Origin of the sequence: Paraburkholderia sediminicola, from assembly GCF_046027825.1 — a bacterium.
Classification (GTDB): Bacteria; Pseudomonadota; Gammaproteobacteria; order Burkholderiales; family Burkholderiaceae; genus Paraburkholderia; species Paraburkholderia sediminicola_D.
In genome coordinates this window covers 1-55,998 of the sequence record NZ_JAQQDU010000015.1, presented here as the reverse complement: position 1 = coordinate 55,998, position 55,998 = coordinate 1, and the positions used below count along the sequence as shown (strand labels likewise).

The 55,998-nt window shown below is 59.6% G+C and carries 59 protein-coding genes and 4 tRNA genes; 5 read left to right on the top strand and 58 right to left on the bottom strand.

The window, feature by feature from the left end; genetic code table 11:
• The first annotated feature begins 150 nt into the window (after positions 1-150).
• Positions 151-2,556, top strand: coding sequence for a penicillin-binding protein 1A (locus PQQ96_RS10890; protein ID WP_408291508.1), 2,406 nt, complete (start codon positions 151-153; stop codon positions 2,554-2,556).
• Positions 2,557-2,704: 148 nt separating this feature from the next.
• Here the strand turns inward: PQQ96_RS10890 and cyaY are convergent, their stop codons facing one another.
• The gene (cyaY, locus tag PQQ96_RS10885; RefSeq protein ID WP_408291506.1) at positions 2,705-3,022 is read right to left on the bottom strand and encodes an iron donor protein CyaY; all 318 of its coding nucleotides are present in this window, start codon (positions 3,020-3,022) and stop codon (positions 2,705-2,707) included.
• A gap of 35 nt (positions 3,023-3,057) precedes the next feature.
• On the opposite strand from cyaY, the gene lptM reads away from it, so the two are divergent.
• Positions 3,058-3,402, top strand: a complete 345-nt coding sequence (gene lptM, locus PQQ96_RS10880; RefSeq protein ID WP_408291504.1) for an LPS translocon maturation chaperone LptM — start codon at positions 3,058-3,060, stop codon at positions 3,400-3,402.
• 9 nt (positions 3,403-3,411) lie between these two features.
• Complete coding sequence (lysA, locus tag PQQ96_RS10875; RefSeq protein ID WP_408291502.1) at positions 3,412-4,674, top strand: diaminopimelate decarboxylase; 1,263 nt, start codon at positions 3,412-3,414, stop codon at positions 4,672-4,674.
• Positions 4,675-4,751: 77 nt separating this feature from the next.
• Here lysA and msrQ read toward each other — a convergent pair whose 3' ends face one another.
• The 5 genes from msrQ to PQQ96_RS10850 form a co-directional block, all read right to left on the bottom strand.
• Positions 4,752-5,447, bottom strand: coding sequence for a protein-methionine-sulfoxide reductase heme-binding subunit MsrQ (msrQ, locus tag PQQ96_RS10870; RefSeq protein WP_408291500.1), 696 nt, complete (start codon positions 5,445-5,447; stop codon positions 4,752-4,754).
• A 14-nt stretch (positions 5,448-5,461) separates the two neighbouring features.
• Positions 5,462-6,457: a protein-methionine-sulfoxide reductase catalytic subunit MsrP gene (msrP, locus tag PQQ96_RS10865; protein WP_408291498.1), complete on the bottom strand. Its 996-nt coding sequence runs from the start codon at positions 6,455-6,457 to the stop codon at positions 5,462-5,464.
• Positions 6,458-6,655: 198 nt separating this feature from the next.
• A complete protein-coding gene (gene ccsB / locus PQQ96_RS10860) occupies positions 6,656-7,870 on the bottom strand; it encodes a c-type cytochrome biogenesis protein CcsB (RefSeq protein WP_408291496.1) in 1,215 nt (404 codons plus the stop codon).
• A gap of 4 nt (positions 7,871-7,874) precedes the next feature.
• Positions 7,875-10,076 carry a cytochrome c biogenesis protein ResB gene (locus tag PQQ96_RS10855; RefSeq protein ID WP_408291494.1) on the bottom strand — a complete coding sequence of 734 codons (2,202 nt, stop codon included), beginning with the start codon at positions 10,074-10,076 and terminating at the stop codon, positions 7,875-7,877.
• 116 nt (positions 10,077-10,192) lie between these two features.
• The gene (locus tag PQQ96_RS10850) at positions 10,193-10,846 is read right to left on the bottom strand and encodes a c-type cytochrome (RefSeq protein ID WP_408291492.1); all 654 of its coding nucleotides are present in this window, start codon (positions 10,844-10,846) and stop codon (positions 10,193-10,195) included.
• A 217-nt stretch (positions 10,847-11,063) separates the two neighbouring features.
• Between PQQ96_RS10850 and yihA the strand changes: the two genes are divergently transcribed.
• Together yihA and hemB are read left to right on the top strand one after the other, a co-directional pair.
• Positions 11,064-11,720 carry a ribosome biogenesis GTP-binding protein YihA/YsxC gene (gene yihA / locus PQQ96_RS10845; protein WP_408291490.1) on the top strand — a complete coding sequence of 219 codons (657 nt, stop codon included), beginning with the start codon at positions 11,064-11,066 and terminating at the stop codon, positions 11,718-11,720.
• A 250-nt stretch (positions 11,721-11,970) separates the two neighbouring features.
• Positions 11,971-12,969, top strand: a complete 999-nt coding sequence (hemB, locus tag PQQ96_RS10840; protein WP_408291488.1) for a porphobilinogen synthase — start codon at positions 11,971-11,973, stop codon at positions 12,967-12,969.
• 165 nt (positions 12,970-13,134) lie between these two features.
• Here hemB and dsbD read toward each other — a convergent pair whose 3' ends face one another.
• From dsbD to PQQ96_RS10580, 52 genes are all read right to left on the bottom strand, one after another.
• Positions 13,135-15,009, bottom strand: coding sequence for a protein-disulfide reductase DsbD (gene dsbD / locus PQQ96_RS10835; protein ID WP_408291486.1), 1,875 nt, complete (start codon positions 15,007-15,009; stop codon positions 13,135-13,137).
• Entirely contained in the window at positions 15,002-15,334 is a 333-nt protein-coding gene (gene cutA / locus PQQ96_RS10830) for a divalent-cation tolerance protein CutA (protein ID WP_408291484.1), read from the bottom strand. The genes dsbD and cutA overlap by 8 nt, the downstream gene beginning before the upstream one ends.
• A 195-nt stretch (positions 15,335-15,529) precedes the next feature.
• Positions 15,530-15,922 (bottom strand): 50S ribosomal protein L17, encoded by a 393-nt coding sequence (gene rplQ, locus PQQ96_RS10825; protein WP_408291482.1) that lies wholly within the window; start codon positions 15,920-15,922, stop codon positions 15,530-15,532.
• Between the two features lie 181 nt (positions 15,923-16,103).
• Positions 16,104-17,081: a DNA-directed RNA polymerase subunit alpha gene (locus PQQ96_RS10820; protein ID WP_006052226.1), complete on the bottom strand. Its 978-nt coding sequence runs from the start codon at positions 17,079-17,081 to the stop codon at positions 16,104-16,106.
• 124 nt (positions 17,082-17,205) lie between these two features.
• Positions 17,206-17,829, bottom strand: a complete 624-nt coding sequence (gene rpsD / locus PQQ96_RS10815; RefSeq protein WP_027800372.1) for a 30S ribosomal protein S4 — start codon at positions 17,827-17,829, stop codon at positions 17,206-17,208.
• Positions 17,830-17,985: 156 nt separating this feature from the next.
• The gene (rpsK, locus tag PQQ96_RS10810; protein ID WP_006052224.1) at positions 17,986-18,390 is read right to left on the bottom strand and encodes a 30S ribosomal protein S11; all 405 of its coding nucleotides are present in this window, start codon (positions 18,388-18,390) and stop codon (positions 17,986-17,988) included.
• Between the two features lie 28 nt (positions 18,391-18,418).
• Complete coding sequence (rpsM, locus tag PQQ96_RS10805) at positions 18,419-18,784, bottom strand: 30S ribosomal protein S13 (RefSeq protein ID WP_012434566.1); 366 nt, start codon at positions 18,782-18,784, stop codon at positions 18,419-18,421.
• Positions 18,785-18,825: 41 nt separating this feature from the next.
• On the bottom strand, positions 18,826-18,942 hold the full coding sequence (rpmJ, locus tag PQQ96_RS10800) for a 50S ribosomal protein L36 (protein WP_004199844.1): 117 nt from the start codon (positions 18,940-18,942) through the stop codon (positions 18,826-18,828).
• Between the two features lie 20 nt (positions 18,943-18,962).
• On the bottom strand, positions 18,963-19,181 hold the full coding sequence (infA, locus tag PQQ96_RS10795) for a translation initiation factor IF-1 (protein ID WP_004521905.1): 219 nt from the start codon (positions 19,179-19,181) through the stop codon (positions 18,963-18,965).
• Between the two features lie 8 nt (positions 19,182-19,189).
• On the bottom strand, positions 19,190-20,536 hold the full coding sequence (secY, locus tag PQQ96_RS10790; RefSeq protein WP_408291480.1) for a preprotein translocase subunit SecY: 1,347 nt from the start codon (positions 20,534-20,536) through the stop codon (positions 19,190-19,192).
• 46 nt (positions 20,537-20,582) lie between these two features.
• Entirely contained in the window at positions 20,583-21,017 is a 435-nt protein-coding gene (gene rplO, locus PQQ96_RS10785) for a 50S ribosomal protein L15 (RefSeq protein WP_408291478.1), read from the bottom strand.
• Between the two features lie 29 nt (positions 21,018-21,046).
• Positions 21,047-21,229, bottom strand: coding sequence for a 50S ribosomal protein L30 (rpmD, locus tag PQQ96_RS10780; protein WP_028199571.1), 183 nt, complete (start codon positions 21,227-21,229; stop codon positions 21,047-21,049).
• A 10-nt stretch (positions 21,230-21,239) separates the two neighbouring features.
• Positions 21,240-21,758 carry a 30S ribosomal protein S5 gene (rpsE, locus tag PQQ96_RS10775; RefSeq protein ID WP_006052219.1) on the bottom strand — a complete coding sequence of 173 codons (519 nt, stop codon included), beginning with the start codon at positions 21,756-21,758 and terminating at the stop codon, positions 21,240-21,242.
• A gap of 14 nt (positions 21,759-21,772) precedes the next feature.
• Positions 21,773-22,138 (bottom strand): 50S ribosomal protein L18, encoded by a 366-nt coding sequence (gene rplR, locus PQQ96_RS10770; protein ID WP_006052218.1) that lies wholly within the window; start codon positions 22,136-22,138, stop codon positions 21,773-21,775.
• Between the two features lie 12 nt (positions 22,139-22,150).
• Positions 22,151-22,681 (bottom strand): 50S ribosomal protein L6, encoded by a 531-nt coding sequence (rplF, locus tag PQQ96_RS10765; protein ID WP_074281989.1) that lies wholly within the window; start codon positions 22,679-22,681, stop codon positions 22,151-22,153.
• An 18-nt stretch (positions 22,682-22,699) separates the two neighbouring features.
• The gene (gene rpsH, locus PQQ96_RS10760) at positions 22,700-23,095 is read right to left on the bottom strand and encodes a 30S ribosomal protein S8 (protein ID WP_006052216.1); all 396 of its coding nucleotides are present in this window, start codon (positions 23,093-23,095) and stop codon (positions 22,700-22,702) included.
• A 14-nt stretch (positions 23,096-23,109) separates the two neighbouring features.
• Complete coding sequence (rpsN, locus tag PQQ96_RS10755; protein WP_006052215.1) at positions 23,110-23,415, bottom strand: 30S ribosomal protein S14; 306 nt, start codon at positions 23,413-23,415, stop codon at positions 23,110-23,112.
• Between the two features lie 7 nt (positions 23,416-23,422).
• Positions 23,423-23,962, bottom strand: a complete 540-nt coding sequence (gene rplE, locus PQQ96_RS10750; RefSeq protein ID WP_006052214.1) for a 50S ribosomal protein L5 — start codon at positions 23,960-23,962, stop codon at positions 23,423-23,425.
• 17 nt (positions 23,963-23,979) lie between these two features.
• Positions 23,980-24,288 carry a 50S ribosomal protein L24 gene (rplX, locus tag PQQ96_RS10745; protein WP_028199569.1) on the bottom strand — a complete coding sequence of 103 codons (309 nt, stop codon included), beginning with the start codon at positions 24,286-24,288 and terminating at the stop codon, positions 23,980-23,982.
• A 9-nt stretch (positions 24,289-24,297) separates the two neighbouring features.
• Positions 24,298-24,666 (bottom strand): 50S ribosomal protein L14, encoded by a 369-nt coding sequence (rplN, locus tag PQQ96_RS10740; protein WP_006052212.1) that lies wholly within the window; start codon positions 24,664-24,666, stop codon positions 24,298-24,300.
• Between the two features lie 290 nt (positions 24,667-24,956).
• Positions 24,957-25,229 (bottom strand): 30S ribosomal protein S17, encoded by a 273-nt coding sequence (rpsQ, locus tag PQQ96_RS10735; protein ID WP_007180129.1) that lies wholly within the window; start codon positions 25,227-25,229, stop codon positions 24,957-24,959.
• The gene (gene rpmC, locus PQQ96_RS10730; RefSeq protein WP_007180130.1) at positions 25,226-25,420 is read right to left on the bottom strand and encodes a 50S ribosomal protein L29; all 195 of its coding nucleotides are present in this window, start codon (positions 25,418-25,420) and stop codon (positions 25,226-25,228) included. Before rpmC ends, rpsQ begins: the two co-directional genes overlap by 4 nt.
• Before the next feature lie 10 nt (positions 25,421-25,430).
• Positions 25,431-25,847, bottom strand: coding sequence for a 50S ribosomal protein L16 (gene rplP, locus PQQ96_RS10725; protein ID WP_007180131.1), 417 nt, complete (start codon positions 25,845-25,847; stop codon positions 25,431-25,433).
• Between the two features lie 2 nt (positions 25,848-25,849).
• Positions 25,850-26,656, bottom strand: a complete 807-nt coding sequence (gene rpsC / locus PQQ96_RS10720; protein WP_011490053.1) for a 30S ribosomal protein S3 — start codon at positions 26,654-26,656, stop codon at positions 25,850-25,852.
• 11 nt (positions 26,657-26,667) lie between these two features.
• Positions 26,668-27,000, bottom strand: coding sequence for a 50S ribosomal protein L22 (gene rplV / locus PQQ96_RS10715; RefSeq protein WP_197070230.1), 333 nt, complete (start codon positions 26,998-27,000; stop codon positions 26,668-26,670).
• 7 nt (positions 27,001-27,007) lie between these two features.
• A complete protein-coding gene (gene rpsS, locus PQQ96_RS10710) occupies positions 27,008-27,283 on the bottom strand; it encodes a 30S ribosomal protein S19 (RefSeq protein ID WP_054036552.1) in 276 nt (91 codons plus the stop codon).
• 10 nt (positions 27,284-27,293) lie between these two features.
• Positions 27,294-28,121, bottom strand: a complete 828-nt coding sequence (rplB, locus tag PQQ96_RS10705) for a 50S ribosomal protein L2 (protein ID WP_169487532.1) — start codon at positions 28,119-28,121, stop codon at positions 27,294-27,296.
• 2 nt (positions 28,122-28,123) lie between these two features.
• Positions 28,124-28,438: a 50S ribosomal protein L23 gene (rplW, locus tag PQQ96_RS10700; protein WP_007180135.1), complete on the bottom strand. Its 315-nt coding sequence runs from the start codon at positions 28,436-28,438 to the stop codon at positions 28,124-28,126.
• A complete protein-coding gene (gene rplD, locus PQQ96_RS10695) occupies positions 28,435-29,055 on the bottom strand; it encodes a 50S ribosomal protein L4 (protein ID WP_408291475.1) in 621 nt (206 codons plus the stop codon). The genes rplW and rplD overlap by 4 nt, the downstream gene beginning before the upstream one ends.
• Entirely contained in the window at positions 29,055-29,714 is a 660-nt protein-coding gene (rplC, locus tag PQQ96_RS10690; RefSeq protein ID WP_073431863.1) for a 50S ribosomal protein L3, read from the bottom strand. Before rplC ends, rplD begins: the two co-directional genes overlap by 1 nt.
• 201 nt (positions 29,715-29,915) lie before the next feature.
• Positions 29,916-30,227, bottom strand: a complete 312-nt coding sequence (gene rpsJ, locus PQQ96_RS10685; protein WP_006998489.1) for a 30S ribosomal protein S10 — start codon at positions 30,225-30,227, stop codon at positions 29,916-29,918.
• Between the two features lie 126 nt (positions 30,228-30,353).
• Entirely contained in the window at positions 30,354-31,544 is a 1,191-nt protein-coding gene (tuf, locus tag PQQ96_RS10680) for an elongation factor Tu (RefSeq protein ID WP_063497539.1), read from the bottom strand.
• Between the two features lie 47 nt (positions 31,545-31,591).
• The gene (gene fusA / locus PQQ96_RS10675; RefSeq protein WP_408291474.1) at positions 31,592-33,694 is read right to left on the bottom strand and encodes an elongation factor G; all 2,103 of its coding nucleotides are present in this window, start codon (positions 33,692-33,694) and stop codon (positions 31,592-31,594) included.
• A gap of 134 nt (positions 33,695-33,828) precedes the next feature.
• Positions 33,829-34,299 carry a 30S ribosomal protein S7 gene (gene rpsG, locus PQQ96_RS10670; protein ID WP_006053291.1) on the bottom strand — a complete coding sequence of 157 codons (471 nt, stop codon included), beginning with the start codon at positions 34,297-34,299 and terminating at the stop codon, positions 33,829-33,831.
• Between the two features lie 181 nt (positions 34,300-34,480).
• Positions 34,481-34,861: a 30S ribosomal protein S12 gene (rpsL, locus tag PQQ96_RS10665; protein WP_006998493.1), complete on the bottom strand. Its 381-nt coding sequence runs from the start codon at positions 34,859-34,861 to the stop codon at positions 34,481-34,483.
• 222 nt (positions 34,862-35,083) lie between these two features.
• Positions 35,084-36,931, bottom strand: coding sequence for a DNA helicase RecQ (gene recQ, locus PQQ96_RS10660; RefSeq protein WP_408291473.1), 1,848 nt, complete (start codon positions 36,929-36,931; stop codon positions 35,084-35,086).
• Positions 36,932-37,159: 228 nt separating this feature from the next.
• Complete coding sequence (locus PQQ96_RS10655; protein ID WP_408291472.1) at positions 37,160-39,478, bottom strand: patatin-like phospholipase family protein; 2,319 nt, start codon at positions 39,476-39,478, stop codon at positions 37,160-37,162.
• 4 nt (positions 39,479-39,482) lie between these two features.
• Entirely contained in the window at positions 39,483-40,304 is an 822-nt protein-coding gene (locus tag PQQ96_RS10650; RefSeq protein ID WP_408291470.1) for an alpha/beta hydrolase, read from the bottom strand.
• Between the two features lie 3 nt (positions 40,305-40,307).
• Positions 40,308-41,600: an MASE1 domain-containing protein gene (locus tag PQQ96_RS10645; protein WP_408291468.1), complete on the bottom strand. Its 1,293-nt coding sequence runs from the start codon at positions 41,598-41,600 to the stop codon at positions 40,308-40,310.
• 359 nt (positions 41,601-41,959) lie between these two features.
• A complete protein-coding gene (gene rpoC / locus PQQ96_RS10640) occupies positions 41,960-46,198 on the bottom strand; it encodes a DNA-directed RNA polymerase subunit beta' (RefSeq protein ID WP_074281986.1) in 4,239 nt (1,412 codons plus the stop codon).
• A 21-nt stretch (positions 46,199-46,219) separates the two neighbouring features.
• Complete coding sequence (gene rpoB / locus PQQ96_RS10635; protein ID WP_054043374.1) at positions 46,220-50,326, bottom strand: DNA-directed RNA polymerase subunit beta; 4,107 nt, start codon at positions 50,324-50,326, stop codon at positions 46,220-46,222.
• Between the two features lie 370 nt (positions 50,327-50,696).
• Positions 50,697-51,068, bottom strand: a complete 372-nt coding sequence (gene rplL, locus PQQ96_RS10630; protein ID WP_105511078.1) for a 50S ribosomal protein L7/L12 — start codon at positions 51,066-51,068, stop codon at positions 50,697-50,699.
• A 63-nt stretch (positions 51,069-51,131) separates the two neighbouring features.
• Positions 51,132-51,635, bottom strand: coding sequence for a 50S ribosomal protein L10 (rplJ, locus tag PQQ96_RS10625; protein ID WP_054043370.1), 504 nt, complete (start codon positions 51,633-51,635; stop codon positions 51,132-51,134).
• A gap of 302 nt (positions 51,636-51,937) precedes the next feature.
• Positions 51,938-52,636, bottom strand: a complete 699-nt coding sequence (rplA, locus tag PQQ96_RS10620; RefSeq protein WP_035554727.1) for a 50S ribosomal protein L1 — start codon at positions 52,634-52,636, stop codon at positions 51,938-51,940.
• Positions 52,637-53,068, bottom strand: a complete 432-nt coding sequence (gene rplK, locus PQQ96_RS10615; protein ID WP_025496715.1) for a 50S ribosomal protein L11 — start codon at positions 53,066-53,068, stop codon at positions 52,637-52,639. It abuts the gene before it with no gap.
• A 165-nt stretch (positions 53,069-53,233) separates the two neighbouring features.
• Positions 53,234-53,791, bottom strand: coding sequence for a transcription termination/antitermination protein NusG (nusG, locus tag PQQ96_RS10610; RefSeq protein WP_007180147.1), 558 nt, complete (start codon positions 53,789-53,791; stop codon positions 53,234-53,236).
• A 1-nt stretch (position 53,792) separates the two neighbouring features.
• The gene (gene secE, locus PQQ96_RS10605; RefSeq protein ID WP_169491093.1) at positions 53,793-54,173 is read right to left on the bottom strand and encodes a preprotein translocase subunit SecE; all 381 of its coding nucleotides are present in this window, start codon (positions 54,171-54,173) and stop codon (positions 53,793-53,795) included.
• A 36-nt stretch (positions 54,174-54,209) separates the two neighbouring features.
• Positions 54,210-54,285, bottom strand: a tRNA-Trp gene (locus tag PQQ96_RS10600).
• 65 nt (positions 54,286-54,350) lie between these two features.
• Complete coding sequence (tuf, locus tag PQQ96_RS10595; protein WP_408291465.1) at positions 54,351-55,541, bottom strand: elongation factor Tu; 1,191 nt, start codon at positions 55,539-55,541, stop codon at positions 54,351-54,353.
• A gap of 63 nt (positions 55,542-55,604) precedes the next feature.
• A tRNA-Thr gene (locus PQQ96_RS10590) sits at positions 55,605-55,679 on the bottom strand.
• A 16-nt stretch (positions 55,680-55,695) separates the two neighbouring features.
• Positions 55,696-55,769: transfer RNA gene (locus tag PQQ96_RS10585), tRNA-Gly, on the bottom strand.
• 41 nt (positions 55,770-55,810) lie between these two features.
• Positions 55,811-55,896, bottom strand: a tRNA-Tyr gene (locus PQQ96_RS10580).
• Between the last annotated feature and the right edge of the window lie 102 nt (positions 55,897-55,998).

Here is a 55,998-nt window from a genome sequence, read left to right as displayed (position 1 = left end):
GTTGCGCGACGCCTGCCCTGCGCGCCATCAAAGCGTCTACAGTGAAGTCATTCCTGCGCGGCGCACCGACTTGTCAAGAAGTGTCAGTAAGCATGCCGAAAGCTGAAAAGCGAGGCGGCTATAATCGCGGGACTGTATTTTGGTGCCCATATGCAATCCACGTCTCCTACGTCCCCACCGCCCGCGCCGCAGAAGCGCAAACGCCCCTTGTGGCTCAAGCTCATCATGGGCTTGGTGGGTCTGATCGTCGCAGGCATCCTGTGCGTGCTGCTGGTGCTCGGTTATGCCCTGGTGGTTGCCACGCCGAACCTGCCGTCGCTCGATGCGCTGACCGACTACCGGCCGAAGGTGCCATTGCGCATCTACACGGCCGACCACGTGCTGATTGGCGAATTCGGTGAAGAGCGGCGCGACATCGTCCATATCCAGGACGTGCCCGACAGCCTGAAGAAAGCCGTGCTGGCAATCGAAGACGCGCGCTTCTACGATCACGGCGGCGTCGACCTCACGGGCATCGCGCGCGCCGGCTTCGTCGCACTGACCAATGGTCACGCCACGCAAGGCGCCAGCACGATCACCATGCAAGTGGCGCGCAACTTCTTCCTGTCGAGTGAGAAAACCTACACGCGCAAGATCTACGAGATGTTGCTCGCGTACAAGATCGAGTCGAAGCTGACGAAAGATCAGATTCTCGAGGTGTACATGAATCAGATCTATCTCGGTCAGCGCGCGTATGGCTTCGCGAGCGCAGCGCGGGTGTACTTCGGCAAAGATCTGAAGGATCTGACACTGGCGGAATCGGCCATGCTGGCGGGGCTGCCGAAGGCGCCGTCCGCGTATAACCCGGTGGTCAATCCGAAGCGCGCGAAGATCCGTCAGGAGTACATCCTGCAGCGCATGTACGAATTGCACTACATCAGTCAAGAACAATACGACGAAGCAAGCAAGCAGCCGCTGGTTGTCAAGGGTGCGGGCAAGGAGTTCAGCGTGCACGCGGAGTACGTCGCGGAAATGGTGCGGCAGATGATGTACGCGCAGTATCGCGAAGAGGCGTACACGCTCGGCCTGAATGTAGTGACCACCATCGACTCGGCCGATCAGGACGTCGCTTACCGGGCCCTGCGCAAAGGTCTGATGGACTACGAACGGCGCCACGGCTATCGCGGGCCGGAAGCGTTCATCGATTTGCCCTCCGATGCGGACGACCGCGAGCAGGCCATCGACGACGCGTTGCTCGAGCATCCCGACAACGGCGAAATCATCGCCGCGGTGGTGACGGCGGCGAGTCCAAAGCAGGTACAGGCCGCCTTTATCGACGGCAATGTTGCGACCATCCAGGGCGACGGCCTGCGCTTCGCCCAGTTCGCGCTCGGCACGCGTGCGCAGCCGAATCAACGCGTGCGGCCCGGCGCGATCATTCGCCTTGTGAAGGATGACGACGGCAACTGGTCGATCACACAGTTGCCGCAAGTGGAAGGCGCGTTCGTTTCGGTGGTGCCGCAAGATGGCGCGATTCGCGCGCTGGTTGGCGGTTTCGACTTCAACAAGAACAAGTTCAACCACGTGACACAAGCCTGGCGTCAACCGGGTTCGAGTTTCAAGCCGTTTATCTATTCGGCTTCGCTCGAAAAGGGGCTCGGACCGGCCACGATAATCAATGATGCGCCGCTCTTTTTCAGCGCGGCGGAGACCGGTGGTCAGGCGTGGGAACCGAAGAACTACGGCGGCGGTTTCGACGGTCCGATGACCATGCGCACTGCGCTGCAGAAGTCGAAGAACCTCGTGTCGATTCGCATCCTTAACCAGATCGGCACCAAGTACGCGCAGCAATACATCACGCGTTTCGGCTTCGACGCGGAGCGTCACCCGGCTTATCTGCCGATGGCGCTCGGCGCGGGTCAGGTCACGCCTTTGCAGATGGCCGGCGCGTTCTCGGTGTTTGCTAACGGCGGCTATCGCGTCAACCCGTATCTGATCGCTGAAGTCACCGATCAGCGCGGCATCGTCGTGGCGCATGTGCAACCGCTGGTCGCCGCGCAGAGCGCGCCGCACGCGATCGAGCCGCGCAATGCGTATGTGATGAACAGCCTGCTGCAAAGCGTCGCGCAACGTGGCACGGGCGCGAAGACCAACGTGCTGAAGCGTACCGATCTCGGCGGCAAGACCGGCACGACTAACGATTCGCGGGATGCATGGTTCGCCGGCTATCAGCACACGCTCACCGCCATCGCGTGGATTGGCTACGACAACCCGCGCAGTCTCGGCGATAAGGAAACCGGCGGCGGCCTCGCGTTGCCGGTGTGGATCGAATACATGGCGAGCGCCCTCAAAGGCGTGCCGGAATACAAGATGCCGATGCCCGACGGCGTGACAGAGCTCGGTTCAGAACTGTATTTCGACGACTTCACGCCGGGGCACGGTTTCGTCGCGACAGTCGGTATCAGTCAGGCTGCACTGGATGCCGATGCGAGCGACGCATCCGCGGCGGCGGCGGCGCCCGAGCAAGTCGGCGAGCAGGAAAAGCAGGACATCATGAATCTGTTCAAGGGGCACTAAAGCAATACCAGGAACAGTCGAAAAAAACCGCCGCGCTCGATGCGCGGCGGTTTTTTTCTTTCAGGCGGTCGCTTCGGTGTTCGATTCAATGGTCGAGCAAGCAGTCAATCAAGCGGCCCTTCCCGAATCCAATTCAGAAACGAGCGCTTTAGGCCGCGAAGTGAACCGGCTCGCCAGCCTGCTGCGTCGCGTACTCCGACAGCGCGGCGAAAAACTCCGTGCCGCTGCGCGTATCGCGCCACTCGCCGTCGATGAAACGGAAGTGAAACCCGCCCGCTTTCGCGGCAATCCAGATCTCGCTCATCGGCGGCTGCAGGTTGACGATGATCTTCGTGCGGTTCTCGAATTCGAGGGTCAGGACATTGCCGCTGCGCTCGAGTTCGATGTCGACTTCCGTGTCGTCAAGCGCGCGTTCGATGGCGGCTAGCGCGGCTTCCGCGCGGGTCAGGTATTCACTATCGGACATGCTAAACTCCATCGATTATTTATTCAGGGACAGTCATGCGAGTCGTATCTCGGATGCGCGCGGCGGCGCCCGGCCGCGCGATTGTAGCGGGTTTAGCCATTCTCGCAGGTTGTGCACTTGCCGGCTGCGGGCAACGCGGTTCGCTCTATTTGCCCACCGTGCCGCCGCTACCGGCCAAGCCGGTCGAGCGCACGCAACCGCCGTCGCCGGATGCGGGGAAATCGGGCGAGCAAACCACCGCTCCGATGGGTGAGGTACCCGATACGTCCGGCGCACCGCTCTCGTTGTCGCCGGAAAGCGAACTCGCCACGCCGCCCGCTTCTGCTGCATCCGCCGCTATGCCCGCGCAACCTGCCTCTGCAGTCACTCCCGCTCAATAAGACTTTCGCATGACTCGATCCGCATTTGACTACGTCGACGGCGTGTTGCACGCCGAAGGCGTGTCCGCCATCTCACTCGCCGAGCAATTCGGCACGCCCCTGTACGTCTATTCGCGTGCCGCGCTCACCGAAGCGTGGAATGCCTATGCAGGCGCTTGCGCCGGCCGCCGCGCGACCGTGCACGTTGCCGTCAAGGCCAACAGCAATCTCGCGGTGCTGAATGTGTTCGCACGCCTCGGCGCCGGCTTCGACATCGTGTCGGGTGGCGAACTGGCGCGCGTGCTGGCCGCGGGCGGCCAAGCGGAAAACACCGTGTTTTCCGGCGTCGGTAAGCATGCGGACGAGATGCGTCAGGCACTCGCGGCCGGCGTCAAATGCTTCAACGTCGAATCGATTCCCGAACTCGACCGCTTGAATGCGGTTGCGGCGGAAATGGGCAAGAAAGCGCCCGTCTCGCTGCGCGTGAATCCTGATGTCGACGCAAAAACGCATCCGTATATTTCCACCGGCCTGAAGTCGAACAAGTTCGGCGTCGCGTTCGAAGACGCACGCGCCACGTATCAAGCCGCTGCGGCAATGACGCATCTCGACGTAGTCGGCATCGACTGCCATATCGGCTCGCAGATCACTGAAGTCGCGCCGTATCTGGACGCGGTCGACAAGGTTCTCGAACTGGTCGAACAGATCGAGCAGGACGGCGTGAAGATTCGCCACATCGACGTGGGTGGCGGTCTCGGCATCACGTACGACGACGAAACCCCACCGGAAATCGGCGACTTTGTGCGCACCGTGCTGGATCGCATCGAAGCGCGCGGTCACGGGCACCGCGAGGTCTATTTCGAGCCAGGCCGTTCGCTGGTCGGCAATGCCGGCGTACTGCTGACGCGCGTCGAGTTTCTGAAGCCAGGCGCGGAAAAGAATTTCGCCATCGTCGATGCGGCGATGACCGATCTCGCGCGCCCTGCCATGTACGAGGCCTATCACGCGATCGACGCGGTCGTTAAGCGCGACGTGCACGCTCACGTCTACGACGTGGTCGGCCCGGTTTGCGAAAGCGGCGACTGGCTGGGTCGTGAACGTCTGCTGGCGGTCGAACCGGGCGATCTGCTGGCGATTCGCTCGGCTGGCGCATATGGATTTGTGATGAGCTCGAACTACAACACCCGTCCGCGTGCGGCCGAGGTGATGGTTGATGGTACACAAATGCATCTCGTTCGCGCTCGTGAAGAGGTCAAGCAGCTGTTTGCGGGCGAAACCATCTTGCCGGCGTAAGCGTCAGAACTCAAAGCATAAAAAAGGCGATGCCGCTGCGGCATCGCCTTTTTCTATTTGCGCGCGGATCCTGGTGGTCAGCGCGTCTTCAACCTCCGCTCGCGCAGCCATACGAGCAAACGCCACCCCAATAACGCGACCATGATCGCGCCGTAGATCTTCGGCAAGATCAGGTCGTGCTTGCCCGCCCTCATCCACCAGAAGTGCAGGATCGCAAGCACGCCGATCGCATAAATCGCACGATGCAGCGTCTGCCAGCGGCGTCCAAGTTTGCGCACCATCGCGCGCGGCGACGTCACGGCCAACGCGATCAGCAGCACGAACGCGGCGAAGCCCACGGTAATGAAAGGCCGCTTGCCGATGTCCTTGAGAATCGCGGCAACATCGAACCACTTGTCAAACCACAGGTAAGTGGTGAAGTGCAGCGTCGCGTAGAAGAACGCGTAAAGACCCAGCATCCGGCGAAACCTGGCCAATGCTGTGATGCCGGTCAGCCGGCGCAATGGCGTCACGGCCAACGTGATGCAAAGAAAGACGAGCGTCCACAGGCCCGTCGAGCGCGTGATGAACTCGATCGGATTCGCACCCAGCCGATCGGTCATGCCGAACAGCACGATGCGCGCGAGCGGATACCACGCCGCGATAAACACCGCGATCTTCGCGGGCACGATCCAGCGCGCGCCGCTTGCGGGGCGTTTCGCCGTAGCCGATGCCTGCGCCGCTCGCAGCGCTCTGGTTTCGGGTTGAGCAACAGGTTGAGTATCGGAAGCCATATTCGCGCCGTCGCTCAGAAGTTTTTCTTCAGGTCCATGCCCTGATACAGCGACGCGACCTGATCGCCGTAGCCGTTGAACATCAACGTCTTGCGTTTGGGGGTGAAGAAACCGTCTTCGCCGATGCGCCGCTCGGTTGCCTGGCTCCAGCGCGGGTGATCGACGTTCGGATTCACGTTCGAATAAAAGCCGTATTCGTTTGATGCGTACGTGTTCCAGCTGGTCGGCGGCTGCTTGTCGAGGAAGCGGATCTTCACCAGCGACTTCGCGCTCTTGAAGCCGTACTTCCAGGGCACCACCACCCGGATCGGCGCGCCATTCTGATTTGGCAGCACCTGGCCGTAGAGGCCCATCGTCAAAAGCGTCAGCGGATTCATCGCTTCGTCCATCCGCAGGCCTTCGGTGTACGGCCAGTCGAGTACCGGCGTCGAGAGGCCGGGCATTTGCGACGGATCGGCGAGCGTGATGAATTGCACGTATTTAGCGTTGCCGGTCGGCTGCACACGCTTGATCAACTCCGCGAGCGGCACGCCGATCCACGGAATCACCATCGACCAGCCTTCGACACAACGCAACCGGTACACGCGTTCTTCAAGCGGCGCGAGCTTCAGCAATTCGTCGATGTCATACACCTTCGGATTCTTGATTTCGCCCTCGACGCTCACCTTCCACGGGTGCGGGCGCAACGTACCGGCGTTCTGCGCGGGATCCGCTTTGTCGGTGCCGAACTCGTAGTAGTTGTTGTACGTGGTGATGTCCTTGTACGGCGTGATCTTGTCGAGCGCAACGAACTTCGCGTTGGTCTTCGCGGCGAGCTTCTGCGCCTTCGGATCCGGCGACGAATACGCTGCCAGCGCTTCGCCATTCACCCCGATCAGACTGCCGAGCGCTAACGCGCCGGCCGCCTGCAATACGCGCCGCCGGTTCTCGAAGACGCGCTGCGGCGTGATTTCGCTGCGCGCGATGTCGTCGCCAATGAGTTGCGTTCTGTCGCTTCGCTTGATCCACATCGTGCTGCTCCTTGCCGGCCCATCGGGTTGTCTATCTTACGGGGCCATATTGATGATCGACTCGTCTAGCTACTCGCCCAGCCATCCTTAGGTACTGCTCTACCGAACACCGTGGATGCAGCGAATATTCCACCAGACGTAAAAAAACCGCCGGTGCGAAGCACGCGGCGGTTCTTAGTCGGCTCAGAACGGCAGATCTTACAGCTTGCCGTAACTATGCAGCCCCGACAGGAACATATTGACGCCGAGGAACGCGAACGTCGTGACCAGCAGGCCGGTCAGCGCCCACCATGCGGCCACCGCACCACGCAGGCCCTTCATCAGGCGCATGTGAAGCCAGGCCGCGTAGTTCAGCCAGACGATCAGCGCCCACGTTTCCTTCGGGTCCCAGCTCCAGTAACCGCCCCATGCTTCAGCGGCCCACAGTGCGCCGAGAATCGTTGCGATCGTGAAGAACGCGAAGCCGACGGCGATCGACTTGTACATCAGGTCGTCGAGCACATCGAGCGGCGGCAGGCGGTCCGCCAGCACGCCGCGCTCCTTCGCCAGATACGCGACACCGACCATCGCCGACAGCGCAAAGCTGCCATAACCGATGAAGTTAGCCGGCACGTGGATCTTCATCCACCAGCTTTGCAGCGCGGGAACCAGCGGCTGGATCTGCTGCGCGTCGCGAGCGACCGAGTACCACATCAGGAAGCCGACCGCCGCGCCGATCACGAGGAGCACGAAGGCGCCGAGCGCACGCGTGTTGTAGTGCTGCTCGTAGTACAGATAGAACAGCGCCGTGATCAGGCTGAACAGCACGAACACTTCGTACAGGTTCGAAATTGGAATATGGCCGACGTCCGCGCCGATCAGGTACGACTCGTACCAGCGCACCATCAAACCGACGAAGCCCATCACCACCGCGGCCCACGTCATTTTCGAACCGATCGCGGCGCCGGTCGGTGAACGGGACAACAAGCCGATCCAGTAGAAGACGGTGGCGAACACGAAAAGCGCGCTCATCCACAGAATCGCGGACTGGCTCGACAGGAAATACTTGAGGAAGAACGCGGTATCCGCGCGGCTGAGATCGCCGTGATAGATCTGAATCGCCAGCAGCGACAGCGCCGCAATAGCGGCCATCAGCGGGCGCACGGGCTTCCAGCGCCAGCCGAGCACGATGAACACCGGCACCGCCAGGCACAGCACCAGTTTGTCGTAGTAATTCATGAACGGGTGATAGCGCGACAGCGCGAACCCGGCCCCCGCGACCATCACGACGGCGAACAGCCAGTCGACGACACCGAGCCGCTTCAGAAACGGCCGCTCGTCATACTGCGCGACGTTGAGTGTCTCGCTCGCGAACGCCCTGTTGGGCCGCGAAGCTGACGAAGAAGAGGATGAGGAAACCTGAGTCAAGTCCATGATCTTACCGGTTCGAATCTTGTGAGCGTGCGGACGGCGCGCCGGCATTGCCGGAGGCGTCGGGTGCTTCGGTGAGTTTGGCGCCCAGCGCGGCACCAACTGCGTCGCGCGTTTGGACGAACTCCTTCTCGAAATCGAGCGTTTTGCGCGCGCTCGACATCGCCATCACGACATTCGTGCCGTGATCGGTATCTTTAAGCCAGAACCAGAGGCGCCGTTCGCGGACGTAGAACATCGAGAAGATGCCCAACACGAGGAGCAGGCTGCCAAGATACACGACTTTTTTGCCCGGCGCGCGCGTCAACTGAAATACCGAAGCTTGCACCTGCTTGAATGAGTCGAGCTGTAAATAGACCGGCGAACCATACAAAAAGCTGTCAGATATCGCATTGATCGAGCTTTGGATGAAGCGGCTGGCGTCCGCATTAGGCTGCGCATCCGGCTCGCCCAACTGCTCACGCGACAGTTGCCACATATCCCACGTCGCGCCTTCCAGCATGCGCAGCAGCAGACCCGCAGCCTTTTCCTGCTCGCCCTTCGGCACCGATTGGTCGATGAAACCGGCAATCGCCTGGAAACCGCCGACCACCTGCCCGTTCGGCATCTTGATGCTGTTGTCCGCACCAGCAAACAGGGTCAGGACACGCAGCGCGCTTTCTTCCAGGTGCTGCTGCAGTTCGGCATTGCCGGGCACCGAACGCAGCGCGAAACGATGGGCGGCCGCGGCGCGCATGGCCGGATTTTCAAGCGTGGCGCGCAGGTTCATCCATTCCTTGACAGTCCCGCCGGTGTCGGCGGGAATACGCAGGTAGCGGAACGGGTCGTCCGGATTCAGGCGCATGCCGGCGAGGAACATCTTTTCGCCGCCTACATCCACCGGCAGCATGTAGTTGTTGTACTCGCGCGCCTGGCCGTCCTTGTCGCGCACCTTGTACTGCACCGACGGGCCAACGTTATGCAGATCGAGCGGCTTGGAGGTCTTGGCACCGGAGCCGAGGCGTTCGTCGAACGCTTCTTTCAGCGTGCGATGCGCGGCGACGCCGCGAGCATCGTTCTGGCCGCTGCCATTGGAGATGTTTTCGACGTTGATCGCGCGGAAATCGGTGAATTCGACCGTTTGGCCGTCGGCCAGCGGCGTAGCCGTGCTCAACGGCGCGTTGCTGCCGATCGTGCCGCCGAACGGCGCGGTCTTCGCGCTCGCGCCTGACATCGGGTACGCGGTCATCTGCATCTGCGAGCCGCCGTCCTGGAAGCTCGACTGGTAGATCGACACACCGTCGTAGGTGAACGGCTTGTTCACTTCGACGCGTGCCGGCACACGTGCGCCCGTCTTATGGTCGACCACGACGATGTCGCTGGCGAACAGCTTCGGCATGCCGGTCGAGTAATAGTCGACGATGAACTTGTTCAGCTCGATCGAGAACGGCAGGTCCTGGATCAGCGAGCCGTCCGGCTGGTTCAGAATCGCCGTCGACACATGCTGCCCTTCCGGCACCCATGCATAACCGCGGAAAGTCGGGTTCGATTGCGACAGGCGATGTTCCGGCGGAATGTCGTTGATCACCGTGTTGGCGCGGATCGGCGACTTGTCGAACAGCCACATTTGCAGCTTGATCGGCAGATTGCTGTCGAGCAGACCACCCAGACAGATGACCACAATCGCAATATGCGCGGAGATGTAGCCGAACTTGGTCAGCGCGCCGCGCTTGGCGGCGATCAGTGTTGCACCGTCCGACTCACGTGTAACGAACTTGTAGCCGAGCTTGGCCGACAGCTTGGCGAGCACCGCCGTGGTCTGCGCGCGGGTACCGTGCACCGCGAACTCGCCCTTGTGGTGGAACGCGCGCAAGCTGCCTTCGCGGACCTTGTCCTTCCAGCTCTTGACGTCCGCGACCACTTTCGGCGCATTGCGGATCACGCACAGCGACACCGACACCATCAGAAAGCCGAGAATCAGCATGAACCACCACGAGCTGTACACCGTGTACAGGCTCAGCGAACGGAAGATGTCCGCCCAGAACGGCCCGAACTGATTGACGTAGTTGGGATAGGGGTCGTCCTGCGTGAGGACGGTGCCGATGATGCTGGCGATCGACAGAATCACGAGCAGCGCAATGGCGAAACGCATCGAACTCAATACTTCGATGATGCTGCGCGTGATGCGATTGCCCGACTTCGACTGCAAACCCGACGTGGTGACACTCATTCATACTCCGACTGAACAGCAAAAAAGGGTGAAGGGCTGTCGTGGACACGACGCCCTCACCCTTTTCTTGTTTTGTACCGGCCTCGCTGGACCGGTTGCACTTGCGTGCGGGCTTCTTAATGCAAGCCCGCGATGTAATCGGCTACAGCCTTGATTTCGCTGTCCGACAGACGCGATGCAATGGCGTGCATCGCCTCATTGTTATTACGTGCGCCCGGACCTTGCGTGAACGCGGTCAACTGCGCCACCGTGTATTCGGCCCACTGCCCCGACAGACGCGGATACTGCGACGGGATCCCCTGACCGGTCGGCCCGTGGCAGCTTGCACACGCCGGCACGCCCTTGTCCGCAATACCGCCACGATAAATCTTCTGACCGAGCGGGACGGTGTCTTTGTTATGCGCATAGCCTGGCTTCGGGGTCTGCGTCGCGAAATAGGCTGCGACGTTGACCATGTCCTGATCGGACAACGCGGCAGCCATGCCCGCCATGATCGCATTGTTGCGCGCTGGCTGCTTGGCGCCCGGTTGCGTCTTGAAATCCATGAGCTGCTTGACGAGATACTCAGGATGTTGACCCGCCAGCTTCGGATACGCACCGCCAGCACTGTTGCCGTCAGCACCGTGGCATGACGCGCAAACCTGCACCGCGATTGCCTGCCCCCGATTGACGTCCGGCTTTGCCGGATCTGCTGCTCGTGCCTGAATTGCCAAACCTGAAAGACCTGCCGCTACTTGAAGCACCATCAGAGTCTTGCACAGTCGATTCATTCGCACACCCTGTCTCGTCTTGTGGGATTTTAGAGGTTTTGCAAGATACGACAGCGACTGAGTTGACCGCTAAGAGCCGCCAAGGCACGCGGGCTGGCCCCCTCAGGTTTTCAGTAAACCATCGTATTGTACAATAACTCGCTAATCGCTAAGACGCCAGTCGGGCTTGACCCGTCCCCACTCCGGGTTCCCCGGCGTCTCGAATCCTGGCCTGATCATGTCTTCCTTCCTGCTCCACCAATCCCGCTTTTTCACGACCGTCAATCACCTGCGTGATCTGCCGGCCACGGCGCAACCCGAGATCTGCTTTGCTGGGCGCTCGAATGCGGGCAAGTCGACGGCCATCAATATTCTGTGCAATCAGAAACGCCTCGCCTTCGCCAGTAAGACGCCGGGCCGCACGCAGCACATCAATTATTTCTCGGTGGGCAAGGCGGATGAGCCGACTGCGCACCTGGTCGACCTGCCGGGCTACGGTTATGCGGAAGTGCCGGGCGCAGCCAAGGCTCACTGGGAAGCGCTGCTCTCCACCTACCTGCAGTCGCGCTCGCAACTGCGCGGCATGATCCTCATGATGGACTCGCGCCGCCCGTTGACGGATCTGGACCGGCGGATGATCGAGTGGTTCGCCCCGACCGGCAAGCCGATCCACACGCTGCTGACGAAGTGCGACAAATTGACGCGCCAGGAAAGTGTGAATGCGCTGCGCGCGACGCAGAAGGGTTTGGCCGAATATCGCGCCAACGGTTACCAGGGCGAACTGACCGCGCAGCTGTTTTCGGCGCTCAAGCGTATCGGAATCGACGAGGCGCACGAGCTGATCGAAAGCTGGCTGATCCCCGACGCAAAGGGCGAAGAAGACGCGCCGCAATAAGCGCAACGGCGCCTGTCAGCCGGGGTACAAGCCCCATTTCGGCCGCCCATAAAAAAACCCGCCGCTTTAACGGCGGGTCAAACAGCCTAATCGAAAAAACGACAGGCACCCGCTCAGGGAGGAGAAGCGGGGAGGTCAGCGCAGGGCGCCTTGCTCGATCGGTATGATATACCATTGTCTCGAAAAGTTTCCGGGAGCGGAGGCAGGCGTTATGTGTCCACTCCACACATCCACGATCTTCGATTCGTTTATGAGCTTCTTTCCGCACTTCCGTCCGCGCCGCATGCGCCGTGACGACTTCTCGCGCCGCCTGATGCGAGAAAACATCCTCACCACCAACGATCTGATCTACCCCGTGTTCATCGTCGAAGGCACCAACGTGCGGCAGGCCGTACCGTCGATGCCGGGCGTCGAGCGCGTGTCGGTGGATCTGCTGATGGGCGTGGCCGAGCAATGCGTCGAGTTGGGCGTGCCGGTGCTGTCGCTCTTTCCGGCGATCGAGCCCTCCCTGAAAACGCCGGATGGCCGCGAAGCGACCAACCCGGCGGGCCTGATCCCGCGCGCGGTTCGCGAACTGAAAAAGCATTTCCCCGATCTGGGCGTACTCACGGACGTCGCGCTCGACCCGTACACGAGTCACGGCCAGGACGGCGTACTCGACGAGGCCGGCTATGTGATCAACGACGAGACCGTCGAGATCCTGGTTGAACAGGCGCGCGCGCAAGCTGAAGCGGGCGTCGATATCGTCGCGCCCTCGGACATGATGGACGGCCGCATCGGCGCGATCCGCGAAATGCTCGAGAGCGAGGGCTATATCCACACGCGCATCATGGCCTACTCCGCCAAGTTCGCGTCGGCGTTTTACGGCCCGTTCCGCGATGCCGTCGGTTCCGCGACGAATCTCGGCAAGGGCAACAAGATGACCTACCAGATGGACCCGGCCAATTCGAATGAAGCGCTGCGTGAAGTGCAAGCGGACATCGAAGAAGGCGCGGATATGGTGATGGTCAAGCCAGGCATGCCGTATCTGGACATCGTGCGTCGCGTGAAGGACGAGTTCAAGTTCCCGACTTACGTGTACCAGGTGAGCGGTGAGTACGCCATGCTGAAAGCGGCCGCGCAGAACGGCTGGCTGGATCACGACAAGGCGATGATGGAGTCGCTGCTGGCGTTCAAGCGGGCAGGCGCGGATGGCGTGCTGACCTACTTCGCGCTGGATGCCGCTCGGATTTTGCGCGCGCAGAAGTGATCTAAGGTGTCGCTTTGTCGGCGACACCTGTCTTCTCAAAGCTGAAAAAACGGGGCCGCGACTTAAGTCGTGCCTCCGTTTTTTTATGCTTGTTCCGGCGGGCGCCTTTTACGGGCGCGTCGGCGCGCGTTTCCTGGCGCGCTCAGGCAGGCGAATCACTTTCCGTTACGCCCCAGGCGCACTCGCGCGATCGAGGGTGCGCAAGAACTTGTCAGCAGACTCGTATCCGACGACGCGCAACACTTCCTTGCCACCTTGATCGAAGAAGATGATGCCAGGCGGCCCAAACAGGCTGAAACGCTTGAGCAGCATTTGATCGTCGGCGTTATTCGCGGTGACGTCGGCGCGCAGCAGGTTCATCTGCTTCAATTTCGCCTGGACACGCGGATCGCTGAACGTGAACTTCTCCATTTCTTTGCAGCTCACGCACCAGTCTGCGTAGAAATCGAGCATAGCGGGCTGCGCAGCCGTTTTGACGGCCTCGTCGAGCTCGGCCGAGGAACGAACCGAAGCGAACGTCAGATCGCTCTGTGACGCCGTATTCGACTTATTGGCGGCATTGGCCACGCCAGCCTCCCCAGCGCCGCGCGCCGCCAATACAGCTAGCGGACGCAGCGGATCGGACGAGCCCGCAGCGAGGCCTACCAGCAGCACCGCCGCCCAGATTGCCAGCGCCGCGCCGATTCCACGGCCGAGCCGGCGCCACACCGACGCGCCCGCGGCTGGGGCCGAGAAAAGACCGAGTCCTGCCGCGGCGATCAGCAGCCACAACGCGCTCAACAGCATGGTCGCTGTCGCACCGAGCACCGGCCAGACAATCCACAGGGCGGCCGCAAGCAGCACCACGCCGAAGAACACCTTGACGCCGTCCATCCACGCGCCGGCGCGCGGCAGCAAAGTACCGGCGCCAAGACCGATGATCAGAAGCGGCACGCCGAGACCGAGTCCCATTGAGAACAGCGCCGCGCCGCCGAGTAACGCGTCGCCTGTGTGCGCGATGAACGCCAGCACGGCAAAGAGCGGCGCTGTCATGCAAGCGCCGACCACTAACGCGGACAGCGCGCCCATGACAGCCACCGCGGCAAATTTGCCGCCGGAACGCCCCGTCGACGCGCGCGACACGCCTTCCTGCCAGCGCTGCGGCAACGCGATATCGAAGCCCGCGATCAGGGTCAGCGCGAAAACGGTCAGCAGCACGCCGAACGTACCGAGCACCCACGGGTTCTGCAGCCACGCGCCCAGGCTCTGCCCAACCAGCGCAGCCGCAATGCCAAGCGCCGTGTACACGAGCGCCATACCGATCACATACGCCAGCGACAACGCAAGGCCGCGAGCACGCGTCACCCGCGCGCCCTCACCGATGATGATCGCCGACAGAATCGGAATCATCGGGTACGAACACGGCAGCAGACTGAGTACGGCGCCCGCCAAAAAATAAAGCCCGATAATCGCGAAGAAGCCGCCGCCTTGCAGTAGCGACTGGGCGTAATCGGCGCTGGTGGCACGCTCATACCACGAGACACCGGCTCCTGCGGATGGTTGCGTAGAGGCGGTGGTCGCGGCGCTGTCGGCTGGCTGCAAAGCCTCGCCGCTCACGTGATACACGCGCTCCATCGGCGGATAGCAGATGCCGGCATCGGCGCAGCCCTGCGACGTGACAACCAGGTCAAACGGCCCCTGGGCCTGTTTCACCGGGATGCGGATCGTCAACTCATTGCGATACGTTTCAACGTTCTTGCTGAAGGTCTGATCGAACTTTACGTGGCCGGCCGGCAATTGTGGCTCGCCGATCGTCGTCGTGCCGTTGCGGGTCGCGAACGCGAAGCGCTCCCGGTACATGTAGTAACCGTCCGCGATCTTGTAGGTGACGTCGACTTCGCCGGGCTTCTCTGTCGCGCTGAATTTGAAGGCGGCGGCGGGATCGAGGAAGTCGTCCGCGGCGTGCGCAAGCGTGCCGAGCTGAGCGAAGATCAGGCAACCGAGCAGGAAAAAGACTACGCGCAACGCATGACGCGCACGCCGATTAAGACCGTTAAACATGGAGAGGACGTTGGGTTTCAGCAGTGATCCACTGGCCGTACGCGACCGATGCCGTAGCTTGCCACGAGAGGATTTCCGGCGTGTCGTAGGGATGGTGTGCCTGGATGTACTGCTCGAGTTCAAGCGCGCGTACCGCACTCGTCTTGAACAGCAACTGGATCTCTTGCGCCGTTTCGATCGCGCCCTGCCAGTGATAGCTGGACTGCACAGTGCCTAGCTGCGTGACGCAGGCGCACAGTCGCGCGGCCAGTGCGCCCGCCGCGAGCTTCTGAGCAACGGCGGCATCCGGTACCGTGGTCAAAATCAAGGTCACATTCAGGCTCACACAGGCTCCGGACAGGCACGATTCAAGTGCCGATATCGTATCACCTAGCCTTGCAGCGCCGCTGTGGTGCCGCTGAAGCGCCCGCGGCGAACGTGCGGCATTTGGCCGCGATGATTGGAGTACGGGGCTCAACTCCGCCGCCAGAAACAAAAAAGCCAGGCTTGGCGCCTGGCTTTTTCTTCGATGCTAAAAAACTTATTCAGCTTCTTGCACTTCAACTTCTTCGACATCCGGACGGTCCAGCAATTCGACCAGTGCCATCGGTGCGTTGTCGCCGACGCGGAAGCCGAACTTCAGGACGCGCAGGTAGCCGCCCGGACGGGTAGCGTAACGCGGGCCGAGGACTTCGAACAGCTTCGTGACCGAGTCACGATCGCGCAGGCGGTTGAACGCCAGACGACGATTTGCCAGCGACGGCTTCTTGCCGAGCGTGATCAGCGGCTCGACGACTTTACGGAGTTCTTTCGCCTTCGGCAGCGTCGTCTTGATGACTTCGTGCTCGATCAACGAGTTGGACATGTTACGGAGCATTGCCAGACGGTGGCTGCTCGTGCGGTTCAGTTTCCGCAGACCATGACGGTGACGCATGTTAATTCCTTCGATTCAAAGTTTTGGTCCAGCTCTTCTATCGCGCTCGGCCTACCTTCGGTTTCCCAACGGTGACGAGTGCACGGGCCGGTAGTGAAAAAAGACAAGACGCGGATTTTAAAGGAAAATCCGCGTCTTTGCCAGTGCAGCAGCGGGTTCTGTCCCGGGATGACTTCTCGACTTACTTGTCCAAACCTGCCGGCGGCCAGTTTTCGAGTTTCATGCCGAGCGTCAAACCACGCGACGCCAGTACTTCCTTGATTTCGTTCAGCGACTTGCGACCCAGATTCGGGGTCTTGAGCAACTCGTTTTCCGTGCGCTGGATCAGGTCGCCGATGTAGTAAATGTTCTCGGCCTTCAGGCAGTTCGCGGAACGAACCGTCAGTTCGAGATCATCAACCGGGCGCAGCAGGATCGGATCGATCTGCGGCGCACGCGACGGCGCTTCCGCCGTTGCTTCGGTGCCTTCCAGTGCAGCGAACACCGACAGTTGATCAACCAGAATACGCGCCGATTGACGGATCGCTTCTTCCGGCGAAATCACACCGTTGGTTTCGATGTTCATCACGAGCTTGTCGAGGTCGGTACGCTGTTCGACGCGCGCGCTTTCAACAGCGTAGCTCACGCGGCGAACCGGCGAGAACGACGCGTCCAGCACGATACGGCCGATGATCTTGGCCGACTCTTCGCCGTAACGACGCACATTGCCCGGCACATAACCACGGCCCTTTTCGACCTTGATCTGCACGTCGAGCTTGCCGCCCTTCGACAGGTGCGCAATGACGTGATCCGGGTTGATCACTTCGCAATCGTGCGCGAGTTCGATGTCGCCAGCGGTGACAACGCCTTCGCCTTCCTTGCGCAGCGTAACCGTCACTTCGTCACGGTTATGCAGCTTGAACACCACGCCCTTCAGGTTCAACAACAGGTTGACCACATCCTCTTGCACACCGTCGAGCGTCGAATACTCATGTACGACGCCTGCGATCGTCACTTCGGTCGGCGCGTAGCCGATCATCGACGACAGCAGCACGCGCCGGAGCGCGTTACCCAAGGTGTGGCCGTAACCGCGTTCAAACGGTTCCATGACCACTTTCGCATGGCTCTCGCCAAGCGATTCAACAGCGATGATCTTGGGCTTCAACAAACTGGTTTGCATAGGTTTTCCTTTTCAATACCCTCGGCTCGTTACACCGATAAGGCTGACCGGTAACAACCTGAAAATAAACAGCCGAGACGCCTCCTTGCGCAACGCAATCGAGGTGCCCCGGCCGTTAATCCGATTACCGCGAATACAATTCGACGATCAGGCTTTCGTTGATATCGCCAGCGATGTCGCTGCGTTCCGGCTTGCTCTTGAACGTACCTTCGAATTTCTTCGAATCGACAGCAACCCAGCTCGGCAGACCGCCTTGCTCAGCCAACGACAGCGCTTCGAGAATACGCGCCTGCTTCTTCTTTTGTTCGCGCACTGCGACGACGTCGCCTGCCTTCACTTGCATCGACGGGATGTTCGACACAACGCCGTTCACCGTGATCGCCTTGTGGCTCACGAGCTGACGCGCTTCAGCGCGCGTCGAGCCGAAACCCATGCGATACACGACGTTGTCGAGACGCGATTCGAGCAATTGCAGCAGGTTTTCACCCGTGTTGCCCTTCAGGCGGTCGGCTTCAGCGAAGTAACGGCGGAATTGACGCTCCAGGACACCGTAGATGCGCTTCACTTTTTGCTTTTCGCGCAGCTGCGTGCCGTAGTCGGACGTACGTGCACCCGACGTGCGGCCGTGTTGGCCAGGCTTGCTGTCAAGCTTGCACTTGTCAGCGAGCGAACGACGGGCGCTCTTCAGGAAGAGGTCAGTGCCTTCACGGCGGGACAGCTTGGCCTTAGGGCCGATATAACGTGCCACGTTGATTCCTTCTATGATTAATCACACGAATGCATGCACTCGCGCTAGTCCGAACCCTTTGGGTCGAACGGTGGGCTTAGTCAATTCAATAGCGCAAGCAGCCTGTGGTCGCCGGCTTCAACCCCGGCGGCGACAGGCGCTAGCGAAAACAGCGTCTTAGATACGACGACGCTTCGGCGGACGGCAGCCGTTGTGCGGGACCGGGGTCACGTCGGAGATCGCCGTGATCTTGATGCCAAGACCATGCAACGCGCGCACCGCCGACTCACGGCCAGGACCGGGGCCCTTGATCCGCACTTCGAGGTTCTTCACGCCGTATTCCATCGCCACGCGGCCAGCCGATTCGGCTGCCACCTGGGCTGCAAACGGGGTCGATTTACGCGAACCCTTGAAGCCCTGACCACCCGACGTTGCCCAAGCAAGTGCATTGCCTTGACGATCGGTGATCGTGATGATGGTGTTGTTGAACGACGCGTGAACGTGAACCACGCCCTCGGCGACGTTCTTCTTGACCTTCTTGCGAACGCGTTGCGCCGCGGAGTTGTTCGAAGCCTTAGCCATTACGTTTTCCTGTAACTGTCAGTTCCGCTTACTTCTTCAGCGATTGCGCTGCACGACGCGGACCCTTGCGCGTACGGGCATTCGTACGCGTGCGTTGGCCACGCAGGGGCAAGCCCTTGCGATGACGCACGCCACGGTAGCAGCCGAGATCCATCAGGCGCTTAATGTTCATCGTCGTTTCACGGCGCAGATCGCCTTCAACGATGAACTTGCCGACTTCTTCACGCAGCTTTTCGAGGTCTGCGTCGTTCAGGTCCTTGACCTTCTTCGAAAATGCCACACCAGCAGCGACGCAAATGTCGCGCGAGCGCGTGCGGCCGACACCGTAAATAGCCGTCAGGCCGATTTCGGTATGCTGGTGATTCGGGATGTTAACCCCTGCGATACGAGCCATTGTTTTTCCTCAAACAAAAAGCGCAGCAAAAAGCGCGGCGTTCAGCCTTGACGCTGTTTGTGGCGCGGATCAGAGCTGCAAATCACGCGCACAACGCCTTTGCGCTTGATGATCTTGCAATTGCGGCAAATGCGCTTAACCGATGCCATCACTTTCATGATATTACCCTTTTTTCAAATCACTTCGCCCGGAACACGATCCGCGCACGCGACAGATCGTAAGGCGTCAATTCAACCGTTACCTTGTCGCCCGGCAAGATTCGGATGTAGTGCATCCGCATCTTGCCGGATATGTGTCCCAATACGACATGGCCGTTTTCCAGCTTCACCCTAAAGGTAGCGTTAGGCAGGTTTTCGATGACTTCACCCTGCATCTGGATAACATCGTCTTTGGCCATAAGTCCTTTCAACGCATCGGGACGCCGCCGCCTTTGAAATTAGCTTTCTTCAGCAGCGATTCATACTGTTGCGACATAACGTACGACTGCACCTGCGCCATGAAATCCATTGTGACGACGACAATGATCAGCAGCGACGTTCCACCAAAATAAAACGGCACGTTCCAGCGCAGTACCAAAAATTCAGGCAGCAAACAAACAAACACGATGTAGATCGCACCAGCCAGCGTCAGACGCGTCAGGATGCGGTCGATGTATCGCGCCGTCTGATCGCCCGGGCGGATGCCTGGGACGAAAGCGCCACTCTTTTTCAGGTTGTCGGCCGTTTCCCTGCTGTTGAACACCAGTGCGGTGTAGAAAAAGCAGAAGAAGACGATCGCCAACGCGTACAGCAACACGTACACGGGTTGACCGGGCTTAAGGGCTTCGGCCACATTGTGCAACGTGTCTGCGAACCAGCTGGTACGCGACCCCGAACTAAACCAGTTCAGGATGGTTGCCGGGAAGAGAATGATCGACGATGCAAAGATCGGCGGAATCACGCCCGACATATTCAACTTCAGCGGCAGATGCGAAGACTGTCCGCCGTAAATCTTGTTACCGACTTGCCGTTTGGCGTAATTCACAAGAATCTTGCGCTGGCCGCGTTCGATGAACACCACCAGATACGTCACACCAGCAATCAGCGCAACCACGATAATCGCCGAGATGATGCTCATCGAGCCGGTTCGCACCAGTTCGAAAAGACCACCGATTGCGTTCGGGAAACCCGCCGCAATACCGCCGAAGATGATGATCGAGATACCGTTACCCAGCCCACGTTCCGTGATCTGCTCACCCAGCCACATCAGGAACATCGTGCCGGTCACCAGCGTCACGACCGTCGTCAACCGAAATACCATCCCCGGATCGATCACCAGGCCCGGCTGATTTTCCAATGCGACAGCGATGCCGAACGCCTGGAACGTCGCCAGCAGGACCGTAAAGATACGCGTGTACTGCGTAATCTTCCGTTGACCCGCCTGCCCTTCCTTTTTCAGCGCTTCCAGCTGCGGCGAGACAATCGCCAGCAACTGCATGATGATCGACGCCGAAATGTACGGCATGATCCCCAGCGCAAAAATCGTGAACCGCGAAAGTGCACCACCCGAGAACATGTTGAACATGCCCAGGATGCCGCCCGACTGGCTTTGGAACAACTTTGCCAGCTGGTCCGGGTCAATACCCGGCACCGGAATGTGCGCGCCGATACGGTAGACGATCAACGCCAGCAGCAGGAACACTGCCCGCCGACGCAGATCGCCAAACTTCGCCGCGCCGCGACCGGGTTTTGCGAGACTCGGACTGTTAGCCAAGTACCTTCTCCGATGCTAATGCTAGTGACGGCAAATAACTTGCGCGTTACTCGGCAAAAGAGCCGCCGGCTGCTTCAATCGCAGCGCGCGCACCCTTCGTCGCACCCAGACCCTTCACAACGACCTTGCGCGTCAGCTCGCCCGTCGCGATGATCTTGGCGCTCTTGATCAGCTCGCCGAGCAGGCCGGCTTGCTTCAGAGCCAACAGATCGATTTCGTCGACCGGCAGCTTTTCCAGATCAGAGAGACGCACTTCACCGACGAATTCCTTCGTCAGCGAGGTGAAGCCACGCTTCGGCAGGCGACGTTGCAGCGGCATTTGACCGCCTTCGAAGCCAACCTTGTGAAAGCCGCCCGAACGCGACTTCTGACCCTTGTGACCACGGCCAGCAGTCTTGCCCAGACCGGAGCCGATACCACGGCCGACGCGACGCTTAGCGTGCTTCGAGCCTTCAGCCGGCTTCAGGTTATTCAATTCCATTATCAACTCCTTGAGTCCTGGTCAGCCGCTTAGCCGATGACCTTAACGAGGTACGAAACCTTGTTGATCATGCCGCGCACAGCCGGCGTGTCCTGCAACTCGCTAACCGAATTGAGTCGGCGCAGACCCAGGCCACGCACCGTTGCACGGTGCGTTTCACGGGTGCCGATCAGGCTCTTGACGAGCTGGACCTTGACAGTTTTATCAGACATGGTGTCCACCTTAGCCCAGAATATCTTCGACGGACTTGCCGCGCTTCGCCGCGATATCACCCGGCGTCGACTGCTTGCGCAGACCGTCGAGCGTTGCACGAACGAGGTTGTACGGGTTCGTCGAACCGTGGCTCTTGGCCACAACGTTCTGCACGCCCATCACGTCGAACACTGCGCGCATCGGGCCACCAGCGATCACACCGGTACCGTCCTTCGCCGGAGCGAGGAGGACCATCGATGCGCCGTGCTTACCGTGCACTTCGTGTTGCAGGGTACCGTTCTTAAGCGGCACCTTGAACATGTTGCGGCGAGCCTGTTCCATCGCCTTCTGAACAGCGACCGGCACTTCCTTTGCCTTGCCCTTGCCCATACCGACGCGGCCATCACCGTCGCCAACCACGGTCAGCGCGGCAAAACCGAGAATCCGGCCGCCCTTCACAACCTTGGTCACGCGGTTGACCGAAATCATCTTTTCGCGCAGGCCGTCGTCGCGTTCGTCAGCCTGAACTTTCGCTTGCATCTTTGCCATGACGAATTCTTCCCTTAGAACTTGAGTCCGGCTTCGCGCGCCGCATCAGCCAGCGCTTTCACGCGGCCGTGGTAACGGAAACCCGAACGGTCGAAGGCGACGGATTCGATGCCGGCAGCCTTAGCCTTTTCTGCAATGCGCTTACCGATCAGCGTAGCAGCAGCGACGTTGCCGCCCTTGCCCGTTTGATCAGCCAATTGCGCACGCACTTCGGCTTCGAGCGTCGACGCGCTGGCGAGCACCTTGGTGCCGCACGGCGAGAACACTTGCGCATAGATGTGCGTGTTCGTGCGATGCACGGCGAGACGCGCGACCTGCAGCTCAGCGATCTTGATACGCGTCTGACGAGCGCGGCGCAGGCGAGATTGAGTCTTATCCATGATTGCGCACCCTTACTTCTTCTTCGTTTCTTTGAGGATCACAACCTCATTGGCGTAACGCACACCCTTGCCCTTATAGGGCTCCGGCGGGCGATAGCCGCGCACTTCTGCAGCGACCTGGCCAACTTGTTGCTTATTGATCCCCTTGATCACGATTTCGGTTTGCGTCGGGGTTTCAGCCTTGACGCCTTCCGGCATCTGGTGCACCACGGGGTGCGAGAAACCCAGCGACAGGTTCAGCTTGTCGCCTTGCGCCTGTGCGCGGTAACCGACGCCAACCAGCGTCAGCTTGCGCTCGAAACCCTTCGTCACGCCGTTCACCATGTTCGCAACCAGTGCGCGCATCGTGCCCGACATCGCATTCGCTTCGCGGCTTTCGTCAGCCGGCTCGAACTTCAGCGTGCCGTTGTCGTTCACCACCTTCACGAGGCTGTTTGCAGCCTGCGAAATCGTACCCAGCGGACCCTTGACGGTAATGCGTTCGTCGCTCAGGGCCACTTCTGCGCCTTGCAGCGCGATCGGGCTTTTACCTACTCGAGACATGTTTCTCTCCTTTCGGCCTTAAGCGACGTAGCAGATGACTTCGCCGCCAACGCCCGTTGCACGCGCCTTGCGGTCCGTCATCACGCCCTTCGGCGTCGACACGATTGCCACGCCGAGGCCATTCATGACCACGGGGATGTCGTTACGGCCGCGGTACACACGCAGACCAGGCTTCGAAACGCGTTCAATGCGCTCGATCACCGGACGGCCAGCGTAGTACTTCAACACGATGTTCAATTCAGATTTCGCACCTTCGGACTTCACTGCGAAATCATCGATATAGCCTTCGTCCTTCAGGACCTGCGCAATCGCAACCTTGACTTTCGACGAGGGCATTGTCACCGAAACTTTCTCAACCATCTGCGCGTTGCGGATGCGAGTCAGCATATCGGCGATAGGATCACTCATGCTCATTTACGTTTCTCCTATTACCAGCTCGCCTTGGTCAGGCCAGGGATCTCGCCGCGGAACGCGATTTCGCGAATCTTGTTACGCGCCAGCCCGAATTTACGGAACGTGCCACGTGGGCGACCGGTAATTGCGCAACGATTGCGCTTACGGGTCGGGTTAGAGTTGCGCGGCAGTTGTTGCAGTTCCAGACGTGCTGCGTAATGCTCTTCGTCCGACTTGCTCATATCGCCGATGATCGCTTTCAGCTCAGCACGCTTGGGAGCGTACTTAGCGGCCAGGCGAGCACGCTTCTTTTCACGTTCGATCAGTGCCAGTTTAGCCACGGTAACCTCAGTTTCTGAACGGGAACTTGAAGCTGGCGAGCAGAGCCTTTGCTTCGTCGTCGGTCTTCGCAGTTGTCGTGATGCTGATGTTCAGCCCACGCAGTGCGTCGATCTTGTCGTAGTCGATTTCGGGGAAAATGATCTGCTCTTTCACACCGATGTTGTAGTTGCCGCGACCATCGAACGCACGACCCGACACGCCACGGAAGTCACGCACACGGGGGAGCGCAACCGTCACGAAACGGTCCAGAAATTCGTACATTGCCTGACCACGCAACGTGACCATTGCACCGATCGGATAGCCCTGACGGATCTTGAAGCCAGCGATTGCCTTGCGTGCCTTCGTGATCACCGGCTTCTGGCCTGCGATCTTCGTCAGGTCGCCAACGGCGTTTTCGATGATCTTCTTGTCAGCAACCGCTTCGCCAAGGCCCATGTTCAGGGTGATCTTGGTGATGCGCGGCACTTCCATCACGGACTTGTAACCGAACTTCTCGATGAGGCCGGGTACAACCTTTTCTTTGTAAAACTCTTGCAAACGAGCCATTTTTTTACTCCGCAGCGTCAGGCGCTCAGCACAGCACCGGTCGTCTTAAGGAAACGGACTTTCTTGTCTCCCTCGACCTTGATGCCTACACGCGACGCCTTGCCATTCGCGTCGACCAATGCGACGTTCGAAATTTGCAGCGGCATCGTCTTGGCTTCCACACCGCCCGTCGTACCCTTCATCGGGTTCGGCTTGACGTGCTTCTTGACGAGGTTGATACCCTCGACAATCACCTTGTCTTCGCCTACGGACAGCACGACGCCGCGCTTGCCTTTATCTTTGCCGGTGATGACGATAACTTCGTCACCTTTGCGAATCTTGTTCATCGCGACTCCTTACAGCACTTCAGGTGCCAACGAAACGATCTTCATGAATCGTTCGCTGCGCAACTCGCGCGTAACAGGCCCGAAAATACGGGTGCCAATAGGTTCGAGCTTGGCATTCAACAGCACTGCAGCATTGCCATCGAACTTGATCAGCGAGCCGTCTTGACGACGTACGCCCTTGGCGGTGCGAACCACCACGGCGTTATAAATTTCGCCTTTCTTCACGCGCCCGCGCGGCGTTGCTTCTTTGACGGTCACCTTGATGATGTCGCCAATGCTGGCATAACGACGCTTCGAGCCGCCGAGAACCTTGATGCACATGACTTCACGCGCACCGGTGTTGTCGGCCACTTCAAGCCGAGTTTCGGTCTGGATCATGGTTTATCTTTCCCAACTTAATCCGGTCACACCACCATGGCGTACCCGGTCAGTCTTGGTCCCGTCAGCCAATCGGCTGCTTGGGTATGAACAGCAGCGACGGCAAACGAAACCCGCCATCGCAATCCGGTGAATCCTTCGGAACAGACTGGCGCCTGAACCGCTTCCCCCACCAACTTCGCCCGCGACGGGGCTCCCATAAAAGAGGGAAGACCGAGATCATATCATATAATCCCGGTCTTGCAAGCGAAACTTGCTGCGATTTCAATTACTTCTACAACTTTGCGGCGTCAGATGACGCGAGCAGCCTCGACCAGGCGAGCCACAACCCAGGCTTTCGTCTTCGAAATCGGACGCGTTTCCTGGATTTCAACGAGGTCACCCTCGTTGTACGTGTTTGCATCGTCGTGCGCGTGGTACTTCTTCGAACGCACAACGTACTTGCCGTAGATCGGGTGCTTCACGCGGTGCTCAACCAGCACGGTGACCGTCTTGTCCATCTTGTTGCTGACGACCTTGCCGACCAGCGTCCGCTTGAGCGAGGTTTTTACGCTATCGTTCATTTCTGGTTCGCCTTCTCAGTCAGGACGGTCCGCACACGTGCGATGTCGCGACGAACCTTCTTCAGCTGGCTCGTGTTCGTGAGCTGCTGGGTCGCGAGTTGCATGCGCAGGCCGAATTGCGCCTTCAACAGGTCCGACAGCTCCTTGTTGAGCGCGGCCTGATCTTTCTGGTGAAGTTCGGAAGCCTTCATCATTTACTCCTTAGGCGCCGAGCTGACGCACGATAAACGTCGTCTTAAGCGGCAGCTTAGCTGCAGCCAGACGGAACGCTTCGCGTGCCAGCTCTTCGGTTACGCCGTCCATTTCGTACAGCATCTTGCCCGGTTGAATCTCCGCGACGTAGTACTCAGGGTTACCTTTACCGTTACCCATACGTACTTCAGCCGGCTTGTGCGAGATCGGCTTGTCCGGGAAGATGCGGATCCAGATGCGGCCACCACGCTTGATGTGACGCGTCATTGCACGACGTGCCGCTTCAATCTGGCGCGCGGTCAAGCGACCACGACCGATAGCCTTCAGGCCGAATTCACCGAACGACACCGCGTTGCCGCGGGTAGCGATACCGGTGTTACGACCCTTCTGCTCTTTGCGATACTTTCTGCGTTTCGGTTGCAGCATCGTTATTCTCCAGTCTTCCCGCCGTCGCCGGCACCGCCAGCACGACGAGGAGCGCCACGGCGTGCACCTGCCGGGCCACCACCTTCACCATCGCGACGCGGACGGCGATCGCCACCCGGACGTGCGTTGCGGCGCGGACGCTTTTCTTCGGCGACTTCTTCAACCACCGGTGCGTCGTTGCGGCCGAGCGTGTCACCCTTGTAGACCCACACCTTCACGCCGATGATGCCGTACGTCGTCTTCGCTTCCGAAGTTGCGTAGTCGATATCAGCACGCAGCGTATGAAGCGGCACGCGACCTTCGCGATACCACTCCGTACGAGCGATTTCGATACCGTTCAGGCGGCCAGCGCTCATGATCTTGATGCCTTGAGCACCCAGACGCATTGCGTTTTGCATCGCACGCTTCATCGCGCGGCGGAACATAATCCGGCGCTCGAGTTGTTGCGTGATCGAATCCGCGATCAGTTGCGCATCGGTTTCCGGCTTACGGATTTCTTCGATGTTGACGTGGACCGGAACGCCCATGCGGCGTTGCAGTTCCGACTTCAGCAGTTCGATATCCTCGCCCTTCTTACCGATGACCACACCCGGACGCGAGCTATAAATCGTGATGCGCGCGTTTTTCGCCGGACGCTCGATAACGACGCGGCCAACCGAAGCGTTTTTCAGCTTCTTCTTCAGGTATTCACGAACACCGATGTCTTCCTGCAACATCGCCGCGAAATTGTTGTTGTTCGCGTACCAACGCGACGCCCAATTGCGGCTGACGGCCAAACGGAAGCCAGTCGGATGAATTTTCTGTCCCATCGTATGACCCCTTAATTCCCGACCGTCACAGTGATGTGACAGGATTGCTTCTCGATGCGGTTACCACGGCCTTTAGCGCGCGCGGTAAAACGCTTCAGCGAGGCAGCCTTGTCGACCATGATGCTCGTTACCTTGAGCTCGTCGATATCAGCGCCTTCGTTATGCTCCGCATTCGCGATCGCCGACAGCACAACCTTTTTCACGATTCCCGCAGCCTTCTTCGGCGAGAACGTCAGAACGTTCAGCGCCTTGTCGACCGGCAAACCGCGGATCTGGTCAGCCACAAGGCGCGTTTTCTGCGCCGAGATGCGGGCACCGCGATGAATTGCTTTCACTTCCATCATGATCCCCTTATTTCTTAGCCTTCTTGTCGGCTGCATGACCCTTGAACGTCCGGGTCAATGCGAACTCGCCAAGCTTGTGGCCGACCATGTTTTCCGAGATGTACACCGGAACGTGTTGACGGCCGTTATGCACAGCAATCGTCAAACCGATGAAATCCGGCAGAATCGTCGAACGACGCGACCAGGTTTTGATCGGCTTCTTGTCACGCGCAGCGGCTGCCGACTCAACTTTCTTCAGCAAATGGGCGTCGCAGAACGGACCTTTTTTTACAGAACGTGCCATTGCCTACTCCTTAACGCTTGTGACGGCGCTGGACGATCATGCTCGTCGTGCGCTTGTTGCTGCGGGTGCGATAGCCCTTAGCAGGCGTGCCCCACGGGCTCACCGGATCGCGACCTGCAGCCGTCTTGCCTTCACCACCGCCGTGCGGGTGATCGACCGGGTTCATTGCAACGCCACGCACCGTCGGGCGGATACCGCGCCAGCGATTCGCGCCAGCCTTACCGATTTGACGGAGGCTATGCTCTTCGTTGCCAACTTCACCAATCGTCGCGCGGCATTCAACGTGAACGCGGCGGATTTCACCCGAGCGCAGGCGGACCTGTGCGTAGATGCCTTCACGAGCCAGCAGCATCGCCGACGTACCAGCCGAACGCGCCATTTGCGCGCCCTTGCCCGGCAGCATTTCGATGCAGTGAATCGTCGTACCAACCGGGATATTGCGGATCGGCAGCGTGTTACCTGCGCGGATCGGAGCTTCCGAACCCGACATCAGTTGCTGACCAACCGTCAACCCCTTCGGAGCGATGATGTACTTGCGCTCGCCGTCTGCGTACAGAACCAGCGCGATGTTCGCGCTACGGTTCGGATCGTACTCAAGACGTTCGACCTTTGCCGGAATGCCGTCCTTGTTGCGACGGAAATCGACAACACGGTAATGATGCTTATGACCACCGCCCTTATGGCGCGTGGTGATGTGGCCGTTGTTGTTACGGCCGGCGGTCGTGGATTGCGAGTCGAGCAGCGGTGCGAACGGCTTGCCCTTATGCAGATCCTTGTTGACCACCTTGACCATCGCACGGCGACCCGGCGAAGTCGGCTTAACTTTAACGATTGCCATGATTACTTGGCCTCCGCTTCAAAGTTGATTTCCTGGCCGGGCTTCAGGCAGACGTACGCCTTCTTCACGTCCTTGCGCTTGCCCATGAAGCGGCCAAAGCGCTTGGCTTTGCCCTTCGAGACCAGCACGTTGACGGAATTGACTTCCACCTTGAACAGCAGCTCGACTGCAGCTTTCACTTCCTGCTTCGTGGCATCGGGCGCGACTTCGAACACAACTTGCTCGTTCTTGTCGGCCACCAGCGTCGCCTTTTCGGAGATCACCGGCGCGAGCAGGACCTGCATCAAACGATGATCGTTCTTGCGAATCTCGCTCATGACAGCAACTCCTCGATCTGGGCGACCGCAGCCTTCGTGATCAGGATCTTCTTGAAGTAGATCAGCGACAGCGGGTCGGCGTAACGCGGCTCGACAACCGCCACGTGGGCGAGGTTGCGCGACGCGAGGTACAGGTTTTCGTCAACCGTGTCGGTAATCACCAGCACGGAGTCGAGACCCATCGCCTTGAATTTTTCGTTCAGCAGCTTCGTCTTCGGCGCTTCGAGCGTCAGCTCGTCGACCACCGAGATGCGGCCTTCGCGAGCCAGCTGCGAGAAGATCGAGCAGAGACCTGCGCGATGCATCTTCTTGTTGACCTTGTGCGAAAAGTTTTCTTCCGGCGAATTCGGGAAGATCCGGCCACCGCCGCGCCACAACGGGCTCGACGACATACCGGCACGGGCGCGGCCCGTACCCTTCTGGCGCCACGGCTTCTTGGTCGTGTGCTTAACTTGCTCACGATCCTTCTGCGCGCGGTTGCCGCTACGGGCATTCGCTTGATACGCCACCACGACCTGGTGAATCAGGGCTTCGTTGTAATCGCGACCGAACACTACGTCCGACGCGCTAACGCCTGCACCTTCCTGACCATTGGCATTCAGGAGCTTAAGTTCCATTATTTCGCTCCTTTCACGGCACGCGTCTTCACGGCCGGCGTAACGAATACCTTGCCACCCTTCGCACCCGGAACGGCGCCCTTGACCAGCAACAGCTTGCGGTCAGCGTCGATACGAGCGATTTCGAGGTTTTGCACGGTTACCGTATCGTCACCCATGTGACCGGTCATGCGCTTACCCGGGAAAACACGACCCGGATCCTGCGCCATACCGATCGAACCCGGCACGTTGTGCGAGCGCGAGTTACCGTGTGATGCACGGCCGGATGCGAAGTTGTAACGCTTGATGGTACCGGCGTAGCCCTTACCGATCGACACGCCTTGCACGTCGACCTTCTGGCCTACTTCGAACAGGTCGGGACCGACCACGGCGCCGTTCGACAACTCGGCAGCCTTGGCAGCATCGATCTGGAATTCTTTGAGGATTTCACCGGCTTGAACACCGGCTTTGGCGAGATGACCGGCCAACGGCTTCGTCACACGCGATGCACGGCGCGTACCGAATGCAACCTGCACGGCGGTGTAGCCGTCGGTTTCAACAGTCTTGATCTGCGTCACGCGGTTGTCGGACACGTCCAGCACGGTAACGGGAATCGAATCCCCTTCTGCCGTGAAGATACGGGTCATGCCAACCTTGCGACCTACGAGTCCAAGGCTCATCGTTTTCTCCATTCCCGACTGCGATTGGTCGGGGCTAATTTACAAAATGCCGGTGCCGTTTCGGGCATGAATTCATGCTGCAGCACACCGACTTTTTTGCGCAAATGCGCGAAAAGCCCACTATTGTAGCGAGGCTTTTCGTTTTCCGCAAGCAATCAATGACTTAGCGTTGCTTGGCATGCCAGGCAACCGCTACAAGCCTTATTGGAGCTTGATTTCCACGTCCACGCCAGCCGGCAGATCCAGCTTCATCAGTGCGTCAACGGTCTTGTCCGTCGGATCGACGATGTCCATCAGGCGTTGGTGCGTACGGATTTCGAGCTGATCGCGCGACGTCTTGTTGACGTGCGGCGAACGCAGGATGTCGAAACGTTGAATGCGGGTCGGCAGGGGCACCGGACCGCGAACGATTGCGCCAGTCCGCTTTGCCGTGTCGACGATTTCAGCTGCCGATTGATCGATCAGGCGATAGTCGAAAGCCTTCAGGCGAATGCGGATTTTCTGGTTCTGCATGACAATTCCTTGGAAAGAGCGAGGCGGTATTGCGCCGCCAGATAGTAAAAGAACGTAGAGCCGGGCACCCGCTGTGGGCTGGCGCCCGGCTCCGGGCACCACTTACTGCAACTTCAACCCTCGATTTTACTCGAGAATCTTGGCAACCACACCAGCGCCGACCGTACGGCCGCCTTCGCGGATTGCGAAGCGCAGACCTTCTTCCATCGCGATCGGGTTGATCAGCTTCACCGTGATCGACACGTTGTCGCCCGGCATGACCATTTCCTTGTCCTTCGGCAACTCGATCGAGCCCGTCACGTCCGTCGTACGGAAGTAGAACTGCGGACGATAGTTGTTGAAGAACGGCGTGTGGCGGCCGCCTTCGTCCTTGCTCAGCACGTACACTTCAGCCGTGAAGTGCGTGTGCGGGTTGATCGAACCCGGCTTCGCCAGAACCTGGCCACGCTCCACGTCTTCACGCTTCGTGCCGCGCAGCAGGATACCAACGTTGTCGCCTGCCTGACCCTGGTCGAGCAGCTTGCGGAACATTTCCACGCCCGTGCACGTCGTCTTCACCGTCGGCTTGATACCGACGATTTCGATTTCTTCGCCGACCTTCACCACGCCGCGCTCAACGCGACCCGTCACCACCGTGCCGCGACCCGAGATCGAGAACACGTCTTCCACCGGCATCAGGAACGCACCGTCAACTGCGCGCTCCGGCGTCGGGATGTACGTGTCCAGCGCGTCGGCCAGGTTCATGATCGCCACTTCGCCCAGCTCGCCCGTGTCGCCTTCCAGCGCCAGCTTGGCCGAACCCTTGATGATCGGCGTGTCGTCGCCCGGGAAGTCGTACTTCGACAGAAGTTCGCGAACTTCCATCTCGACGAGCTCCAGCAGCTCAGCGTCGTCCACCATGTCGCACTTGTTCAGGAACACGATGATGTACGGAACGCCAACCTGACGTGCCAGCAGGATGTGCTCACGCGTTTGCGGCATCGGGCCGTCTGCAGCCGAGCACACCAGGATCGCGCCGTCCATCTGCGCTGCGCCCGTGATCATGTTCTTCACATAGTCAGCGTGGCCCGGGCAGTCGACGTGTGCGTAGTGGCGGTTAGCCGTTTCGTACTCGACGTGTGCCGTGTTGATCGTGATACCACGTGCCTTTTCTTCCGGCGCCGCGTCGATCTGGTCGTATGCCTTTGCTTCGCCGCCAAACTTCTTGGTCAGCACCGTCGTGATCGCTGCCGTCAGCGTGGTCTTGCCGTGGTCAACGTGACCGATCGTGCCGACGTTCACGTGCGGCTTGGTCCGTTCGAATTTACCTTTAGCCATGTTTCTCTTCTTTCAAAAAGTTAATCGTTGAATGACTTGCCGCGCGCTTACTTCGACTTCGCGTTGATGATCGCTTCAGACACGTTGCGCGGTGCTTCGGAGTAATGCTTGAACTCCATCGTGTACGTTGCACGACCTTGGGTCAGCGAACGCAGTGACGTCGAGTAGCCGAACATTTCCGACAGCGGCACTTCGGCGCGAACGATCTTGCCGCCGCCAACCATGTCGTCCATGCCCTGAACGATACCGCGACGGCCCGACAGGTCGCCCATCACGTTGCCCATGTAATCTTCAGGCGTTTCGACTTCCACAGCCATCATCGGTTCGAGGATGACCGGCTGCGCCTTGCGCATTGCTTCCTTGAACGCCATCGAACCAGCCATGCGGAACGCATTTTCGTTCGAGTCAACGTCGTGGTACGAACCGAACGTCAGGTGAACCTTCACGTCAACGACCGGGAAGCCTGCCAGCACGCCAGCCTTCAGCGTTTCCTGGATACCCTTGTCGACTGCCGGGATGTATTCACGCGGAATCACACCGCCCTTGATCTCGTCCAGGAACTCGTAGCCCTTACCCTGCTCATTCGGCTCGAGCGTGATGACCGCGTGACCGTACTGGCCGCGACCACCCGACTGCTTGACGAACTTGCCGTCGACGTCTTCCGCCTTGCCGCGGATCGTTTCACGGTATGCCACTTGCGGCTTGCCAACCGTTGCTTCGACGCCGAATTCACGCTTCATCCGGTCGACCAGAATTTCCAGGTGGAGCTCGCCCATGCCCGAAATAATGGTTTGACCCGATTCTTCGTCCGTTTGAACGCGGAACGACGGATCTTCCTGAGCCAGACGGTTCAGGGCCAGACCCATCTTTTCCTGGTCCGGCTTCGTCTTCGGCTCAACAGCCTGCGAAATCACCGGTTCCGGGAAAATCATGCGTTCGAGCACGATCGGGTGCAGCGGATCGCACAGCGTGTCGCCCGTGGTTGCGTCTTTCAGGCCAACAGCCGCAGCGATGTCGCCTGCGTGCACTTCCTTGATTTCTTCACGCTGGTTTGCGTGCATCAGCAGAATACGACCGAGACGCTCCTTCTTGTCCTTGGTCGCGTTCAGCAGCGTGTCGCCCGACTTCGTCGTACCGGAGTACACACGGAAGAAGATCAGCTGGCCGACAAACGGGTCGGTCATGATCTTGAATGCGAGGGACGAGAACTTCTCGTCGTCAGCTGCCCGACGCTCAGCCTTTTCACCGTTTTCGAGTTCGCCCGTAACCGGCGGAATGTCGATCGGCGACGGCAGGAAGTCGAGCACAGCGTCCAGCATGCGTTGCACGCCCTTGTTCTTGAACGCGGTACCGCACAGCATCGGCTGAATTTCGCAAGCGATCGTACGGTCGCGCAGACCCTTGACGATTTCTGCCTCGCTCAGCTCACCCGACTCGAGGTACTTGTTCATCAGGTCTTCGCTCGATTCAGCCGCGGCTTCGACCATCTTCTCGCGCCATTCATTGCACGTGTCGACGAGTTCTGCCGGGATTTCTTCGTACGAGAACTTCGTGCCCTGGGACGCTTCGTCCCAAATGATCGCTTTCATCTTCAGCAGATCGACCACGCCGGTGAACGATTCTTCAGCGCCGATAGGCACCACGACCGGAACCGGGTTCGCCTTCAGACGCAGCTTGAGCTGGTCGTAGACCTTGAAGAAGTTCGCGCCGGTACGGTCCATCTTGTTGATGAACGCGAGACGGGGAACCTTGTACTTGTTAGCCTGACGCCACACGGTTTCCGACTGCGGCTGCACGCCGCCCACCGCGCAGTACACCATGCACGCACCGTCGAGCACGCGCATCGAGCGCTCAACTTCAATCGTGAAGTCGACGTGGCCCGGGGTGTCGATGATGTTGATGCGGTGCTCAGCGCGGTCGCCGGCCATGCCTTTCCAGAATGCCGTGGTAGCAGCGGACGTGATCGTGATGCCGCGTTCCTGCTCCTGCTCCATCCAGTCCATGGTGGCAGCGCCGTCGTGAACTTCACCAATCTTGTGGTTCACGCCGGTGTAGAACAAGATGCGCTCGGTCGTCGTCGTTTTGCCGGCGTCGATGTGAGCGCTAATACCGATGTTACGGTAGCGCTCGATAGGTGTCTTGCGAGCCACTTTGATCCTCTATTGGGATGACGCGATGCGAGAAAATACCCATCGCGCTGTAACACAAACGGGCGAGGCGCTTTGTAAGCGCACCCGCCCGGAATTTCTTTCCGCTTTTTCTGCTAAACCCGGGTTCGGGAAGCTTAGAAACGGAAGTGCGAGAACGCCTTGTTGGCTTCTGCCATCCGGTGAACTTCGTCGCGCTTCTTCATCGCGCCGCCACGGCCTTCGGCCGCTTCGGAGAGTTCACCTGCCAGACGCAGGGCCATCGACTTCTCGCTGCGCTTCTTCGCGGCTTCACGCAACCAACGCATCGCCAATGCCATACGACGCGACGGACGCACTTCGACCGGAACCTGATAGTTCGCACCACCAACGCGGCGGCTCTTAACTTCGACCACCGGCTTGACGTTGTTGAGCGCTACCGTGAACACTTCCAGCGGGTCCTTGCCACCCTTGGTCTGGATCTGTTCGAAAGCGCCGTACACGATGCGCTCAGCAACCGACTTCTTGCCGGAGAGCATCAGCACGTTCATGAACTTAGCTACATCTACGTTACCGAACTTCGGATCCGGCAACACTTCCCGCTTGGGGACTTCGCGACGACGCGGCATGTTTCTTCCTTTACTTTTTCAGTTGGAGCTATTTTTAGCCCCGCGGCCACCAACTAACCCGATTCATCTCTAACGACTTACCAGCCCGGTCGGGTGACCACTTACTCGACAGCACCGGCGATTCCGGCACCACCGCTATTACCGCCTTTGCAGGCGACCTGAAACTACACTGACCGGCGAATTACTTACCAGCCTTGGCACGCTTCGCACCGTACTTCGAGCGAGCCTGCTTACGATCCTTGACGCCCTGGGTATCCAGCGAGCCGCGAACCATGTGGTAACGCACACCCGGCAAGTCCTTAACACGGCCGCCGCGAATCAGCACGACCGAGTGTTCCTGCAGGTTGTGGCCTTCACCACCGATGTACGAAATAACTTCGAAGCCGTTCGTCAGACGAACCTTGGCAACCTTACGGAGTGCCGAGTTAGGCTTCTTGGGCGTCGTGGTGTACACACGGGTGCACACGCCGCGACGCTGGGGGCAGTCCTGCAAAGCCGGGCTCTTGCTCTTCGTCGTTTCCGACGCGCGGCCTTTGCGAACCAGTTGATTGATGGTTGGCATTGTTTATTCCTGAAATTGAACAAAATCGACGCATCTGTTTCCGGGCAAAGCAGAAACGATTGCGCATCGAACTTCCGAACCAGGGTGTCGGCGCACGAATTGACTTCATGCACAGGCATTTCCAAGAACCGGAACCTAGCATAATATTCCGAAAATGCTAAGCGAGTCAACAGCTTGCATTGTTTCGCACGCCTGCCGACCTCAACCCGGGCTCGCCGGCAGTCAGTCAGCGGCGACGACTTCCAGCAACTCGTCGCCAAAGCGGTCGAGTTTGCGGACGCCCATGCCCGGAATGCCGCGCAGATCTTCGATGGAATCGGGGCCGTTGCGGGCAATTTCGGCCAGCGTGGCGTCGTGGAAGATTACGTAGGCCGGCACACCGTCGCTTTTCGCCGTCTCCGTGCGCCAGGCGCGCAGGCGCTCCCAGCGGGCGCGCTCGCGCGGACCCATGCCGATCGTCGGATCAGCGCGCTCGCTCGTGCGACCGGACGACTGGCGGGTGCGGGTCGGTTTCACATAGCGGCGCATCGTGACGTTCTGGCCGCCCTTCAGCACCGGTTTGCTGGCTTCGGTGAGGACCAGCGAGCCAAACCCTTCGTGATCGACCGTCAGATAGCCGAACGCTACGAGCTGGCGAAATATCGCTCGCCACTCAGGCTCCCCAAGCGCCGCGCCGATTCCAAACGTAGTCAGTTTCTCGTGGCCACGCTGCAGGATCTTCTCGCTGCGGTTGCCCCGCAGGATATCGATCAGGTGGCCTGCGCCAAAGTGAAAGCCGCTTGCGCGCTGGGCGCGGAACACGCAGGACAGCGCCATCTGTGCTTCGCGCGTCGCATCCCATGTGTCGGGCGGTTCGAGGCAGTTGTCGCAGTTGCCGCATGGCTGGCTCGACTCACCGAAATACGCAAGGAGCCGCACCCGCCGGCAGGTCGCCGCTTCGCACAGACCGAGCAACGCATCGAGCTTGCCGGTCTGCACCCTTTTGTGCGCGTCGTCTGCGTCGGATTCGTCGATCATCTTGCGCTGCTGCACGACGTCGCCCAGACCGTACGCCATCCAGGCGTTCGCCGGCATACCGTCGCGGCCCGCGCGCCCGGTTTCCTGGTAATAGCCCTCAACGCTCTTCGGCAAGTCGAGGTGCGCGACGAAACGCACATCCGGTTTGTCGATACCCATGCCGAACGCAATCGTCGCGCACATCACGATGCCTTCTTCGCGCTGAAACATCTCCTGATGCTTCTGACGAATTTCGAACTCCATGCCGGCGTGATACGGCAAAGCGCGCATGCCCTTCTCTTTGAGCCACTCTGCCGTTTCTTCGACCTTGCGGCGCGACAGGCAGTAGACAACACCGGCGTCGGTCGTGCCGTCCGGCTTCGAGTGTTCAGCGCGAATGAAGTCGAGCAACTGCGTGCGCGCGTTGTCCTTCTCGACAATGCGATAGCGAATGTTCGGCCGGTCGAAGCTCGACACGAAGACACGCGCGTCATCCAGCGCAAGGCGATGGATGATCTCGTCGCGTGTGATCGCGTCCGCAGTAGCGGTGAGCGCGATGCGCGGCACATTCGGGAACCGCTCGTGCAGCACCGATAGCTGAATGTATTCCGGCCGGAAATCGTGCCCCCATTGCGACACGCAGTGCGCTTCGTCAATCGCAAACAGGCCGATACGCGAGCGTTCCAGTAGCTCCTGGAAACGGGGTGTCATCAGCCGTTCCGGCGCGACATAGAGCAGATCGATTTCGCCTTCGCGCAGTGCGCGCTCGGTCGCCATAGCTTCTGCGCCCGAAAGCGTCGAATTCAGATAGGCCGCGCGCACGCCGACTTCCGTGAGTGCCGCCACCTGGTCCTGCATGAGCGCGATCAGCGGCGAAACGACGATACCTGTGCCGAACCCGGCTTCACGCCGCACGAGGGACGGAATCTGATAACACAGCGACTTGCCGCCGCCCGTTGGCATCAGCACGAGACAGTCACCGCCGGCGGAGACGTGCTCGACAATTTCGCCCTGCTGCCCTCTGAACGCGGGGTAACCGAAAACTTCGTTGAGGATCTGGAGCGAACGGGACATGGAATTGAAGTTAGACAGCGCGATGCCGGTGGCCGGATTTTACCAACCCACGCGCGCGCCGCCCGAAAGGTTTGCATACGTTAGCCGTTCGGACTAGGAAAGCGCCGTCGCTTGAGTGGTTGATACGCATGCGTGCGCAGGTTGGGCAGTCCAGGCAGCAGGATGCGATTGCTCGAAATCACGGCTGGCGCAGGCGAATTCGCCGGCACATCACAACAGGCCCCCGCGCTAGAACTGGTTCCCCAACTGGAAATACACGTTGCGCACGCCGCCCGGCGCTGCCGCAAAACCCAGATAAAGCGGACCAAACGATGTCGTCGCGCCAAGGAACACACTCGCGCTCGCTCGCCATGGAGCGCGTCCAAAAGCCGCGTCGCTATTCCATACGTTGCCCGCCTCGAGACTCGAACCGGCAAACAGGCCCTGAATCGGCGCGGAGTTAAACTGTTTCAATTGCGCAAGATACGTCAGCCGCCCGTACATGATGTATTTGCCGCTGAACTGGTCTTGCGCATACGCGGCCAGGTGCTGGAAGCCGCCGAGACTGAATGGGTAGACGTCGGCCCCCTTGTTGCCGAACTGCCCGCCTGCTTCGAACGCCGCGTTCAGGCTGTGACGGCCGACGCTTTGAGCCCAGAGCTCGCGTAAATGGGCCGTGTTGTAGTTACCGTCGGATTGATCAAGCGCCATTTCGGCGTACCCGTCGACGTAGTATCCGTGGCGCGGAAACAGCGCGTCGTCGAGTTGATCGACCTCGAATTCGACGCGCGCGACCGTTTGACTGTTCGAGAACGAAGGCACGCTAACGGCCGCAAGCACCGGGTCAGAACCATCGGGAGGAACCATGACGGCCAGAGGTGCCATCAGCGACGTGTACGACGTGCGCACCCGGGCCACACCCGCCCGTATTTCGCCGAGGTTTCCCAGCGGTACACCCGCATTCAAGCCAAGCCGAATTTCCTGCTGGCGGATTTTCATCACCGGCAGCGTGTCGCCCGACGTCTCGTCGGCGTAGACGTCCGCCTGATTCCTCTTGAACGATGCAAACGGCGCGAGATAAACACCATCGACCGAAAAAAGCGGCTGTCGCAATTCGGTGCGCAGCGCCAGATCGCGGCTGCCGAGAACTGCGTCGTTATACCAGGCAAGTCCACTTTGGGTAATCCACGGCATGCGATGGCCGATGCGCAGCGCAAACGCGCCGTCACCGTTGAAATTGCTGGACACGCCAAGACCGAACAGCAGGAAATTTGGTCCCCAGGTCTTCGAGTTCGCGATCACCTGGAGCACGCGATCGTCGGCCGGACCGGTCAAGGTATGTGCGACGCTTTCGAAATCACTTGCGCTGTTCAATGCTGCGAGGTCGTGGTCGATCGCGTCCGGATCGTAGACGTCGCCAGGTTTCGTGCGCAGCACCTGCCGTACCCTCGCCGCCGGAACACGGCCATTTGTCACGACCTCTACGCGGTCGATCCTCGTTCCTGCCGGCAAGAAGGCGTTCTCATTGCGGCCGGCGAGATACGCCGACCATGCTTGCGGAGCCAGCGACAGTGCGCTGATTTGCGCCTGCGCACTATTGACCGCCGCGGCGCCCGCCGCAATCCCGCGGCCGGCGTCCGCGAAGTCCGTGAATGCAAGCCCGGAGAGGTCGGGCTCTAGCAGAATATCCGACGCGCCGAGCGTGGCCTTCTGGTCCCGCACGTTCCGGCTGATCAACACCCCAATGACCTGTTGCGTGACGCTTGTCATCGACGTCAATTCATTTGCGCGTTTCAGCGGCGTACCGATATCGATCGCGATTACGATGTCCGCACCCATCTGCTTTGCGACATCCACCGGCAGATTGTCGACGATGCCGCCATCTACAAGAGTGCGCGGCTCCAGCATGACGGGCGTGAACAACCCAGGCACCGCCATGCTGGCGCGAATCGCCTGGGGCAGCGAACCTTTCCGTAGCACCACCGGGCCTCCCGTTTCGACGTCGGTGGCGACCGCTCTGAACGGCACAGGAAGATCGTCGAAGCTGACATCGCCCGGAAGCCGGCTAGTGTGCTGTTGCAGAAGCATGAGCAGCCGATTCCCCTGAATCAATCCGCTTGCCGAACGCACCCCGTCGCTACCGAAGCCAAGCGGCAGGCCGACCGGATAGACAAGATTGTCTTGACGGACCGCCTGCGGTTGGTCAGCGCGCGCTTCGCGATCGAACGCGACGTCGGTTAAGTTAGTGCTGGCCAGTGCTTTTTCGATCTCCGCGGCCGACATTCCACTCGCGTACAAACCACCAATCACCGCACCCATGCTCGTGCCCGCGATACAGTCGATTGGCACGCGCAGCGCCTCGAGTTGCTTCAACACGCCGATATGCGCGTAGCCCCGCGCGCCGCCGCCGGACAGTGCAAGGCAGATTCGCGGACGCGCGCCGGCAGGGAGGAGTGCTGTTTGATTCGTTGACGGGGAAACCGTGTTCGCCTGTTCCCCGGCGAACGCATGCCCGATCAGAGCGCACGTTGCGATGAGCAACGCCGCGCGAAAAAGCCGTCGCCGCATGTTGCTACTCGCTCACCAGTTCGGGCAAGCACGGCTCGACTATCGCGGAAGCAGCCGGCGCCAGCGGTGCAACGCCGAGGAAATCGACCACACTGACGGCAGCCTGTTCCCGATCGTTATCGACACAGATCATGTGATAACTATTTTCCAGCACGACGACGCGTGCATCCGACACTGTTCGCGCAATGAATTCCGCCGACTTCAGGCTCGTCAGGTCATCTTCTCTGGCGTGCACCACGAGGGTGGGACAAATGATCTGCTCTGCGTCGCGAATGACCTGACGGCGCAAGCGGTCCACTTCGCGGAGACACGCGAGCGGCACCCACCGATAGTGGAAGTTGTCGCCGCGCTCGAACTTCGCTTTGACGATGTTGCGTACGAGCGAATTCTTGATGCCGTAGGGTTCGCCCTCTTCGATCTTCATCCTCGCGGGAACGAGCGGCACATAGTAGAGAACGTGACGCAAGGCCCGGTACCAGGGGGTGCTCCACCCGTCGATGTAGATCGGTGAAGCAAGCGTGATCAAACGGCCCTTGCAGTGCCGCTCACGCGCACAAAGCGCAGCCGCGAGCAGCGCCCCCATGCACATTCCGACTACGTGAACCGTGTCGTACCGATAAATCAGTTCCCGGTACTTCAGGGTGACCGCTTCGATCCATGCTTCAGCGCGCAACGGCACCAACGCCTCCGGCGTTGTGCCGTGCCCCGGCAGCGTCAGCGAATGCGTCTCGATGCCGCATCGCTTCAGACGCCTGTGCATGGATCCGAGATCGAACTGCGTGCCGCCCAACCCATGAATCAGAAGAGCGCCGATGCGAGATGACATGCCTTACCTCGCCGCAGCGGACTGGTGTTGCCACGCACCGGCCACGAATGCAACGCGCCCGTTGCCGTCGGAAAGTGACGACCCGACATCAACCAACTGGATCCAGTCGTCATCACGAAGCGCGCCAAGCCGGAAGGGAATCTGCACCGGCGCACCGGGCATCAGAACGGCCGGCTCGCTCCAGCGAGCGCGCAGTCTCTCGCGGTCAAGCGGGTGTACGCGTGCGAGAACGCAATCGACTGAAGAGAGTGAATCGGCCGGGTAACCGATCGATCCCTCGACGTCGCCCCGCCATTGAACCAGGCCGGTGTGCGGCTCAACCGCGTAGGTGATAAGCGCACTGCCCGCCAGCGCCAACTCGAGATCCGTGCGCCACCGATCAGCTTCGGCATAGGCCTTGGCTTCCGCGTCATTCAGCGCGTGCACGATCAATACGAGCATGGCGGTCACGCCAACGTATAGCTGTGCCTGAAGGAACGATAACGCGGGTGTGGCAGTTTGCGACGCGAATGGTCCGTCACCATGAGCGGTGTGGCCGAGGCAGATCAGCGTCAGCACGAGAACGGCGAGCGTGCCGCCTCGCGCGCCGCCGATGATGGCGACAATGACAACGCAAAACATCGGCAAGTACAGCGGACAGGTCGCCCCGCCAATGCCGAACCACTGCGCCGTGGCGCTATCAAAGAGCCACCACGTCAACACGCCCATCGTGATGAACGCGACACACCCGACCAGTTCGCGACGCCAGTTGCGGCGCGCGGAACGCTTTGGCCGGAACTGCCCCCAAACCGCCAGCAGCGGCGTGCTGATGCACACACCAACAAAAATCGCTGCGCACCATTGGAGCATCGGTTGAACGAACGGCGTGCCCTTGGTCAGCGCGAAGTAAAGCGCGCCGCCGCCGCCGAGAAGCATCGCGCTAATCAACGCTGCGACCACCACCGCACGCAACAGATGGAGGCCCTCGAGCGGCACATGCATCCATCGCACAACGGCGGATGCAATCAGCGGTGCGACGCCGGCCAAAACCCCCAACGCCAGCGATGATGGAATATCACGCCCGCCAAAATGCGACAGGACGGCTTGAACGAGTGCGAAGGCAGCCGCCAGTGGAACGCCAGAACCCGTGCGCGACAACAGCATCGCCGCGAGGCTCACGCCGGCGGGCAACCATACGTACGGACCGAGTGCCGCCGTCGGCACATTGAACTGGCCCGACAGGACACCTGTCGCGAGATAGAGGCAAACCCACAACGCCGCGTCGGATAACGGCAACTTACGGACAGCAGCATTCATTCAATCACCAGGCGAGGCCGATGCGACGCGTGGGAAGCGTGGGCATCGTGCGGATTAGCGTGATGTCGACGCGATGGTTTGGCTTGCTGATGCCACACCGCGACGACGCCTCCGCATGCTAGGCAAGGTGATTGTTATCAAATATAAGAGGATTCCTAGTTATTGCTTAGCGACTAAGAATGGCGGGAGAGAAAATGGAGGATTGCGCGTGAAGCGAGTGCCGTAGCGGCAGCGACAAGCCGGGACAAAACGTCACGCGTCAAAGCGACCTGGCATTGTCGAAGGTCAAAAAAAAGCCGCCCGGTCGAAACCGGGCGGCTTTGTCAGCATTCAGAGAAAGCGGCTTGCGCCGCCTGCACTTACTCGCCTGAGTGCTGCTGTTCGGCGGCCGGGGTTTCCGGCGTACCGAATTCGAACGACTCTTCCGCTGCGATCTGATCGAAACGCTCGCGGTCGGACAGTTCCTTGCTCTTGCGTGCCTTGTGGAACGCGAGACCCGTACCAGCCGGAATCAGACGACCAACGATCACGTTTTCCTTCAGCCCGCGCAGATCGTCGCGCTTGCCCATGATCGCCGCTTCGGTCAGCACGCGAGTCGTTTCCTGGAAAGACGCCGCGGAGATGAACGAATCGGTCGACAGCGATGCCTTCGTGATGCCGAGCAGCACGTTGTCGTAGGTTGCCGGGATCTTGTCTTCCGCAGCCATCCGGTCGTTCTCGTCGAGCATATCCGAGCGCTCGACTTGTTCGCCCATGATGAAGCGCGTGTCACCGTTATCAACGATCTGCACGCGGCGCAGCATCTGACGGACGATCACTTCAATGTGCTTGTCATTGATCTTCACGCCCTGCAGACGATACACGTCCTGCACTTCGTCCACGATGTAGCGCGCCAGCGCTTCGACGCCCTGCAAACGCAGAATGTCGTGCGGATCAGCCGGACCGTCGACAATCATTTCGCCCTTGTTGACGACCTGACCATCGTGCACCAGAACCTGCTTTTCCTTCGCGATCAGGAACTCGTGCTGATTGCCTTCGAGGTCCGTGATAACGAGACGCTGCTTGCCCTTCGTGTCCTTACCGAACGACGTCGTGCCCGTGACTTCCGCCAGAATGCCGGCGTCCTTCGGCGAGCGCGCTTCGAACAGTTCGGCCACACGCGGCAGACCACCGGTAATGTCACGCGTCTTCTGCGATTCAACCGGGATACGTGCCAGCACTTCACCGACCTGCACTTGCTGACCGTCCTTCACGGTGATCAGAGCGCCAACCTGGAAGCCGATCTGCACCGAGTGCTCGGTGTTCGGGATCTTGACTTCTTCGCCGTTCGCGTCGAGCAGCTTGACCTGCGGACGCACCGTCTTCGACGCTTGCGAACCGCGGCGCTTCACGTCGATCACGACCAGCGTCGAGAGACCCGTCACATCGTCGATCTGCTTGGCAACCGTCACGCCTTCTTCGACGTTTTCGAACTTCACCGTACCACCGTACTCGGTGATGATCGGACGCGTCATCGGATCCCACGTCGCCAGTTGCGTGCCGGCCTTGATCTGCGCACCGTCCAGTTGCAACAGCGTCGCGCCGTACGGCACCTTGTGACGTTCACGCTCGCGGCCGTGGTCGTCGGTGATCATGGCTTCGCCCGAACGCGAGATGACGATCTGCTCGCCCTTCGCATTGGTGACGTAACGCATGGTCGCCGTGAAACGCACCGTACCGTTCGACTTGGCTTCAACCGACGAAGCCACTGCTGCACGCGATGCCGCACCACCGATGTGGAACGTACGCATCGTGAGCTGCGTGCCCGGTTCACCGATCGACTGAGCAGCGATCACGCCGACTGCTTCGCCGACGTTAACCGACGAGCCACGACCCAGGTCGCGGCCATAGCAGGCTGCGCACAGACCGTAACGCGTTTCGCAAGTCAGCGGCGTACGCACGCGCACTTCGTCGATGCCGAGGCGTTCGATTTCTTCGACCGCGTCTTCGTCGAGCAACGTGCCCGTTTCGTACAGCGTTTCCTGCGATTCCGGATTGACGACGTCCGCCACCGTCACGCGACCGAGGATACGGTCACGCAGCGCTTCGACGACTTCACCGCCTTCGACCAACGCCTTCATGGCGACGCCGTTGGACGTACCGCAATCGTCCTCGACCACCACCAGATCCTGCGTCACGTCGACGAGACGACGCGTCAGGTAACCCGAGTTTGCCGTCTTCAGTGCCGTATCAGCCAGACCCTTACGTGCACCGTGGGTCGAGATGAAGTACTGCAACACGTTCAGGCCTTCACGGAAGTTCGCCGTAATCGGCGTCTCAATGATCGAGCCGTCCGGCTTCGCCATCAGGCCACGCATACCGGCCAGCTGACGAATCTGAACTGCGGAACCACGAGCACCCGAGTCCGCCATCATGTAGATGGAGTTGAACGATTCCTGACGCGTTTCGTTGCCGTCGCGATCGACCACCGGTTCCGTCGACAGCTGTTCCATCATCGCCTTGCCGACCGCTTCCGACGTTGCCGACCAGATGTCGACCACGTTGTTGTAGCGTTCTTGCGACGTGACGAGACCCGACATGTACTGACGGTCGTATTCCTTCACCTTCTTGGCTGCATCGCCGACGATCTGTTCTTTCTGCGGCGGCACGAGCATGTCGTCGACGCAGATCGAGATACCGGCGCGCGTTGCCAGACGGAAACCCGACTGCATCAACTGATCGGCGAAAATCACCGTTTCACGCAGACCGCACTTGCGGAATGCGGTGTTGATCAGACGCGAGATTTCCTTCTTCTTCAGCGGCTTGTTCAGCACCGAGAACGGCAGGCCCGGCGGCAGAATTTCCGACAGGATCGAACGGCCGACGGTCGTCGCGTACAGCGTGATCTTCGGCACGAATGCCGGCGCACCTTCCGACTTGTCTTCGTTGTGGACCATTTCCGTGATCCGCACGTTGACGCGCGAGGCCAGCTCGACTTCCTTGTTCTCGTAAGCACGCAGTGCTTCCGACACGCCGGTGAACGTCAGGCCTTCGCCCTTGGCGTTCACTGCTTCACGCGTCGCGTAGTACAGGCCGAGCACGATATCCTGCGACGGCACGATCGACGGATCGCCGTTGGCCGGGAACAGGATGTTGTTCGACGCCAGCATCAGCGTACGCGCTTCCATCTGCGCTTCAAGCGACAGCGGCACGTGCACAGCCATCTGGTCACCGTCGAAGTCGGCGTTGAACGCCGCGCAAACGAGCGGGTGCAGCTGGATAGCCTTACCTTCGATCAGCACCGGCTCGAAAGCCTGAATGCCAAGACGGTGCAGCGTCGGCGCACGGTTCAGCATGACCGGATGTTCGCGGATCACCTCTTCCAGGATGTCCCACACCACCGGCGTCTGGTTCTCGACTTCCTTCTTCGCAGCCTTGATGGTGGTAGCGACACCCATCACTTCGAGCTTGTTGAAGATGAACGGCTTGAACAGTTCGAGCGCCATCAGCTTCGGCAGACCGCACTGATGCAGCTTGAGCGTCGGGCCGACCACGATCACCGAACGGCCCGAATAGTCAACGCGCTTACCGAGCAAGTTCTGACGGAAACGACCGCCCTTACCCTTGATCATGTCAGCGAGCGACTTCAGCGGACGCTTGTTCGCGCCGGTCATTGCCTTGCCGCGACGACCGTTGTCGAGCAGCGAATCGACGGCTTCCTGCAGCATCCGCTTTTCGTTGCGGACGATGATTTCAGGCGCCTTCAGTTCGAGCAGACGCTTCAACCGGTTGTTACGGTTGATCACGCGGCGATACAGGTCGTTCAGGTCCGACGTCGCGAAGCGGCCGCCGTCCAGCGGCACCAGCGGACGCAGTTCCGGCGGCAGCACCGGCAGCACTTCGAGCACCATCCAGTCAGGCTTGATGCCCGAACGCTGGAAAGCCTCGAGCACCTTCAGGCGCTTCGCGTACTTCTTGATCTTCGCTTCCGAACCCGTGTTCTTGAGTTCGGTGCGCAGCATCTCGACCTGTTCGTCGATGTTGATCGCGCGCAGCAGTTCGCGAACGCCTTCCGCGCCCATCTCGGCACGGAATTCGTCACCGTACTCTTCGACCTTGTTGTAGTAATCCTCTTCCGTCATGATCTGCCGCGCTTTCAGCGGCGTCATGCCCGGATCGATCACCACATATGCTTCGAAGTACAGCACGCGTTCGATGTCGCGCAGCGTCATGTCGAGCACCATGCCCAGACGCGACGGCAGCGACTTCAGGAACCAGATGTGAGCGACCGGCGAGGCCAGCTCAATGTGGCCCATCCGTTCGCGACGCACCTTGGCGAGCGTCACTTCGACGCCGCACTTTTCACAGATCACGCCACGATGCTTCAGGCGCTTGTACTTACCGCAAAGACATTCGTAGTCTTTGATCGGCCCGAAGATCTTCGCGCAGAACAAACCATCGCGTTCCGGCTTGAACGTCCGGTAGTTGATGGTTTCCGGCTTCTTCACTTCACCGAACGACCACGAACGGATCTTGTCTGGCGAGGCCAGACCGATCTTGATCGCGTCAAAAACTTCAGGCTGTTGGACTTGCTTGAATAGATCGAGCAGAGCTTTCATTGCTTTCTCTCCGTAGTCCGATTAGTTGCGGTCGAGGTCGATATCGATACCGAGCGAGCGGATTTCCTTCACCAACACGTTGAAGGATTCCGGCATGCCAGCGTCGATCACGTGATCACCCTTGACCAGGTTCTCATACACCTTGGTCCGGCCCGCCACGTCATCCGACTTCACCGTAAGCATTTCTTGCAACACGTACGATGCGCCGTACGCTTCGAGCGCCCACACTTCCATTTCACCGAAACGCTGGCCACCGAACTGCGCCTTACCGCCCAACGGCTGCTGCGTCACGAGCGAGTACGGGCCCGTGGAACGCGCGTGCATCTTGTCGTCGACCAAGTGGTGCAGTTTCAGGTAGTGCATGTAACCGACAGTCACCGTACGTTCGAACATCTCACCCGTGCGGCCGTCATACAGACGCACCTGGTTCTTCGACGGCGTCATGCCGAGGTTCTTCGCGATGTCGTCCGGGAATGCCAGATCCAGCGCGCGCGACATTTCTTCTTCCGTCGCACCGTCGAACACCGGCGTAGCGAACGGAACGCCTTCGCGCAGGTTCTTCGCCAGTTCGACAATTTCGTCGTCCGTGAAGCTGTCCAGCTCTTCAGCGCGGCCCGACTCGTTGTAGATCTTGGTCAGGAATTCGCGCAGTTCAGCGATCTTCGCCTGACGTTGCAGCATTTCTGCAATACGCCAGCCGAGACCCTTCGCGGCCCAACCCAGATGCACTTCGAGAACCTGACCCACGTTCATCCGCGACGGCACGCCGAGCGGGTTCAAAACGACGTCAGCCGGACGGCCATCGGCCATGTACGGCATGTCTTCGATCGGAACGATCTTCGACACCACACCCTTGTTACCGTGACGGCCGGCCATCTTGTCGCCAGGCTGCAGGCGACGCTTCACAGCCAGATACACCTTGACCATCTTCAACACGCCCGGCGGCAGTTCGTCGCCTTGCGTGAGCTTCTTACGCTTTTCTTCGAACGCCAGATCGAACTGGTGACGCTTCTGTTCGATCGAGTCCTTGATCGCTTCGAGCTGTGCCGCTGCTTCTTCGTCCGCGAGGCGGATGTCGAACCAGTGGTAGTGGTCCAGATCTTCCAGGTAAGCCTGTTCAATCTTGGTACCCTTCGCGAGCTTCTTCGGACCGCCGTTCGCGACCTTGCCGGTCAGCATACGTGCGAGACGCTGGAATGCATCGCCTTCCACGATACGCAGCTGGTCGTTCAGGTCGAGGCGATAACGCTTCAGTTCATCGTCGATGATCTGTTGCGCACGCTTGTCGCGCTGAATGCCTTCACGCGTGAACACTTGAACGTCGATGACCGTACCGCTCATGCCCGACGGCACGCGCAGCGACGTGTCCTTCACGTCCGAAGCCTTTTCACCGAAGATCGCGCGCAGCAGCTTTTCTTCCGGCGTCAGCTGGGTTTCGCCCTTCGGCGTGACCTTACCGACCAGCACGTCGCCTGCTTCGACTTCTGCGCCGATGTAGACGATGCCCGACTCGTCGAGACGGCCGAGTTGCACTTCAGCCAGGTTCGAGATGTCGCGCGTGATTTCTTCCGGTCCGAGCTTCGTATCGCGAGCTACGACGTTCAGTTCTTCGATGTGGATCGACGTGTAACGATCGTCAGCAACCACCTTCTCCGAGATCAAGATCGAATCTTCGAAGTTGTAGCCGTTCCACGGCATGAACGCGACCAGCATGTTCTGGCCGAGAGCCAGTTCGCCGAGGTCGGTCGATGCACCGTCAGCCAGCACGTCGCCACGCGACACGATATCGCCGACCTTCACGATCGGGCGCTGGTTGATGTTCGTGTTCTGGTTCGAACGCGTGTACTTGATCAGGTTGTAGATGTCCACGCCGACGTCGCCAGCAACGGCTTCATCGTCGTTCACGCGGATCACCATACGGCCTGCGTCGACGTAATCGACCACACCACCGCGGAATGCCTGAACCGTCGTACCCGAGTCGACTGCCACCGTGCGTTCGATACCCGTACCGACAACGGCCTTTTCAGGACGCAGACACGGCACAGCCTGACGCTGCATGTTCGAACCCATCAATGCGCGGTTCGCGTCATCGTGCTCGAGGAACGGAATCAGCGATGCTGCCACCGACACGATCTGCGACGGCGCCACGTCCATGTACTGGATGCGGTCCGGCGTCACCATCAGCGTTTCGCCTGCTTCACGCGACGACACCAGTTCGTCGGTCAGCGAGCCGTCAGCAGCTACCGCCGCGTTCGCCTGAGCGATCACGTAACGGCCTTCTTCGATCGCCGACAGATAGTCGATCTGATCGGTCACCTTGCTGTCCACCACCTTGCGATACGGCGTTTCGAGGAAGCCGTATTCGTTCAGGTGCGCATACAGTGCGAGCGAGTTGATCAGGCCGATGTTCGGACCTTCCGGCGTTTCAATCGGGCACACACGGCCATAGTGGGTCGGGTGCACGTCGCGGACTTCAAAGCCAGCGCGCTCACGCGTCAAACCGCCCGGGCCAAGTGCCGAAACACGGCGCTTGTGGGTGATTTCCGAGAGCGGGTTGGTCTGGTCCATAAACTGCGACAGCTGCGACGAACCGAAGAACTCGCGAATTGCCGACGAAATCGGCTTCGAGTTGATCAGGTCGTGCGGCATCAGGTTTTCGCTTTCGGCCTGGCCGAGACGCTCCTTCACAGCACGTTCGACACGCACGAGACCTGCGCGGAACTGGTTTTCCGCCAGTTCGCCGACGCAACGCACACGACGATTGCCCAAGTGGTCGATGTCGTCCACTTCGCCCTTGCCGTTACGCAGTTCGACCAGGATCTTGATCGTTGCGAGAATGTCGTCGTCTTGCAGCGTCATCGGACCGACGATTTCGTCGCGGCCGACACGGCGATTGAACTTCATACGACCCACCTTGGACAGGTCGTATGCGTCTTCGCTGTAGAACAGACGGTTGAACAGCGCCTCGACCGCTTCTTCGGTCGGCGGTTCGCCCGGACGCATCATGCGGTAGATCGCGATGCGAGCGGCCATCTTGTCCGCGGTTTCGTCGATACGCAGCGTCGACGAGATGTACGGGCCTTGATCCAGATCGTTCGTGTAGAGCGTCTGGATGTCTTTGATCTTCGATTCGCGGAGCTTTTCGAGGACGGTTTCGGTGATTTCGTCGTTCGCGTTAGCGATGACTTCACCGGTGTCGCCGTCGACAACGTTCTTCGCGAGCACGCGGCCGAGCAGATAGTCTTCCGGCACCGAGATGAACTTCGTCTTCGCGTTGTCGAGATCGCGAATGTGCTTGGCGTTGATCCGCTTGTCCTTCTGGACGATCACGTTGCCATCACGATCCGTAATGTCGAAACGTGCGACTTCACCACGCAGACGCTCCGGCACGAATTCCATCTGCGCGCCTTCCGGCATCAGCGTGAAATTGTCGAACACGAAGAAGTTTGCGAGGATCTGTTCCGGCGTCAGGCCGATCGCCTTCAGCAGGATCGTGACCGGCATCTTGCGGCGGCGGTCGACGCGGAAGTACAGCACGTCCTTCGGATCGAATTCGAAGTCGAGCCACGAACCGCGGTAAGGAATGATACGTGCCGAGAACAGGAGCTTGCCCGAGCTGTGCGTCTTGCCCTTGTCGTGTTCGAAGAACACGCCCGGCGAACGGTGCAGCTGGGAAACGATCACACGTTCCGTGCCGTTGATGACGAACGAACCCGTCGGCGTCATGAGCGGAATTTCGCCCATGTACACTTCCTGTTCCTTCACTTCCTTGACGACCGGCTTGCTCGGCGATTCCTTGTCGAGCAGCACCAGGCGCACTTTCGCGCGCAGTGCCGAACAGTACGTCAAACCGCGCTGCTGACATTCCTTGATGTTGAATGCCGGCGGCGACAGCATGTAGCTGACGAACTCCAGACGTGCGAACCCGTTATGCGAAACAATCGGAAAAACGGATGTAAACGCAGCTTGCAGGCCTTCCGGCTTGCGTTGCGTGGACGACGTGTCTGCTTGCAGAAACGTGCTGAATGATTCAAGCTGGGTAGCCAGCAGGAAAGGTACTTGGTGAACGATGGGGCGCTTCGCAAAACTCTTGCGAATGCGCTTCTTCTCGGTGAAGGAATATTGCATACGATCTCCGAATCACGGCGGGCATTGTTGTCGAGGCAGGATACCTTGATGAGACAACCCGAGTGTTCACCGACTGAGACCCGATGGCCGTCCGATGGCTTGAACGAGCCTAGAAGCTTGGTGGTTGGCCGCTACCAACCGCTGGCTGACGGCAGCGGATGCCTGTGTTGCCCGCTACCCGACCAAACTTGCCTTCTGCAGTCGCTTCAGAAGACAAAGAGAAACGCCGGTCAATATTACCGATAGGCGGTTTTCTTTGGCTTCTGGGGCCCCTGTTTTTGCCGAAACCGGCTGGCAAAAACGTGGTCCCCAACAAGCACAAAAAGGCCGGCGGTGGAAAACCGCCAGCCTTCGCACAACGCGCTGAAACTTACTTGATTTCAGCCTTCGCGCCGGCTTCTTCCAGCTTCTTCTTGGCTTCTTCAGCAGCAGCCTTCGGTACCGATTCCTTAACAGGCTTCGGTGCGCCGTCGACCAGGTCCTTCGCTTCCTTCAGGCCGAGACCCGTCAGTTCACGAACAGCCTTAATGACCGAAACCTTGTTCGCGCCGACTTCCGTCAGGTTGACCGTGAATTCGGTTTGCTCTTCAGCGACAGCTGCAGCTGCGCCTGCCGGGCCTGCCACTGCAACAGCAGCTGCCGACACGCCAAACTTTTCTTCGAACGCCTTAACCAGCTCGTTCAGTTCCAGAACCGACATCGAGCTTACTGCCTCGAGGATGTCTTCTTTTGCGATTGCCATTTGAAATACTCCTAAATTGAATTCGGATACAGCCAGCGATCAATCACGCTCGACTGAAGTGCGTTACGCAGCAGCTTCTTCGCCTTGTTTCTTTTCTGCCAGCGCGGCCAGAGCGCGCGCAAAGCCGGAAACAGGTGCTTGCATAACGTACAACAGCTTGGAGAGCAGTTCTTCGCGGCTCGGGATGTTTGCCAGCGCTTGCACGCCAGCCTTGTCCATCACCTTGCCTTCGTAGGAACCAGCCTTGATGATCAACTTGTCATTGCTCTTGCCGAAGTCGTTGACGACCTTAGCAGCAGCAATGGCATCTTCCGAGATGCCGTAGATCAGGGGACCGGTCATCTGCTCTGCCAAGGAAGCAAACGGGGTACCTTCGACAGCGCGACGCGCCAGCGTGTTTTTCAACACGCGAAGGTAAACCTGTTGCTCACGCGCTTTCGCGCGCAGCTTGGTCAGATCGCCAACCGTGATCCCACGATACTCAGCCAGAACCACGGTCTGGGCTTTCGCGACTTGCGCGGCAACCTCAGCGACGACGGCCTGCTTGCTTTCTTTATTGAGTGGCACGGTTAACCTCCAGATTCGATACACGCAGCGTGCGCCTTGTGTACCGCGTTCAATAACGGCGTCCGACCAGTCAGGAGTATTTCGACCGCCCGACACCCACATTGCTGTAGACATCCAACGGCTTCATCACTACAAAACCTTTTCGGGTTCGCCATCTGCGTTGGCTTTACATTAAGGGTCCGCCTACCTGCTGCGTTCCCGCCAACGGTCTTTGACAACCGGTCGCTCGATGCAGACTGCCATCTTGCGACCGCCCAAAGCCCATAAAACCGCCTTGACTCACATCGAGGCGATGAAATTTATTACTGTGCTGCGATCGATGCCTGGTCGACGCGAACGCCAACACCCATCGTGCTCGACAGCGCAACCTTACGCAGGTACACACCCTTGCTCGTTGCCGGCTTCGCTTTTTGCAGCGCGTCGACCAGAGCGTTCAGGTTGCTACGCAGAGCGGTCGGCTCGAACGAAGCACGGCCAATCGTAGCGTGGATGATACCGGCCTTGTCGACACGGAATTGCACCTGACCAGCCTTGGCGTTCTTGACCGCAGTCGCGACGTCCGGCGTAACCGTGCCAACCTTCGGGTTCGGCATCAGGCCGCGCGGGCCGAGGATCTGACCGAGCGTACCGACAACGCGCATCGTGTCCGGCGAAGCGATCACGATGTCGAAGTCCAGCTTGCCGGCCTTGACTTGTTCAGCCAGGTCTTCCATACCGACGATTTCTGCGCCGGCTGCACGAGCTTGCTCAGCCTTTTCGCCTTGTGCGAACACGGCCACGCGAACCGACTTACCGGTACCTGCCGGCAGCACGACCGAACCGCGAACCACTTGGTCCGACTTCTTCGCGTCGATGCCGAGTTGCACTGCAACGTCGATCGACTCGTCGAACTTCGCGCTTGCGCATTCCTTCACGAGCGACAGCGCTTCGTCGATCGCGTACAGCTTTTGACGATCAACCTTGGCTGCAAATGCTTGCAGACGCTTTGAAAGCTTAGCCATTTACACGCCCTCCACGGTGATGCCCATCGAGCGGGCGCTACCAGCGATCGTACGAACCGCTGCGTCCAGATCAGCTGCCGTCAGATCGGGCATCTTGGTCTTGGCGATGTCTTCAGCTTGAGCGCGGGTGATCTTGCCGACCTTGTCGGTATGCGGCTTGGCCGAACCCTTGTCGATCTTCGCTGCCTTCTTGATCAGAACCGTAGCCGGCGGCGTCTTCAGAACGAACGTGAAGCTCTTGTCCGCGAACGCGGTGATCACGACCGGAATCGGCAGACCCGGTTCCATCGCTTGAGTCTGCGCGTTGAACGCCTTGCAGAACTCCATGATGTTCAGGCCGCGTTGGCCCAGTGCCGGACCGACCGGCGGCGACGGGTTGGCTTTACCTGCAGGAATCTGCAGCTTGATAAAGCCGATGATTTTCTTTGCCATTTTGAAAACCTCTTAGGAACGCCGCCGTGATACAGACGGACATTCAGTGAGTAGTAGCGCGCGTTCGCCGAAAAACAGACTACTTGCGCTCCTCAACGGCCATTACGCGGACCGTAAGCGCGAAATACGGAACGCACCGATTGGTGCGCCCCGTAGAATTCTGGATTACAACTTTTCGACCTGGCCGAATTCCAGCTCGACCGGCGTTGCGCGGCCGAAGATTGTAACGGAAACACGGACGCGCGACTTTTCGTAGTTCACTTCTTCGACGCTGCCGTTGAAATCCGTGAACGGACCGTCCTTCACCCGCACCATCTCGCCTACTTCAAACAGGGTCTTCGGACGCGGTTTTTCCACGCCTTCCTGCATCTGCGACATGATCTTCTCGACTTCCCGCGGGGAAATCGGGCTCGGACGATTACGCGCACCGCCTACGAAACCCGTCACCTTTGCCGTGTTCTTCACGAGGTGCCACGTTTCGTCCGTCATTTCCATTTCCACCAGGACATAGCCCGGGAAGAAACGACGTTCAGTCACCGATTTGTGACCGCCTTTCACCTCGACCACTTCTTCAGTCGGAACGAGGATTTGACCAAATTGGTCTTGCATGCCAGCACGTTCGATGCGCTCCTGAAGCGCACGTTGCACGCTCTTCTCCATGCCGGAGTAGGCGTGCACCACGTACCAACGTTTGCCGCTCGGGGATGCCGGAGTATCGCTCATATCATTTCCAACCCAGAATCACCGAGAAAATCGCCCATTCGATGGATTTGTCGCTAATCCAAAGAAAGACCGCCATGACAAACACGAAGCCGAACACTACGAGCGTTGTCTGGGTGGCCTCTTTACGAGTCGGCCAGACAACCTTACGAACTTCTTTGTACGAGTCTTTGGCGAAAGCGATGAAACCCTTGCCAGGCGCGGAGAGAAGACCGACTGCAACACCAGCGATAGCGCCAACAGCCAAGGCGGCTCCGCGGACGTACCATTCCTGGCCGCTGAGCCAGAAGAACCCCACGAACCCGGCCAAGACCAACAATACGCCCGCGACGAGCATCAGCTTGTCGCCGGATGTATTTACAGTTTCGACGGAAGGATTCGCCATAACACCTTAACGAAGCGCCATATACGGCGCGAGAGTTGGCAGGGGCAGAGGGAATCGAACCCCCAACCTTCGGTTTTGGAGACCGACGCTCTGCCAGTTGAGCTATACCCCTAAACCATTTTGGGGTTGACGACACCGCCAACCCCGAAACTACCGATCAACGAGAACTTTCTGGCGTTACTCGAGAATCTTGGCAACCACACCAGCGCCGACCGTACGGCCGCCTTCGCGGATTGCGAAGCGCAGACCTTCTTCCATCGCGATCGGGTTGATCAGCTTCACCGTGATCGACACGTTGTCGCCCGGCATGACCATTTCCTTGTCCTTCGGCAACTCGATCGAGCCCGTCACGTCCGTCGTACGGAAGTAGAACTGCGGACGATAGTTGTTGAAGAACGGCGTGTGGCGGCCGCCTTCGTCCTTGCTCAGCACGTACACTTCAGCCGTGAAGTGCGTGTGCGGGTTGATCGAACCCGGCTTCGCCAGAACCTGGCCACGCTCCACGTCTTCACGCTTCGTGCCGCGCAGCAGGATACCAACGTTGTCGCCTGCCTGACCCTGGTCGAGCAGCTTGCGGAACATTTCCACGCCCGTGCACGTCGTCTTCACCGTCGGCTTGATACCGACGATTTCGATTTCTTCGCCGACCTTCACCACGCCGCGCTCAACGCGACCCGTCACCACCGTGCCGCGACCCGAGATCGAGAACACGTCTTCCACCGGCATCAGGAACGCACCGTCAACTGCGCGCTCCGGCGTCGGGATGTACGTGTCCAGCGCGTCGGCCAGGTTCATGATCGCCACTTCGCCCAGCTCGCCCGTGTCGCCTTCCAGCGCCAGCTTGGCCGAACCCTTGATGATCGGCGTGTCGTCGCCCGGGAAGTCGTACTTCGACAGAAGTTCGCGAACTTCCATCTCGACGAGCTCCAGCAGCTCAGCGTCGTCCACCATGTCGCACTTGTTCAGGAACACGATGATGTACGGAACGCCAACCTGACGTGCCAGCAGGATGTGCTCACGCGTTTGCGGCATCGGGCCGTCTGCAGCCGAGCACACCAGGATCGCGCCGTCCATCTGCGCTGCGCCCGTGATCATGTTCTTCACATAGTCAGCGTGGCCCGGGCAGTCGACGTGTGCGTAGTGGCGGTTAGCCGTTTCGTACTCGACGTGTGCCGTGTTGATCGTGATACCACGTGCCTTTTCTTCCGGCGCCGCGTCGATCTGGTCGTATGCCCTTGCTTCGCCGCCAAACTTCTTGGTCAGCACCGTCGTGATCGCTGCCGTCAGCGTGGTCTTGCCGTGGTCAACGTGACCGATCGTGCCGACGTTCACGTGCGGCTTGGTCCGCTCAAACTTACCCTTGGCCATTTTCGACTCCTAAGAGGATTTATCCGTACGTTGCGCCGCGCGCAAACAATCACCGAGTACTTCTGGTGCCCATGGGCAGGATCGAACTGCCGACCTCTCCCTTACCAAGGGAGTGCTCTACCACTGAGCCACATGGGCGCTACTTCGTTGTTACTGGAGCGGGTGAAGGGAATCGAACCCTCGTCGTAAGCTTGGAAGGCTTCTGCTCTACCATTGAGCTACACCCGCAAGGATCCATGGATTCCCAACTACTGCTACAGCTTGCATTCTGGTGGAGGAGGTTGGATTCGAACCAACGTAGGCGTAAGCCAACAGATTTACAGTCTGCCCCCTTTAGCCACTCGGGCACCCCTCCGCAGAGAACTGATGATTATGAGGGAACAACCGCTTGTTGTCAAGGCTTGCTTGACCGTCCCAAACTCATAGCTCTCACTTATATAGTGATTTCAGCGCTTCC

Bases quoted from the DNA above. Each gene is read 5' to 3' on its own strand.
- PQQ96_RS10890 (WP_408291508.1), top strand. From the start codon at position 151: ATGCAATCCACGTCTCCTACGTCCCCACCGCCCGCGCCGCAGAAGCGC.
- cyaY (WP_408291506.1), bottom strand. From the start codon at position 3,022: ATGTCCGATAGTGAATACCTGACCCGCGCGGAAGCCGCGCTAGCCGCC.
- lptM (WP_408291504.1), top strand. From the start codon at position 3,058: ATGCGAGTCGTATCTCGGATGCGCGCGGCGGCGCCCGGCCGCGCGATT.
- lysA (WP_408291502.1), top strand. From the start codon at position 3,412: ATGACTCGATCCGCATTTGACTACGTCGACGGCGTGTTGCACGCCGAA.
- msrQ (WP_408291500.1), bottom strand. From the start codon at position 5,447: ATGGCTTCCGATACTCAACCTGTTGCTCAACCCGAAACCAGAGCGCTG.
- msrP (WP_408291498.1), bottom strand. From the start codon at position 6,457: ATGTGGATCAAGCGAAGCGACAGAACGCAACTCATTGGCGACGACATC.
- ccsB (WP_408291496.1), bottom strand. From the start codon at position 7,870: ATGGACTTGACTCAGGTTTCCTCATCCTCTTCTTCGTCAGCTTCGCGG.
- PQQ96_RS10855 (WP_408291494.1), bottom strand. From the start codon at position 10,076: ATGAGTGTCACCACGTCGGGTTTGCAGTCGAAGTCGGGCAATCGCATC.
- PQQ96_RS10850 (WP_408291492.1), bottom strand. From the start codon at position 10,846: ATGAATCGACTGTGCAAGACTCTGATGGTGCTTCAAGTAGCGGCAGGT.
- yihA (WP_408291490.1), top strand. From the start codon at position 11,064: ATGTCTTCCTTCCTGCTCCACCAATCCCGCTTTTTCACGACCGTCAAT.
- hemB (WP_408291488.1), top strand. From the start codon at position 11,971: ATGAGCTTCTTTCCGCACTTCCGTCCGCGCCGCATGCGCCGTGACGAC.
- dsbD (WP_408291486.1), bottom strand. From the start codon at position 15,009: ATGTTTAACGGTCTTAATCGGCGTGCGCGTCATGCGTTGCGCGTAGTC.
- rplQ (WP_408291482.1), bottom strand. From the start codon at position 15,922: ATGCGTCACCGTCATGGTCTGCGGAAACTGAACCGCACGAGCAGCCAC.
- PQQ96_RS10820 (WP_006052226.1), bottom strand. From the start codon at position 17,081: ATGCAAACCAGTTTGTTGAAGCCCAAGATCATCGCTGTTGAATCGCTT.
- rpsK (WP_006052224.1), bottom strand. From the start codon at position 18,390: ATGGCTAAGGCTTCGAACAACTCCGCGGCGCAACGCGTTCGCAAGAAG.
- rpsM (WP_012434566.1), bottom strand. From the start codon at position 18,784: ATGGCTCGTATCGCAGGGGTTAACATCCCGAATCACCAGCATACCGAA.
- rpmJ (WP_004199844.1), bottom strand. From the start codon at position 18,942: ATGAAAGTGATGGCATCGGTTAAGCGCATTTGCCGCAATTGCAAGATC.
- infA (WP_004521905.1), bottom strand. From the start codon at position 19,181: ATGGCCAAAGACGATGTTATCCAGATGCAGGGTGAAGTCATCGAAAAC.
- rplO (WP_408291478.1), bottom strand. From the start codon at position 21,017: ATGGAATTGAATAACCTGAAGCCGGCTGAAGGCTCGAAGCACGCTAAG.
- rpmD (WP_028199571.1), bottom strand. From the start codon at position 21,229: ATGTCTGATAAAACTGTCAAGGTCCAGCTCGTCAAGAGCCTGATCGGC.
- rpsE (WP_006052219.1), bottom strand. From the start codon at position 21,758: ATGGCAAAGATGCAAGCGAAAGTTCAGGCTGACGAACGCGACGACGGC.
- rplR (WP_006052218.1), bottom strand. From the start codon at position 22,138: ATGGATAAGACTCAATCTCGCCTGCGCCGCGCTCGTCAGACGCGTATC.
- rplF (WP_074281989.1), bottom strand. From the start codon at position 22,681: ATGTCTCGAGTAGGTAAAAGCCCGATCGCGCTGCAAGGCGCAGAAGTG.
- rpsH (WP_006052216.1), bottom strand. From the start codon at position 23,095: ATGAGCATGAGTGATCCTATCGCCGATATGCTGACTCGCATCCGCAAC.
- rplE (WP_006052214.1), bottom strand. From the start codon at position 23,962: ATGGCTCGTTTGCAAGAGTTTTACAAAGAAAAGGTTGTACCCGGCCTC.
- rplX (WP_028199569.1), bottom strand. From the start codon at position 24,288: ATGAACAAGATTCGCAAAGGTGACGAAGTTATCGTCATCACCGGCAAA.
- rplN (WP_006052212.1), bottom strand. From the start codon at position 24,666: ATGATCCAGACCGAAACTCGGCTTGAAGTGGCCGACAACACCGGTGCG.
- rpsQ (WP_007180129.1), bottom strand. From the start codon at position 25,229: ATGAACGATAGCGTAAAAACCTCGCTCAAGCGGACGCTGGTCGGCAAG.
- rpmC (WP_007180130.1), bottom strand. From the start codon at position 25,420: ATGAAGGCTTCCGAACTTCACCAGAAAGATCAGGCCGCGCTCAACAAG.
- rplP (WP_007180131.1), bottom strand. From the start codon at position 25,847: ATGCTGCAACCGAAACGCAGAAAGTATCGCAAAGAGCAGAAGGGTCGT.
- rpsC (WP_011490053.1), bottom strand. From the start codon at position 26,656: ATGGGACAGAAAATTCATCCGACTGGCTTCCGTTTGGCCGTCAGCCGC.
- rplV (WP_197070230.1), bottom strand. From the start codon at position 27,000: ATGATGGAAGTGAAAGCAATTCATCGCGGTGCCCGCATCTCGGCGCAG.
- rpsS (WP_054036552.1), bottom strand. From the start codon at position 27,283: ATGGCACGTTCTGTAAAAAAAGGTCCGTTCTGCGACGCCCATTTGCTG.
- rplB (WP_169487532.1), bottom strand. From the start codon at position 28,121: ATGGCAATCGTTAAAGTTAAGCCGACTTCGCCGGGTCGCCGTGCGATG.
- rplW (WP_007180135.1), bottom strand. From the start codon at position 28,438: ATGAGCGAGATTCGCAAGAACGATCATCGTTTGATGCAGGTCCTGCTC.
- rplD (WP_408291475.1), bottom strand. From the start codon at position 29,055: ATGGAACTTAAGCTCCTGAATGCCAATGGTCAGGAAGGTGCAGGCGTT.
- rplC (WP_073431863.1), bottom strand. From the start codon at position 29,714: ATGAGCCTTGGACTCGTAGGTCGCAAGGTTGGCATGACCCGTATCTTC.
- rpsJ (WP_006998489.1), bottom strand. From the start codon at position 30,227: ATGCAGAACCAGAAAATCCGCATTCGCCTGAAGGCTTTCGACTATCGC.
- tuf (WP_063497539.1), bottom strand. From the start codon at position 31,544: ATGGCTAAAGGTAAATTCGAACGGACCAAGCCGCACGTGAACGTCGGC.
- rpsG (WP_006053291.1), bottom strand. From the start codon at position 34,299: ATGCCGCGTCGTCGCGAAGTCCCCAAGCGGGAAGTGTTGCCGGATCCG.
- rpsL (WP_006998493.1), bottom strand. From the start codon at position 34,861: ATGCCAACCATCAATCAACTGGTTCGCAAAGGCCGCGCGTCGGAAACG.
- recQ (WP_408291473.1), bottom strand. From the start codon at position 36,931: ATGTCCCGTTCGCTCCAGATCCTCAACGAAGTTTTCGGTTACCCCGCG.
- PQQ96_RS10655 (WP_408291472.1), bottom strand. From the start codon at position 39,478: ATGCGGCGACGGCTTTTTCGCGCGGCGTTGCTCATCGCAACGTGCGCT.
- PQQ96_RS10650 (WP_408291470.1), bottom strand. From the start codon at position 40,304: ATGTCATCTCGCATCGGCGCTCTTCTGATTCATGGGTTGGGCGGCACG.
- PQQ96_RS10645 (WP_408291468.1), bottom strand. From the start codon at position 41,600: ATGAATGCTGCTGTCCGTAAGTTGCCGTTATCCGACGCGGCGTTGTGG.
- rpoC (WP_074281986.1), bottom strand. From the start codon at position 46,198: ATGAAAGCTCTGCTCGATCTATTCAAGCAAGTCCAACAGCCTGAAGTT.
- rpoB (WP_054043374.1), bottom strand. From the start codon at position 50,326: ATGCAATATTCCTTCACCGAGAAGAAGCGCATTCGCAAGAGTTTTGCG.
- rplL (WP_105511078.1), bottom strand. From the start codon at position 51,068: ATGGCAATCGCAAAAGAAGACATCCTCGAGGCAGTAAGCTCGATGTCG.
- rplA (WP_035554727.1), bottom strand. From the start codon at position 52,636: ATGGCTAAGCTTTCAAAGCGTCTGCAAGCATTTGCAGCCAAGGTTGAT.
- rplK (WP_025496715.1), bottom strand. From the start codon at position 53,068: ATGGCAAAGAAAATCATCGGCTTTATCAAGCTGCAGATTCCTGCAGGT.
- nusG (WP_007180147.1), bottom strand. From the start codon at position 53,791: ATGAGCGATACTCCGGCATCCCCGAGCGGCAAACGTTGGTACGTGGTG.
- secE (WP_169491093.1), bottom strand. From the start codon at position 54,173: ATGGCGAATCCTTCCGTCGAAACTGTAAATACATCCGGCGACAAGCTG.
- tuf (WP_408291465.1), bottom strand. From the start codon at position 55,541: ATGGCCAAGGGTAAGTTTGAGCGGACCAAGCCGCACGTGAACGTCGGC.